This is a genomic window from Marinomonas sp. 15G6-16, assembly GCF_055809555.1.
On the sequence record NZ_CM147916.1, the window covers coordinates 1,729,019 to 1,786,689 of the forward strand.

Genomic DNA, 57,671 nt, shown 5'->3' on the forward strand with positions numbered 1-57,671 from the left:
GGTAATCGACCTTGTTTGTCCTTTCGCTAAGGGTGGTAAAGTAGGTCTGTTTGGTGGTGCCGGTGTAGGTAAAACCGTAAACATGATGGAGCTTATCCGTAACATCGCTATCGAGCACAGTGGTTACTCTGTATTCGCTGGTGTTGGTGAGCGTACTCGTGAAGGTAACGACTTCTACCATGAGATGACTGACTCGAACGTAATCGACAAAGTATCTCTTGTATACGGTCAGATGAATGAGCCACCAGGTAACCGTCTACGTGTTGCTTTGACTGGTTTGACTATGGCAGAAAAATTCCGTGACGAAGGTCGTGACGTACTTTTCTTCGTAGATAACATCTACCGTTACACGCTTGCGGGTACAGAAGTATCTGCATTGCTAGGTCGTATGCCATCTGCGGTAGGTTACCAGCCTACACTTGCTGAAGAGATGGGTGTTCTTCAAGAACGTATCACCTCTACTAAGACAGGTTCTATCACATCTGTACAAGCGGTATACGTACCTGCAGATGACTTGACTGACCCTTCTCCAGCAACGACTTTCTCCCACTTGGACGCAACCGTTGTATTGTCTCGTGACATCGCATCTTTGGGTATCTACCCAGCGATCGATCCGCTTGACTCTACTTCACGTCAGCTTGACCCTCTTGTTATCGGTCAAGAGCACTACGACGTAGCACGTGGCGTACAAATGGTATTGCAGCGTTACAAAGAATTGAAAGACATCATCGCAATCTTGGGTATGGACGAGTTATCTGAAGAAGATAAGCAAACGGTTAACCGTTCTCGTAAAATCCAGCGTTTCTTGTCTCAGCCTTTCTTCGTAGCTGAAGTCTTCACAGGCGCTCCAGGTAAATATGTTCCTTTAAAAGAAACCATTCGTGGCTTTAAAGGCATCTTGGATGGCGAGTATGACGATCTTCCAGAGCAAGCGTTCTACATGATTGGTAGCATCGACGAAGCTGTCGAGAAAGCTAAGAAACTTTAACCATCACGCATAGCAAGGCGTTGAAAAACGCTTTGCTAAGTATGACTTAAGAGAGGCAACTTATGGCTATCACAGTACACTGCGATATCGTAAGCGCTGAACAAGAGATTTTTTCTGGTGCAGTTCAATCTCTTGTGGCTGCAGGCAGCTATGGTGACCTAGGCATTATGCCTGGCCACGCTCAGTTGTTAACAACTCTGCAACCAGGTCCTGTTCGTGTGATTAAAGAAAATGGTGATGAAGAGAATATCTTCGTGTCAGGTGGCTTCCTAGAAGTTCAACCTCACCGTATCACTGTTTTAGCTAATACAGCTATTCGTGCAAGAGATCTGGACGAAGACGCAGCGCAACAAGCGAAAAAGCATGCTCTTGAGCTTTTAGCTGAGCAAAAACCTGACGTCGACTACACGCGTGCGACAGCGGAATTAGCCGAAGCTATGGCCCGCTTGCGTACTATTCAACAGTTCCGTGAGCATAACTAACGGTTACTTAGAATGAAGAGTTAAAAAAAGCAGCCTGATGGCTGCTTTTTTATTGTCTGTTATTTGAGGGTTTTAGATAAAAAGACTTAAAGCATCTTCCACAGAGTATCGAAAATAATCTGTTGGGCTTTGGCGATGTCTTTTGACTCTAATACAACCGCCGAAGGGAAGTTATTACTGGCCAAGGAAATGATGGCACACTTTGGTGGGTAAATCGCAATGTAGCTGGCATCGACAGAGCCTTCGGTTTTAATCCACTTACGCTCAGATAATTCCGCTTCTTCACCACCATCACCCAAGGCAATGACTTTTACATTGATACCAAGCTTCACTCGCTGCTTTGTGTAGTTTGGAAAAGGGCGATACAAGTAAGGTCGAATGGGCTTAGAAGAAAACACACAATATTCTTTATGGTCTTGCGCTGAAACCACGTTTAAAATATCCCGCAATACCCATTCAATACCGTCATCGCCTTCATAGTAACGCACATTTGTGTGGTGATAATCTGGCTGCTGCTGGTGTAGGTTGGGAATGATTGTGTTCTTTAATGATTCAATGGTCTTATCAAGGCGAGTACGTTTTTCTTCTGCTAGGTTGAGTAAAATATCAGGGTTTTCCGCTGTAAAAAAACGACGTTTCCCTTTTGGGAAGTAACTAACAACGCCTTTACTTTGCAGTTGCTTAAGCGACTCATAAGCCGTTCCTCGGTTAATACCACTGTGTTCAGCAATGTCTCGAATGGAAGAAGGGCCAAGTTTTAACAAAGTTTGGTAAAGCTGAGCTTCTCGTGGCGTTAAACCAAGTTGTTCGAAGGCTTGTTGAATCATAAGGCTCACATATTCAGATGTCGGGTCATATTAATGATGTTAAAGAATACACTTATTGAAAGAAAAAATCGCAAAACGGCTCATGAGGAGAGAAAAGTGACAGATGAACAACGGTTTGGTGGCATTCGTAGATTATACGGAGATGCTGCTTATGAGCTTTTTTCTCAAGCAAATGTGTGCGTAATTGGCATTGGTGGAGTTGGTTCATGGGCTGCCGAAGCGCTCGCTCGTTCTGGTATTGGCACCATTACCTTAGTGGATATGGACGATGTGTGCATTACCAATACCAACCGTCAAATTCATGCATTGGATGGCAATATTGGCAAGGCCAAAGTGGATGCGATGAAAGAGCGCATTCAGTTAATCAATCCACATTGTCAGGTTGATTGCATCGAAGACTTTATCACCCCAGATAACATACCTGAGCTTCTTTCTGAGCCGTTTGATTACATTATTGATTGCATTGATAGTATTAAGCCAAAAGCGGCTCTGGTGGCTTGGTGTAAGCGTAACAAGCGTAAACTCATCACAGTCGGTGGTGCTGGTGGTCAAAGGGACCCAACTCGAATTCAAATTGCTGATTTGTCACGAACAGAAAAAGACCCACTGGCTTCAAAGCTCCGTAATTTTCTTCGTCGTTATTATAACTTTAGCCGTAATACGAAACGTCGTTTTGATATTGAATGTGTTTATTCCATGGAACAGCTTAGCTACCCACAAGGAGATGGAACTGTATCTAAACAGCGATTAAAAGGAGATACAGAAACAAAAATGAACTGTGATACAGGCTTTGGCGCCAGTACAGCGGTGACCGCTACTTTTGGGTTTGTTGCGGTTTCTAGAGTCTTGGAGAAGTTGGCGAGTAAAGCGAATAACGCCTGAAAATCAATAAAATATATTAGATAAGCAAACGCAGGTTCGTCCCTGCGTTTGCTTAAAGTGAAGCTAAAATTTAAATGCTAAGCGAATAGCTGATGGGCTTCATAGGCTGCTAGCACGGTTGCTGTCTGTGCTTGATGAGCCAAAATAAAAGCGTCCTCATAAAGGGTTTCATCGGGAAACTCTGTGATAAGTTGCACTGGCACATCAGGGTTTTGCACCTGATTAATCAGACACGGAATACCATTAATAAAACGGAAGTTAACCTCACCAGCATATTGCGTATAGAGATCGATCTGCTTTTGATTGAAAGAGACAAGGCCCGAAACCTGACTCAATCTAGCTGTCACAAATTGCAGAAACTTCTCTGTATAGCTTAGCCACTCATCTTCGCCATTGTGGCGTAAAATCAGAAAGAAGCCCTTAGGAATTGTCCACATATCAAAACCATGAGGCACATAACCGGATAATGGCCGTGTCCATTCATGTGACGGATAACCGTGTAGATTAATGTGCAAACAAGCCTGACTCCGTTGTTTCGCCTGCTGACGAATACTTTTTTCATAAAAAGGTTCGTGTTTCCTATTTTCTAAGTCATCTCCAAGGGCGGTATAACGTGCAGCGTGGTGCATATGTTTGGGATTATTCTGGATTAACCTTTGGTGCAGCTCATAACCATCAGGGTTTTCTAAAGGGGAAATAGAAAAGTGGCTGCGCTTTTTTTGAGAAAGTACTCGCACTGCTTTGAGTGCACCAACGACACCGGATGTTTCATTCGCATGCTGACCGCTACTGATCATCACAGGATGATCTGAACCAGTATGATAACGTCCATGAACTTGCCTACCTGTGATGGTTTGAGCGAAAAACGATTCACCTTCGACCTTATTTAATTCCGTTTCAATTTGTTCTTGGCTAATGGCTTTTTTAGCGTACTCAAGAGACTGAAAGCCTGTAGAGTTTTGTCGTTGGTATGTTTGTAATTCAACTTGAACACTAGCGTGTTCATCTTCTGTATAAAGAACATCTGGCACAATATGGCCGATTTGTCCTTCTCTTCCATGGGCAAGATAGCCACTTTTTACCTTGAACCATTCAAGAATAGAGAAATACAGATCCTCATGTAAGGCTTCTTTTAGGCTGATTGATTCATGATCATAAGGCAAATCCTGATCTTGATAAGGAAGGTGAACGGTGATTTTAAGCTCTTCAAAATACGGCTCTTTTTCCTGCCATGAATGCTGGCTAATGGCATTGAGCGTTTGATGAAAGAGCTGTTCATAATCGGTAATGACTTGCTCATTTTTACAAACACCTCGACTTGGATGAGTGATTTTTATCCAGCCTGTTGGGGACAAATGTTGTTCATTGATCAAAGTTGAGTGCAGATGATTCGGCGCAAACACGTTAACAACATGGGATTCACCAGAGGCTAATATCAACACCACTTCATAGTGATCTTGATGCTTTTCGCTGCCAATGAATTCAATCTCCTGCTTTTCCATCAGAGCAGACAACGGATAAGCCTCTAATAAAAAACGTTTTTCTGGCGCAGCATCATGAATCGGATAGATGACTTGTATTGCTTTAATATCGCTTTTTGGGAAGGGTAGATCTTCCATAAAAAAATGAATTAACGGCTTATAGGCGCTTCGTATTCTGGCTTTTACACCCAATTTCTGAAGCGACACTTCTGCCTTTTGTCTGTGTGCTTTATCGGCAAACACCCAAGCTTCAAGCGTACAATCTTGGTATTCGGATTGGCTAAATTCCTTAATCAGCCAATCCGTTGTGAGAGAAATGTGCGTGGAGAAAATAGAACTCATCGTGATGTTTTACCCGTTGGGTCCAAGCTGTCTCGTAGCCAATCTCCCAGTAGGTTTAAACCAAGCACCGTTAATAAGATAGCGATACCAGGAAAGACACTTACCCACCAAGCGTTTTGAATATAAGTACGACCATCCGCGAGCATTCCGCCCCAGCTTGGCGTAAGAGGGTCAACACCAAGTCCAAGGAAAGTTAAGCTACTTTCTAACAAGATGTTATTGGCAACGTTCAGCGTCATTAAGACAATCACAGGTCCGATTAGATTCGGCAAAAGATGGCGAAATAAAATGCTAAAATTGCTCACACCAATGGCTTGTGCGGATTGGATAAACTCACGATCTCTTAGCGACAACACAGAACCACGAACGAGTCTGGCGTATTGCACCCATTGGGAAATGATTAACAAAAAGATCATGTTCGCTAAACCGCCACCGACAATGGCAATAAAGGTAATTGCCAGAAGGATAAATGGCATGGCCAATTGCACATCAGCAAAACGCATAACGATGACATCCCAGAAACCACGGTAATAGCCAGAGACTAATCCCATAATCACGCCAAATACGACGGCGCCTGCAACAGACAAAAAGCCCACTTGCAAAGAAACACTTCCGCCAGAAACGACGCGAGCAAGAATGTCTCTGCCAAGAGGATCTGTACCAAAAATATGCTCAGGGTCAGCAAAGGGTGCTAATAGTCGAGCGGATAAATTAATCTTATCGGCACTTTGAAAGATCAGATCTGAAAAAATAACGAGAAAACAAATCCCACCAGTGAGAAGCGCGCCAAGAATAAACTCTAAGCTGTTATATCTGGATAAGCTTGAACGAAAACGATTGGTCATCATCTTTTACTCCGTGCGAATACGTGGATCAATTAGGCCGTAGGCAATATCAACCAAAAGGTTAACGCTGACGATAAGCATGGACAGAATGGTGATGACAGCTTGTAGAACAGGGTAGTCACGACCACTTACCGCATCGAATGCTAAAGATCCCAAACCAGGCCAATTAAACACACGTTCAATGACAACAATGCCGCCCAGTAATCCACCAAACTGCAAACCGAAATAGGTAATCAGAGGAATGGCGCAATTACGTAACGCGTGTTTGTACAGAACCGTGTTTTCACTCAAGCCTTTGGCACGAGCGACCATAATGTATTGCGCTTGTAAGGTTTCCAGCATAGAGGAACGCACCAAACGAACGTTTGTTGCCGTTAATATGATGGCCATGGTGAAAGCGGGCATTAAGAAACTTGTGAAACCATACATGCCACTCGGCGGTAACCATTGCAGCCAGATGGAAAACACCAACACCAACATAAGTGCTAGCCAGAAGTTCGGGAAAGACAAACCAACCAAAGACACGATACGAATCGTCTGATCGGCCCATTTTCCTTTTGATACAGCGGCTTTGATGCCAAGAGGAATCGAGATCACAATAGAAATCAGCATGACAGACACCGCCAGAATGAGCGTGGCTGGCAATGATGTGCTGATCAAGTCTGAGACTGGCGTGCCACCTAGGAAACTACGTCCTAAATCAAAGCTAAATAGTCCTAGGATAAATTCAAAATATTGAGCGAAGAAAGGTTTATTGATACCTAACGCTTCACGAATCAGTACCAAATCTGCCTCAGTCACGCTCCCTGCGCCTTGAGTCAGCATGAGAGCGGGATCGCCAGTTAAGCGAATAGCGAAGGCGACCAGTAGCGTAATGGCAAAGAGTACGAATATTGCCTGCAGTAATCTTTTTAGTAAAAAATTAGCCATGAGTGTTCCCTTATTAATCATAGAGATTGCTTCGCCTTAGAGACGAAGCAATCGTGTCTTCTTCGATTATTCGACAGTCACATTGTTTAGACGCATACGACTATCAGGTACAGGAACAAAGCCTTTTACTTTTTTAGATACAGCGAAAATGGCATTTAGATTGTAAAGCGGCATTTCTAACGCTCTATCTGCCGTGTAATTCGCAATGGATTTAAGGATCTCTTCACGTTGTTTACTGTCAGTAAGAGAGCGTTGAGATTCCAATAACTTATCAAGCTCTGGATCACTGTCGTAAGGGTTCCATTTTTCCCCTGTGTGATACATGAAGTAAGCCGTGTTGTCGTAATCTAACGTCCAACCGCCCCAACCTTGTTGGAACATTTCTCCTGTTTTTCCAGCAGGCACAATGTCATTGATAAGAACGCTGGTCTCATAAGGCTTAATCGTCGCATTCAAACCAATAATTTGTAGGTAACTGGCAATGGCTTGAGTCACTTCATTGAAGGTTGAATCATTGCCTCGAATGTCGATTTGAACTTTGGTCCCCGGTTTGATGCCAGCGGCTTTCAGAAGCTGCATGGCTTTCGCTGGATCGTATGGAAGCGGTGACATGTCAGGGTCATTACCAAAGGAAATTGGGCTCTGGAAGCTGCTAATAGCAGACGCTTGTCCACCCAAGATCGAATCGATAATGGCTTGGCGGTCAACACCGTAGATTAAGGCTTTGCGAACGCGTTCGTCTTTCGTAATGCCGTTTTTAGTATTAAAACGTAGGGCATAAACACTTGGGCTAACGGTCGTAACAACGTCTAATTCAGGGCTTTTCTCAATGGTACTGATCATGCCGATTGGAATGGTTGGTGGAATCACTAAGTCAACGCGACCAGATTGCAGTTCCGCAACCGCTGTAGAAGGCTCGCTGATAAAGCGATAATTTAGATTGGATAACTTAGGTGCGCCGTCCCAATGTTTGTCATAGGCCTCTAGCTTGATGTCCACTTTCGGCTCGTACGAAACAAACTTAAATGGGCCTGTTCCGACTGGGTGAGTGTTAAAGAAGTCTTCGCCTTTTTCTTGAATGTATTTAGGCGGCACAATCATCGCGCCGTAGCCTGCTAGTTTGGTTAGCAATACTGGATCAGCGGCTTTTAGATGAAAATCGACCGTGTGGCTGTCAATCACTTCAACGGATTCAATGGCCGCATAGTTCGAGCGTTGAGGGCCTTTTTTACCTTCGTCTCCCATCAGGCGATCAAAGGTAAATTTTACGGCAGAAGCGTCAAACTTTTCGCCATTATGAAACGTTACGCCTTGGCGCAAGTTAAAACGAATGCGGGTGCCGTTATCAAGTTGCTGCCAGGATGTGGCAAGGCCAGGTTCTAACTTAAGATCTGGGCCGCGATAGGTTAAGCCATCATAAATGTTCGTAGAAACCGATGCCCAGTTGATTAAAAAGGTATCGATTGGGTCCCAACTTCCCGGATCTTGAGGGGAAGAGACGGTTAATGTGCTTGCAAAACTAACGCTTGCTGCCGTGATGCTGGTAGCCATAACGATGGATTTTAATGCCATCGAAAAATACTGTTTGGTGTTCATTTTTATAGTGCTCCGTTCTTTCGTGATATGAGGGAATTATTATTTTTATGATGCGTCGGCGACAAAATGTCCCGGTGCAACTTCTGTGTGAGATACGATGAGAGGCTCATCACTCACGTGTCTGACAGGGCTTGGAATTTCGCCTGTAAGACGGCCTAAACTTCTTTCTATGGTTGGATCTGCCACAGGGACAGCGCTCAACAAACGTTTTGTGTATGAATGGGTTGGCGTTTCCAGCACTTGCTGTCGTGAGCCGAGCTCAGCTATTTGACCTAGGTACAAAACCGCCACACGATGGCTCATTTTTTCCACCACCGCCATGTCGTGGCTAATGAACAAATACGCAATGCCGTGCTCTTCTTGAAGCTCCATAAAAAGGTTGATGATTTGAGCTTGAATAGACACATCCAAAGCAGAAAGAGCTTCATCGGCAATGATGAGTTTTGGGTTAGAAGCGAGCGCTCGAGCGATACAAATACGTTGGCGTTGACCACCAGAAAATTGATGCGGATAACGTTTAGCGTGTTCTGCCGTCAATCCGACACGTTCTAAGAGCTCGTGAACGCGTTTTTGAATATTAGCTTCGCCTTGTATTAACTTATGGGTTTTGATCGGCTCGGCAATCGAAAAGCCAATGGTTTTTCGTGGATCAAGTGAGGCTAATGGGTCTTGGAAAATGTATTGAATTTCTTGGCGTAGCTTTTGTTGGTCTTCCTTAGACATATTGTAAAAAGGGTTACCTTCAAAGCTAATTTCACCGCTGGTGGCGGCTTGTAATTGCTGAATCGTTCGGCCAATGGTCGATTTACCAGAGCCTGATTCTCCAACCAGTGCTAGCGTTTCTCCCGGATAAATATCAAAGCTGACTTTTTCTACGGCGTGTACGCGGTGAGTCACGCGTCCCCAGAAGTCCTTTTTGGTATCGAAACGAGTAACAAGGTTTTTAACGGAAAGAAGGGGCTTTTCGTTATACCGTGCGGTGTTTTGTGCTTTTTCTTCACCAACTAAGCGCAGTTGGCCATCTTCAATTGAATTAATTGGGAAGCGCTTTGGAAAAGCTTCTCCTGTCATGCTGCCTAGTTTTGGTACAGCGGATAATAAAGCTTGAGTATAAGGGTGTTGAGGGCTGGTAAAGATTTCTCTCACTGGGCCTTCTTCCACTTTTTGCCCTTTTAGCATCACCACAACATCGTCTGCGATTTCTGCTACGACGCCCATGTCATGAGTGATAAAAATCACCGCCATATTAAGCTCTTTTTGTAAGTCGCTCAGTATGGTTAATATTTGTGCTTGAATTGTTACATCCAGCGCCGTTGTTGGCTCATCAGCAATCAGGATTTTTGGGCGACAAGCTAAGGCCATCGCGATCATCACACGTTGTCTCATGCCGCCAGAAAGCTGATGTGGATAGCGTTTCAGCATGTCTTCTGCGTCAGGAAGGCGAACCATTTTGAGTAGTTTGCTGCTTTCTTCTAAGGCTTCTTTTTTACTCAACTTTTTATGAAGAGAAAGCGATTCAGACAGTTGGTCGCCAATCGTAAAAACAGGATTGAGCGATGTCATTGGCTCTTGGAAGATCATCGCAATGTCTTTACCACGAATGCGGCGCATTTCATCCTGCGACAAAGACAGAAGATCTGTTTCACCTTCTTCAGTCGAGAAAAGAATTTGGCCTGACGGATATTGAGCACCAGAGGTTTCTGCTAGACGCATGATGGATTGTGAAGTGATCGACTTACCTGAGCCGGATTCTCCTACAATGGCGAGTGTTTTACCTTGATGTACGCTGAAGCTTAAATCATCGATAACTCGGGATGGACCGAATTCAACAGATAAATTTTTGACAGCGAGAATGGTCGAGCTTGAGTTATCTAGCACGGTAAATCGTCCCTTTATAATATAGTTTTAGGTTAACGAATTGAGTTTGTTCCTTTGACAAAGATGAGGAATGTATACGCCTAAGGTAATAATTCTTTTTCTTTGCTTATTCCTATAATGAAAACTTAATGTCATTATATCTACTTATATTTACGCATAGCTTATAACTAAACATTATGGGGTATTATGAAGTTTCGGCAGATTGAAGCGTTTCGATACACTATGTTGCAGGGCACAACGTCTGCGGCTGCGGAAAAAATGTATATATCTCAACCAGCTGTGAGTCGTTTGTTAAGTGATTTGGAAAGTTCGCTGGGTTTTACCTTGTTTGATCGACGCAAAGGGCGTTTATACCCAACGCTTGAGGCGGCGGAATTTTTTCGTTCCGTGGAAGAGAGCTTTTTAGGTATACAAAAGCTGGAATCCGTGGCGGATCGGATTCGTAATAGAACGCCGAGTGAATTAAAAATTGCTTGTACTTCCGCAATATCTAGCTCCTTGCTGCCTCTGGTTTTAAAGGAACATAAAAAGTTCTATCCAGCAGAGCGGGTGAGTATTTTAACCTTGCCTATGTCTGAAATTGTGATGAAGCTTCAGACAAACTCTATAGATTTAGCCGTTGGTTTGGAGTTGCCTCAGTTAGCAGGAATTGAAAGAGAATTTATTGGTAATGCTCGTTTTGTTTTTGCTATGCATGCTGATCACCCATTGAAAGAAAGAAGCAGTATTCGTGCGGAGGATTTGATTGGCGAAACGGTGCTTTCCGTTATCGACACTTACCCTGGATACTGGAATAAACTGGATCATGCTTTAGAGTCTGTAAAAGATAAGGTTCATCAAAGTATTCATATCGATACCTCTCATACGGCTTATGCGATTATCGCATCAGGATTATCTGTTGGTGTTTTAGAGCCTTTTGCAGCAAGAGCTTGGAGCGGAAGAGGGGTGTTAACTCGAAGTTTTGAACCTGCTGTTTATTACCCTTATGGCATTGCCTACCCGACAAACATAAAACAGCATGATTCATTGCATAACTTCATTCAGACGATTAAAAGCGTTGTGCCTGATATGCCGGAATTTGAGAAAAGTTAAGCCTGTATTTTATCCAAAATTCCCAATACGCCATTGGTTCTAGAGCTGGTTAAATAGCTGGAAAGATTCAGCTCAGCAAGCTTTGCTTTTAAATCCATAGACTGGATGTTATCAGAGGTTTTTCCTTCCACTAAGCTTAGGATGGCGACCAACACGCCACGCATGAGTTTGGCGTCGCTGTCGGCTTTAAAGTGGCGAATGCCGTCTATTTCTTCGATGATGAGCCAAACCGCGCTCTCGCAACCTTTTACCTTGTGTTGTTCTGTTTTCTCTGCGGCTGAGAGTCTGGATAAAGTTTTGCTTAAGGTGACAAGCGCTTTAAAAGTCTCTTCTTTGCTACGACAAGCTTGAAGCTGTTGTTTGATTTCTAGGTAATTTGCCATGGAAAACTCAATCCTCGCCCAATAAGTCGATGGCTTCTATTAATACATCACAGAAGCGATCAGCTTCTTCCATCGTATTATAACAAGCAAAAGAAGCGCGTAATGTGCCCTCGACACCAAGCGTTGTCATTAAAGGTTGGGCACAGTGTGACCCAGATCTAACGCCTATTCCTTGGCTATCTAGGTAAGAATTCAAATCTAGAATATGAATATTGGGTACAGATAAAGAAGCCAAGGTTGTGTTGTTTTCAGGCGAATGAATCTTAATGTTTTCGTTGTGAGAAAGTCGTTTATAAACATGGGCGGCGAGGAATTGTTCCCAATCCAATAACGCCTTTCGATCTTGTTTCTCGATGAAATCACAGGCCGCCGCCAAGCCAATCGCGCCTTCGATATTCGGTGTTCCAGCTTCTAATCGATAAGGTAAATCATTGAACTCTGTTGTTTGATAAGACACTTTTCGCACCATTTCTCCGCCCGTTTGGTAAGGCGATAAGGCCTCTAATGCAGGTGCTTTTCCATACAAAACACCAATGCCCGTTGGGCCATACATCTTGTGTCCAGAAAAAACATAGAAGTCGCAATCTAGCTCTTCTACATCCACAGAATAATGCGCTACCGCTTGCGCGCCATCCACCAAGGTTAGCGCGCCTTGTTGTTTGGCTAGGTTTAACATGGTCTTTAGTGGCGTACTGACGCCAATGGCGTTAGATATGTGAGTCGCTGCGAAGATTCGTGTTTTTTGCGTAAAGTAGGATTCGTATTCCGTTTTCCATTGACCATCGGCTTCCAGCGGTAAGATACGCAAAACAGCACCGGTTCGATTTGCCAATTGTTGCCAAGGCACCAGATTCGCATGGTGTTCCAAACTGGTAATCAGAATCTCATCGTCTTTCTCTAGTGAATGCTCTAACCCATAAGCCAGCATATTAATGGCTTCTGTTGTGCCTTTTGTCCAAATCACATGACTGTCTTGTGGCGCACGAATAAATCGTGCCACTGTCTGGCGAGCGTTTTCAAACTGACTGGTGGCTTTGTCGCTGAGAAAATGCGCGCCACGATGCACGTTCGCATTGGTGTTGCGGTAATAGTCTTGAATGGCATCTAAAACGCACAAAGGCTTTTGAGTGGTCGCGGCATTATCTAAGTACACAAGCGGATGACCATGGGCCATTTGATTCAAAATTGGAAAAGAAGAGCGAATAGATAAAGGATCAAAAGCCATGTTTGTTGTGTATCTCACTAGTAAAACGCAGGAATTGTATATTAACTTCCATCAAAATCGGGAAATATTGGCCTTTTACTTGCGTTTTTTTCATACAGATATAATGATTGATAACAGATACTAGATGACAAACCAGAAAAGGTACAAAGCAGTGGCAGATTTTTTATATAAGGGTGTCGTAGATTGGTTTTTAGATCAGATGTCACAAGAATCCATTGTGCCCGGCGATCGTATGCCATCTCTACGAGTCTTATCAAAAGAGTTGGGCTTGAGCTTAAACACCGTTATACATGGCTATGAGCTTTTAACGAAAGATGGCTGGATTGAGTCTCGCCCTAAATCTGGCTATTTTGTTTGTCATCGAAGCGACACTAAACCTGCTTTATTGCTAGCAGGTGAAACTCTTCAAAAGCTCTCCAGCGAAGGCGTAAAACCCGCTTGGTCTTGCCTTACTCATCGTGGCGCATTAGTTGATCAAAGCGATGCCTTTTTGAACCCTGTTACTCGTCAAGATGATCTTCATTTACCTGTATTGGGCAAAGGGCAATTAACGGCTCGCGAGTCTGTGAGCGAGTATTTGAAAGGATTGGGTATCAAGGCTCATGCCTCGCAACTTTGGTTGGGTCATTCTCCGTTAGCGGTTTTTACGCAGAGCGTTCAAAGCTTAACCAAGCGAGACGACACAGTGCTTGTATTGGAGCCTTGTGATCCGAGACTGACAACCACATTGCAGAGTCTTGGAAGGCAAGTTATTACAATAAGCGCAGGTGATCGAGGCGTGGATTTGGATTTGGCTATTCGTTGTTTACGAGACGAATCCATTAGCTTGATTGTGTTGCCAGGTCAGTTTTCTTTTCCGGCTGGACAGCTAATAAGTAACTTAAGCTTACGCCGCTGGCTTGCCATAATCGAAGAAACAAAATTGCCTGTGATCGAATGGGATTTGTGTTCGCATCTAGCCTACCGTGCGGGCCCGATTTTGACTTATAAGTCTTTAGATCAATCGGATCACATTGTTTATATCGGAGGCGTTGAATCAAAAGGCTTTGGTCGTTCTGCTAGTTGGTGTTTACCGGGTCGATATCAGGCTTTGTTAGAAGGTGCATTTCTTGGTGCGGATATGGCGCTTAGCGACGCTCAACAAACCGCATTAAGTGAGGCTTTGCAGCCCAATAGTAAGCGCTCATTAACACGCCGAGCAAGAGACGTTTGGGCAAACTCTGAGCGTGTAAAAGCACATTTAGAAGCTCGTCTTGGTGAGCATATTAGCTTTGCGACAAGCAAAGGTGGCATGTCACTTTGGATGCATTTATCTGAGCCTTTAGATGTCAGCAGCTTAACTTCATTATTAGCGACTTTTAGGCATGCCATTGTTCCTGGTGCATTAGTAAGTCATGAACCAGACGCGAATCATTGGTTAGCCGTGAATGTGACATTGGATGATGTCGAACCATTGGCAAACGCTTTGTCAGAGCATTTGGCAATTAATCAGCATGAGAAGGAAGACTTAGCAGTAGAAGAAACCACAGTTGAAGAGCTCGATTCTGAAAAAATTGTGCCTGAGAAAATTGAGTCTGAAGAAGTGTCGCCTGAAGCCAAAGCGACAGAAGAAAGTGTAGAGAACGAACCTTCTGACAAACCAGCAGCAGAAGACAGTGATAAGAAATCACGCAATGCCAGCACAGATCCGCTTTATAATCCCATGCTTGACCTCATCAATCATGACTTTGGTTAATTCTATTCTGTTTCATATAGAGTCTTATTTTGTTGCCGCGTCAAACATATCTAATTGTTTATTATAAATCTCACTTTCCATATCGAATGCCCCCATAACACTGTGAAATACATTTGCTTGGGTACTTTCTTCTCGTTCCTTAAGCTTATCTACAGAAATATGATTCTGATCAATAAAGGTTTGTGACATCCAAACAAGGAAAGGTACTTTTAGTTGCTGCTCTGGAGCGATAGAGTAAGGAGTACCATGTAGGTATATGCCACCTTCACCTAGAGATTCTCCATGATCAGACACATACAGATAAGCGCTTGAAGTGTTCTCTAGCGTCTCTAGTGACAGCCTTAACTGATGTAGAAAGTGGTCATTATATAAAATAGTGTTGTCGTAAGCGTTTACAAGTTCCTCTTGAGTACAATTATTGAGCTCAACGGAACGGCAAACAGGTTTAAATACCTCGAACTCACTTGGGTACTTACTATAATAAGAAGGGCCATGACTGCCAGTTTGATGCAACACAACAAAGACTTTTTGTTTCTCTGATGCTTCGATTTGTTCTGTTAAATTTGTTAATAAAACACCATCGTATTCGCATTCAACGCCTTTACATTCCGCTTTTAAATTACCAGACTTCAAGTAACTAGAAACCTTGATTGGTGCCTCTCCCCAGTTTTTAGTACGCCAAATGACGTCAACTCCTTGTCTTTGTAAATAGCTAGGTAATGGTTCAAAATTTTCAGAAAAAGGACCACTAGGGTCAACGTGTGACAAAATACACTTCACTGATGCCGTGGTGTAACTGGAACAAGATGTCGCATTTTTCAGTGTAATTACATCAGAAGCTGAGAGTAGTGGGTTTGTTTGTTTTTTATAGCCATAAAGTGAGAAATTCTCTGCTCTTGCTGATTCTCCAATAACTAACACAACTACTGTTTTTTCGTTTGAATTGAAATTCGCATCAGGTAATAGTGTTTGTACAATATTCTGTTTGGATTGCTCATTATGAAAACGAATGACATTGCCTACATATGACCAAGGCATAATCATACCGCCTAACTGCTTCGCGTGTTTATCTATCCAAAGCCAATTGTTTGCTGACACCCAAGCCCATGAAAAGGTTACTACTACCGTTATAATCAGGTGAATAAATAAGCGTAAGCGGTGCGTTTTTGTAATGGAAGATCGAGCAATGAAGTAAGCAGGAAGTAAGCCTAACAGGACAAAATAAATAAACATTTTGAGGCTAAGAAATTGCTCTGCCTCAGAAACTTGCGTATTGAGAATATTGCCTATCATAGATTTATCTAGAATGACGTTATAAGTCATCACAAAATAAACCGCAAAAGAGTTAGCTAAAACTAATGTTATACAAATTGCTTTCCCTAGACGCCTAGATAGAATGAATAAGCTATAAAATACCAGAGCAGTCACTAAGTAAACGATGGCAAACACAGTAATAATTGTTTGGACACCATTCCAAGAACCAATATCAAGGTTGTCTAGCATGAATGAGAGTAAAGGCCAGTTATATAGCGCTGTATTAAGCGATATAGCGAAGACAACAAAAGTCGATGTGCTGAATTTAGTCTGAGAAAAATATCTAAAAATAGAGCAAAAACTCATCATTAGTTTAGCGAAGAAAGATGGATTTTTTTTCATTGGAGAGTTTATCCCTATTAACCTTAATACTGCGTCTATTGTTAACGCATGTTAATACATAAAAAATATAACAGTTCCTTTTTTTATATTTTTTATGTATATATTGTTTATTTTTTGCTTCATATGTATAGAATGTGTATATAAATGCAATTTATATACACATTTTCAACGACTAAATCAACATACACATTGTATTAGAAGCAGGACTTTCATATATGCATTCCCACCTGATAAAAGTGTCTACAAATTATAGATCTTTAATAAACAAAGCAAAAGCGACTGAAATCACTATTTGTCAACCAAGTGTTCAGGCCTTACTTGTTACTGCCGCTCTTTTAGCTGCAGTTGCTATCTTTGGTTACATTAGAAGTGGTTATCAGTTTGCTTTCATGACCATTAATAGCCTTTCTCCGTATGTTCCTGATGTTCTATTAGAAAATGTGACGATATTTGGCGATGGAATATTTCTGTTAACCTTAATTTTACTGTTTTCCTGCCGAAATATTCAGTTTCATTGGACTGTACTATTCACTAGTTTGTTGGGTGCTATTATTGTTAATTTGTTGAAAGATTATTTTTCTATGCCTCGCCCGCCAGCAGTACTTGACCCAGAAACTTTTAATCTAATTGGTAAGGCTTATAAGACGCGAAGCTTTCCTTCTGGTCATAGTTTGACAGCATTCTTGTTAGCAACAATTTGTTTTTGTTATGCCAAAAACTGGTATTTGAAAACATCTTTTATTGTTCTTGCTGTCATGGTCGCTTTGAGTCGAATATTACTAGGTGTTCATTGGCCTATGGATGTTTTAGTTGGTGGTGCTTTAGGGATTGTAATTGGTGTGGCAGGGATGATTATCACAAGTAAATGGAAGGCTGGTGTGTGTGCCTATGTACATCTGTTTACATTAAGTTTATTTGTGATTTCTTGTATTGTTGTTTTTGTTGAAGGTAATGACTACGAGTTAGCCTTGCCTTTATTGTATATTGTCGCGACTGCTGCATTGCTGCGGTTGATAAGAAGTTATGTTTTGGTTAGATAACTTTTACAAATTTCAATGGATATAATAAAGGCGCTATGAAAGCGCCTTTTTTATTGTTTCTAACATGCTGGTGTGGTTTTTGTAATCCAACGGGATAGGCATAAGTCTATCTCCAATCAGCAGAGCTAATGAAGGGAAAGAGTTTAAGCCAAGGTGTCTTGCTTGTTCGATCTCTTCTTCAAGAAGTTTTTCATTTTTAACGTGTGACATGGCTTTCTGGAAGCTGTCTGCTTTAAGTCCTATGTGCTCTGCGCATTCCGTTAAAGTGTCTATGTCTGAAGGGTTTTTCGCTTCAAGGTAATAGGCTTTTTGAATGGCATGGTACATTTCTTCCTCTAAGCCTGTGTCTCTTGCTACGTAGCAAGCTCGACAAGCAGGGTAAGTAGAACGACGAGGAGAAGCTGTGCGCCAGAAGTCGAAGTTAAACTCTGTCCCCAGTGTCATTTGGATGTTTTTCCAAGTGCTTTCTAGCTTGTATTTCATGTCTTCTGGCATTGGAAGGTCAGAATCAATCGCCAAGCCACCTAATAGCGGTTGTATTGTTAATTGACCTGAGTCGATTAAACCTTGTAAGGATTTTTGTAGCTTCGTCCAAGTTGGACTGAATCCCCAGCACCAGCTGCACATTGGGTCGTAACAGTAAATTAATGTGGCCGTCATTTATGGCTCCAATTCTCAATATCGACAAAAAAGTGATCCATAAGGTAACAGCCTATTTAGTGGTAAAACAATACGCCTGAGTGCAATAGGCATAAAAAAACGGCCAATGAAGTCATTCATTAGCCGTTTTAGAAAGACTATTTAAGCTTAGTTTTTCAAGATTGCTGCAATGGCATCACAAAGTGGTTCCATATTCTCGTGGGTCATACCAGCAACACTTATTCGTCCTGAGCCTACGATATAAATACCGTAATCTTGGCGAAGTTGAGCCACTTGATCTGGGGTTAATCCAGAGAAAGAGAACATGCCTTGCTGTTGAGAAATAAAGGAGAAGTCTTGGTTAACGCCTTTGGCTCTCAATGTATTAACAAACAAGCTACGCATTTCATGAATGCGAACACGCATGTCTTTCAACTCACTTTCCCATAAAGCATAAAGGTCTGCATCGTTAAGTATTTCAGCAACGACAGCTGAGCCGTGGGAAGGTGGGTTTGAATAGTTAGTGCGAATACAGCGTTTTACTTGAGTGAAAGCGGTTTCCGCTTGCTCGGCTGTGTCACAAACAATCGTCAATGCACCAACACGTTCATTATAAAGGCCAAAGTTCTTGGAAAACGAGCTGGCAATTAGCATTTCAGGAACGTGCTCTAAGAAAGTACGTAGACCTTGAGCGTCTTCCGTTAAACCTTGTCCAAAACCTTGATAAGCAAAGTCGAACAAAGGTAAGAAGCCTTGCTTACTGCAAAGTTTCGCTAATTGATACCACTGCTCAGGTGTTGGATCGATACCTGTTGGGTTGTGGCAGCAACCATGGAATAGCACAACATCGCCTTCTGGGATTTGAGACAAGCTTGCAAGCAATGTTTCAAAGTCCAAAGACTTAGCGTCAGCGTTGTAATAAGCGTAGCTGCCGACTTCTAAGCCAACAGATTGAAAGACGGATTGGTGGTTTGCCCAAGTTGGGTTACTGACCCAAATCGTGGCTTCTGGTAAATGCTTTTTAATGAATTCGGCTGCAACACGTAAAGCACCAGTACCGCCAGGAGTATGGGCAGTCTGAGCGAGTTGCTTGGCAATGATTTTGTGGTCGCTGCCAAATAAAAGTGTCTGCACCGCAGAACGGTAATCAGGTGCACCCTCGATGCTGAGGTAACTTTTGGTTTTTTCTTTGGTTAACAAACGTTCTTCCGCTTGTTTTACCGCTTTTAGAATGGGTGTATTGCCTTGCTCATCTTTGTAAACACCAACGCCCAAGTTAATTTTATTAGGGTTAGTGTCATTTTTATAAGCGTCATTTAGACCAAGAATAGGGTCTGCAGGAGCCGCTTGGATATGTTCAAACATGGTAACTCCCCCAAGAGGGTTATTGTCTGTTTTTATTAGGAATTAGAAGATATAAAAATCAGGGCTAATGTTACTCTAAGACGCCATTGACCGCTATAAATTGAAAGACAGAAGAAGGATATTATTACGACTAAACACGTTTTTTACAAAAGGTGTGATTTTTTTAGTGAAAAACACACGCTGCCTAAGCGTAGTCGTTAGGCAGAAGAATGTGCTTGTTTGGTTTTAAGAGAGTAGAGCTTTACTCATCCCAACCGTTTGAAGTGTTGTCTTGCAGACGCTTTAGCTCTAAATGCTGTTCAATGGCTCGTCGCGCCTTTAACATACGCGCAGCGTCTTCTTTTTGGTTATTCTCTTTCATTTCATTGTCTAAGCTAATAGACGCATGCATGATATCAGTTTTTACTTCGGTTAAAGTTTCAGAATAATTGCTCATCGTAATACCCTTTTAGCTTTGTAATAACAGATGAAACGCATAGATCACTGTTATCAGCAGTGGAAAAAAGTCAAAATAGACAGACAACTCATTTTCTACTTAATAAAAAACGGAAATCGATCAAAAATCAATCTCTTTTTACGCGTTTTTTATGACAAAAAAATTAATTAATCATGGCGGAATGTAATGGACGTTTCTTTTATCCTAGACTCACTGAATGACAAGCAACGAGAGGCTGTCGCGGCACCGTTGCAAAATAGCCTTGTGTTGGCGGGCGCTGGGTCAGGAAAAACTCGAGTATTAGTACATAGAATTGCATGGCTAATGCACGCTTATGAATTATCACCTTACAGTCTGATGGCCGTAACCTTTACCAATAAAGCGGCCCGTGAAATGCAGGGTCGTATTGAAGAATTGGTTGGTGTTCCGCCGCAAGGTATGTGGGTCGGGACTTTCCACGGCTTGGCTCATCGCTTGTTACGCGCACATTGGCGCGATGCTGGATTGAAAGAAAATTTTCAGATCATGGACAGCGATGACCAACTTCGTTTGATAAAACGAATCATGCGAGAGCTACAAATCGATGATACGCGCTGGCCGCCTAAACAAGTGTCTTGGTTTATCAATGCTCAGAAAGACGAAGGTCGCCGAGCAGCTCACGTACCAGACAGCCATGACCCTTTTACCAAAGGCATGCGTGAACTCTATTACCACTACGAAGAAGCCTGTGAACGTGGTGGCTTATTAGACTTTGGTGAGCTGCTACTGCGTGCTCATGAGCTCATGCTAAGTACTCCTGCATTATTGCGCCATTATCAAGATCGTTTCCGCCATGTGCTGGTGGACGAGTTTCAAGATACCAATACCATCCAATACGCTTGGTTGCGCATTATGGTAGGCGATCAAGGTACGATTACCGCTGTGGGCGATGACGACCAATCTATTTATGGCTGGCGTGGCGCGAAGATAGAAAACATCCAGAGTTTCACGAAAGACTTTAAAGACGTTGGCACCATTCGATTGGAGCAAAATTACCGCTCTACTGGTCATATTTTGAATGCGGCCAACGGCTTGATCAAAAACAACGATGACCGCCTTGGGAAAGAGCTTTGGACTGACAGCGGAGAAGGCGATCCGATTTCCCTATATGCAGGGTTCAATGAGCAAGACGAAGCGCGCTTTATTCTTGGCATCATCAAACAATGGCGAGACAAGGGCACATCTTTGTCGGACATGGCGGTTCTATATCGCTCGAATGCTCAGTCACGAGTGATAGAAGAATGCCTTGTTAGGGAACAGATTGCTTATCGAATTTATGGTGGACACAGATTCTACGACCGTTTAGAAATCAAAAATGCCTTAGCTTATGCACGTTTGGCGCTTGATCCTAACGACGATGGCGCGATGGAGCGAGTCGTCAATGTACCGCCTCGTGGTATTGGCGAGCGCAGCATTGGGACGCTACGGGAAATTGCTCGTGATAATGGCTGTTCTATGTGGGATGCCGCTCAAGAAGTGGTTCGACAGTCGCTTATGCCAGCAAGAGCCACTAATGCGATTAAGTCCTTCTTACATCTTATTGAAGGTTTGAGTACGACTGTCCAGCAGCCGGATTTGAACCTGAATGACATCTTTGAACAAATCATTGAAGAAGCTGGTTTGATTCCTTTCCATGAGAAAGAAAAGGGCGAAAAAGGCGAAGCTCGAATCGAAAACTTGAAAGAACTTGTCGGCGCCGCAGGTGGATTCAGCTGGAACGATGAAGACGAAGAATTCAGTTCACCGTTAATGGCTTTCCTTGATAAAGCGGTATTAGACGCTGGCGATGCGCAAGCAGATGAATACCAAGATGCAGTGCAATTGATGACGCTTCACTCGGCCAAAGGTTTGGAGTTTCCGTTGGTGTTCTTAACTGGCGTAGAAGAAAACCTCTTCCCAAGCAAAATGTCGTTTGAAGAACCGGGCAGACTCGAAGAAGAACGTCGCCTTTGCTATGTGGGCATCACTCGCGCCATGGAAAAACTCTACATTACGTATGCGGAGTCTCGTCGCTTATTTGGTAGCGAATCCTTTAACAGTCCTTCTCGATTCATCAAAGAGATTCCACCGGAATGCTTGGAAGAAGTACGCTTACGTTCGCAAGTGAGCCGACCTGTTTCTATGCAACGCCCAGACTATCAGTTTGAAAAAAACAAACTGCAAAACAGCAATGTCTTGAACAGCTATAAAGCCCCAGAAGTCACAGTGAACATGGGCGATCGAGTAAGTCATCCTGTGTTTGGTGAAGGCTTGGTGGTGAACTACGAAGGCCAAGGCCCACAAGCTCGTGTACAAGTGAACTTTGATGACGAAGGCACCAAATGGTTAGTTTTGTCCTTCGCTAAATTGGAAGTGATTTAGGGTCTTATTAGGTTAAGTAAGACCGAGTAAGGATTTATTTGCGCCTGTTTCGCAAGCTCAACGCGTCGGCATAAATTCCTTACTCGGTTTCTTTTTAGGTGGTTAGAAGAAAAAATTATGAATCTAGATAATGTAATACACATTACTTCTACATATTTAATTCCTTTTTTAGGGCCTTCCTTTCTTAGGTGTTGTTATTGGTGCTTGGCTAACAAATTCATTTTTTCCTTTTAGATTAAAGCGTAGAGAGTGGCGCTGGGAAAAAGAGTTGTGGGCGAGGGAGCTATTTTTTGAAACACTTTCCCGAATTAGCTTTATTTCAGACCATTATCTAAAGGGCGAATATTCAGAAAAATTTTCAATGTCTGGTTTAAGTTTATCTGAAGTAGACAAGGAAATTACATGCTTAATTAAAGAGCTTCATTTACAAGGGTTTAAACTTCGATTGTATTTAGACCAAAACACTAGAAAGATATTTGACGACTATTTATTAGAGAGTCAAGATGCATACGATGAAGCTAAAGATAGTTGGCATCAATGGGATTATGATGACCATCAAGCTGAAATAGAACATACAGAAAATACGATACTTTCTCAAAAACAAATAGCAGATAAAGCATTAAAGTATTTTGAGGTATAGCCTTATTATTACCTTTCACTTTCACTTTCACGTCCATGCCAGAGGCGTAGAACGATGATGGTATTTCTATGTATGGAGTAACGGATAATATAGCTCCCAAATATCATGTCTCTAATTGAGTCTGGTAAAGGTGCTTGTGGTACTGGTTGGCCAATGTGAGGGAATTCAGGAAGTAGAGATATTTTCTCTACGAGTTCTTTAGCCACTTTTTTTGCAGCGATAGGGTTATGAAGAGCAATAAACTCTCTTAGTCGTTTTAAGTCGGTAATGGCTTCTTCCGTGTAAACCAGTTTCATTATTTTACCTTAGGAGCATCTTGCTCTTTTTCTGTTCCCCAGCCGTTTAGCCATTCATGAACTTCGTTACTTGCGACAACCTTTCCTTGTGTTGCGGATTCCATCGCTTCTAGTGTTTGCTTCCAGCGATCTTCTTCAAGTTGTTGTTTTTCTATATATTCATTTAATGCTTGGTTAATTAACCAGCCTTTGCTGCGCTGTAGCTTATTTGCCAGTGCTTCTAAATGCTGCTCTGTTTCTGCTTGTAGTCGTACCGTTGTAACACTCATGATTTGACCTCGAATACAAAAAAATACATTGTAATACACTATAAGATATTTCCTTTTATCATTTACGGCAAATTATATTTCTAGGCGTTAAACTGTTCACCAATCTAAAAAATAAAAACAAAGGAGTAAGGTGTGGCTATTCGAGTAGGTTTGATTGGCTTTGGTTTGTCTGGGCGTATTTTTCACGCGCCTTTTGTGTTGAATGATGCTGAGATGGAGCTGGCGTATGTTTGCAGCTCTAAGCCGGACGAAGTGAAGGCGACTTTATTTGATTGGAGTGTACCGGATGCGGTTGTGTCGCCGTCTGCGGAAGCGGTCTTTCAAGCCGATGATGTGGATTTGGTGGTGATTACGACGCCGAATAAGCTGCATTTTGATCAGGCAAAACAAGCGCTTGAGCATGGAAAGCATGTTTTATTAGAAAAACCATCTGTAACCAGTGTTGAAGAGATAGAAGCACTTTGTATCCTAGCTAAGCAAAAAGGCTTGGTATTTTGTGTGTATCAAAACCGTCGCTTTGATGGTGATTTCCAGCGTTTGCAGGCATTAATTGCTGGTGGCGGGTTAGGTGAGTTGAAACAGCTAGAGTCTCGCTTTGACCGTTTTCGACCTGTTCCTCAAGTGAGATGGCGCGAAGAACCTGGCGTTGGTGCTGGGATTTTTTGGGATTTAGGGCCGCATTTGTTGGATCAGGCTTTGTGTTTGTTAGGAACTCCAGACTGGATTCAAGCCAGTATCGACATATTGCGAGAAGGCGGTAAAACGGCTGATACGTTTGAAATGGAATTGGGTTATGGCGATAAACGCGTACGCCTTGGCCACAGTTCATTTGAAGCGGGTGATATGCGCCGATTTAATGCTCGATTTACCAAAGGCAGTTGGCAATGTGTTGGTTTAGATCCGCAAGAAGACGCATTGCGAGCAGGGCAAATGCCTTGGGAAAGAGAGTTTCCTTCCAAAGCTTCTGAGCAATCTAATCAGCGATTTGTGGCACAAGCTTCAAATCAGATTGAGAAGGTTGAAGAAGATCCGACGCAAGGCAGTTACGCCGCATTTTATGGCCAGCTTCGTGACGCTATTCTTTATAAAAAAGAAGCGCCTGTGCCGATGAAGGATGCTTGTGAATTGGTTTATGGATTGTGTTTAGCAGAAGCGTCTGCAAAAAGCGGACAGCGATTATCTTGGAATTATGTCGCTAGTATTTAGCCATTTTCCTTCTATTTCCATGAAAAAGAGAATTATTCATAAAATAAGGACTTTTTTCATGGAAAAGGGTTGAGCAAAATTCCTGCACTTCTTATTATCTCTCGCCCCTTTTTTGTTTTATGCATCTAAAGGGGATCGTCTAAGGGTTATTGTCTGTTTGATTCCATAATAAAAATATAGCGAAAGGTAGGATTAGACTCTGTCTTTGGCTGACTATATCAAGGCATTTTTACATGCCATAAACAGATTCATATTTAGTAACTGGCTTCCTGAGGGAAAAAAATGCGTAATTTAATGGTATTAGGCAAATTGGCGACGGCCAGTTTGTTGGCTTTGTTTTTGGTCGCTTGTGGCGAATCAGAAAAAAACGAAGAACAAGCTTCAGCGACAGATAAAGTTGAAACTTATGAATGGAAAATGGTCACGTCTTGGCCGAAGAACTTTCCTGGGCTTGGTACGAGTGCAGAATCTCTCGCACAGAATATATCTAAGTTATCTGGTGGTCGCTTAAAAATTAAAGTTTATTCTGCTGGTGAGCTTGTTCCTGCATTAGAAGTTTTTGATGCTGTCTCTCGTGGTACGGCCGAATTGGGGCATAGCACAGCATATTATTGGAAAGGTAAGGTACCAGCAGCACAGTTTTTCTCTTCTGTGCCTTACGGTATGACAGCGCAAGAGTTTAATGCTTGGTTGGAATACGGTGGCGGTATTGAACTATGGGAAGAAGTATACGCTCCGTTTAACATTACTCCTTTGGCAGCCGGTAACACAGGGCCACAAATGGCAGGTTGGTTTAATAAAGAAATCAACTCTTTAGATGATTTTCAAGGTCTAAAAATGCGCATGCCAGGCATCGGCGGCGAAGTTCTAAATCGTGTTGGTGCAATAGCGGTTAATTTACCAGGCAGCGAAATATTTACCGCGCTGCAAACAGGTACGCTTGATGCAACTGAGTGGGTTGGTCCTTATAACGACTTAGCCTTTGGTTTATATCGCGCTGCGAAATACTACTACTACCCTGGTTGGCAGGAATCTGGTTCAGCGGTTGAGCTTTTAGTTAATAACGATGCAATGGCGACGTTACCAGAAGACTTGCAAGAGATTGTTCGTACAGCTACCCAGCAAGCTAATCTTTCTATGCTAAGTGAATTCACAGCACGTAATGATGCTGCTTTGGAAACATTGCTTAATGAACATCACGTACAGTTGAAAAGACTTCCTGATGACCTTTTAGCGGCATTAAAAGTCGCGTCGAAAGAAGTGCTTGAGGAAACCGCTAGCGCAGACCCAATGAGCCAAAAAGTTTATGACTCTTTTGAAAGCTTTTTAGGGTCGGTTAGTAAATGGCACAACATCTCTGAGCGCGCATTCATTAATGCACGAGCTAACGATTAATTATTGTGACAATTGTTATCTTAAGCCCTGCTAGTTTAGTGGGGCTTATTTTATGGTTCTGGAAATCCAGTAATTCTCTTTTAAGGGATAAAATAATATGAATAAGTACCTTGTTTGGGTAAAAGTTGGCTTAGTCAGTCTAATCAGTACCGTATTAATTGCGTGTGGTGAAGCGGAAGAAAAAGTAACAGCACAGGCAGAGCAAAAAGCAGAAGTCATTCATTGGAAAATGGTGACTACTTGGCCAAAAAATGCACCGGGTGTTGGTACTGGTGCGGAGAGCTTGGTAAAAAACATCAAAGAAATGTCTAACGGAAGGTTAGATATTAAGGTGTATGCGGCAGGCGAGTTAGTACCAGCGTTAGAAGTCTTTGATGCTGTTTCTCGTGGTACGGCTGAAATGGGGCATGGCGCATCTTATTACTGGAAAGGTAAGGTATTTGCTTCACAATTTTTCACGACAATCCCTTTTGGTTTAAACCCTCAAGAGATGAACGCTTGGATATCTTACGGCGGTGGTTTAGAGCTATGGGAAGAAATATACGCGCCTTTTAATGTTATTCCTATGTTGGCAGGCAGTGCTGGCGTGCAAATGGGCGGGTGGTTTAATAAAGAAATTAACTCATTAGAAGACTTCAAAGGTTTGAAAATGCGTATGCCTGGGTTAGGTGGAGAAGTGCTTAAAAAAGTAGGCGCAACACCAGTTAACTTGCCGGTGAGTGAAATATTTACTGCGTTACAGACAGGCACTATTGATGCAACTGAGTGGGTTGGCCCTTACAATGATTTAGCATTTGGTTTGTACAAAGCAGCGAAATACTATTATTACCCTGGCTGGCATGAGCCAGGTTCAGCAGTAGAAGCGATTTTCAATAAAGACGCTTTTAATGCTCTGCCAAATGACCTAAAAGCCATTGTTCGTTCTGCAGTTCAGCAAGCAAATTTAGACATGCTTAATGAATTCACTGCTCGTAACAATGCAGCATTACAAACGTTAATCAATGATCATAATGTGATACTTAAACCATTCCCTGCTGACTTATTGGACGCATTGAAAAAAGCGTCTGATGAAACGTTACAAGAAACGGCCGCGAATGATCCAGAAAGCAAGAAAGTGTATAACTCACTTAAGAGCTTCTTAGGCTCTGTAGATGCATGGCATGATGTATCTGAGCGTGCGTTTATTAATGCTCGTTCAAACGACTAAGTTATATTAAGCATTAATGCTCATGTGAAAATGAGTTATTAATCTTCTCTAAAGCCCCAACATTCCAGATGTTGGGGCTTTTTTGTCTTAAAAGTCAGAATAAAAGACAGAAAAAACCAAAAAGACCTTGAGAGGAGGTTCAGCAATTCATACTATCGGTCTTGCTTAGTGCATAAAGTGTGATCAAAGAGCCTTTTTATATCCTTATTTCAGGATCTTAGAAAAAGGCTAAGCATTATAAAAATAATTTTAGTTGGTCTCTTGAGGGATAAAAAATGAAAATAACAAAAACGTGGAGCAAGTTAACACTTGTTGGCCTAGCTGCTGTCACTTTGGCTGCATGCGGAGGTTCTGAGAAAGAAGAAACCGCAAAAGCAGAGCAAAAAACAGAAGTCATTAATTGGAAAATGGTGACTACTTGGCCAAAAAACTTCCCTGGTTTAGGGACAGGCGCAGAGAACCTAGCGCAAAATATTAATGATATGTCGAATGGGCGTTTAAACATCAAAGTCTATGCGGCAGGCGAGTTGGTTCCACCTCTTGAAGTGTTCGATGCAGTTTCTCGCGGCACAGCGGAAATGGGTCATGGCGCAGCTTACTATTGGAAAGGTAAAGCGCCAGCAGCACAATTTTTCACCGCCGTTCCTTTCGGCTTCACAGCGCAAGAAATCAACTCTTGGATTCATCACGGTGGCGGTTTAAAACTGTGGGAAGAAATCTACGAACCATTTAACTTGATTCCGATGGCGGCAGGTAATACTGGCGTGCAAATGGGCGGTTGGTTCAACAAAGAAATCAATTCCTTAGAAGACTTCCAAGGCTTAAAAATGCGTATTCCTGGCCTTGGCGGAGAAGTGTTGAAGAAAGTCGGCGGAACGCCAATCAACTTGCCTGGTGGTGAAATCTTTACTTCATTGCAAACGGGCGCGATTGATGCGACAGAATGGGTTGGCCCATACAATGACCTCGCATTTGGTTTGTACAAGGCAGCGAAGTTCTACTACTACCCAGGTTGGCATGAGCCAGGCTCCACAATGGAAGCCATATTCAACAAAGGAGCCTTTGAAGCGCTACCAAAAGATCTACAAATGATCGTGCGTTCTGCAGTGCGTCAATCAAACGCGGAAATGCTAGATGAGTTTACTGCTCTGAATAACGCGGCGCTGGAAACATTGGTGAATGAGCACAATGTTGTTTTGAAACCTTTCCCTAGCGACGTTATGTCTGCACTGAAAAAAGCGTCGGAAGAGACACTAGAAGAAGTAGCAGCGGCGGATGCATTAAGCAAAAAAGTCTACGACTCATTTAAAGACTTTGGCGGCAAAGTAAGAGCATGGCACGAAGTCTCTGAGCGAGCTTATATCAACGGACGCGAAGTTGAGTAAGTAATCACTACGAACGAAAAAAGCCCCTTGAATCGCTCTTAAGAGAGATCCAAGGGGCTTTTTTGTGTCGAGCGTTTTAATAAAAAATAGGCGTTGTTATCGCGTATTTTTAATCATCCATGCTGCCGAGTTCGAGTAGCGTGGCGTTTCCGCCGATGGCTGTGGTGTTGTTAGAGATGGTGCGTTCCGTCACAAATCTCAATAAGTAATGAGGCTTTGCAATGGCGCTTAGGCTCTCGCTGTCGGTTTCTTCGATCAATTGACAGATTAAGCCGCCTTTTGCTGCAAGTCGTTGGTTTAGCTGCTGTGCTTGAGCCTCATCACACAAGGCGGCAATACCGGCAAGGTGATTTGCTTCAATCAATGAATCTAAAGCTGAATCCGCAATATTTTGGATCACACCTTCTGCAACATATGGCGTGATTTTGTCCATGATATCTTGACCAGTTTGTCCGACAGTAATTACTGGGTTGCCAGCAATCAGCGCCGTAAAAACCTGACCAACTAAACCTACGGTCTCTGTTTCCTTGTCTGTTGAATCGTTATTGAGAGAAACACACAGAAACGGCCCTCGGCCTTGGCAAGAAAGTTCGTTACGTTCGCCTGTTGGCCCTGGCATCACACGAGTTTCAGCAATTTCTCGCTTTGCGTTGTCGATTTGCCATTGTGCCATTTTGCCTTGATTGTCAGAAAAAGCAGCAAGGGCTTTTTCTAGCTTTTCAGCACGACCAGTGACGCCAAGTTTGTCCCATGCTTCGAAGACATTTTGAGCGACCTGAATTTGGATAGGTTGTACGATTGTCATAATGTTGTCTCCCCTTAAAGATCTTGCTCAATGGCGAAGCGTTGTAAGTAATGTGGGCCGCCTGCTTTTGGTCCTGTGCCTGACAAACCTTGGCCACCAAAGGGTTGCACCCCAACAACAGCGCCGACTTGGTCACGGTTGATGTAGAGGTTACCAACGCGTGCTCGGCTGGCGATGTTGGCACAAGTGGTTTCGTTACGGCTATGAACGCCAAGCGTCAAACCAAAACCTGAGTTGTTAATCGTGTCGATGATCTTGTTTAGATCGCGAGCCTTGTAGCGAATCACATGCAGAATCGGGCCGAATTTCTCATCGGTTAACTGGTCAATGCTGCCAATTTCAAACGCCGTTGGCGCAACATAAGTGCCTTTATCCGCGAATTCAGGTAAAGCCGCTTGCGCGATTAACTTACCCTCAGCCTTCATGTGTTTAATATGATCAAGCAGCATTTTTTGCGCTTTTTTATCGATCACTGGGCCCACGTCTGTGCTGTGTAAGTAAGGTAAGCCTACTGTCTGTTCTTGCATTGCGCCTTTAATCATCGGAATCACACGATCAGCAATGTCGGCTTGGACAAACAAAACACGCAAAGCGGAACAGCGCTGACCAGCAGAGGCAAAGGCAGAGCGAACGGCATCACGCACAACTTGTTCAGGCAAAGAAGTTGAGTCAACCAACATAGCGTTTTGGCCGCCTGTTTCAGCAATCACAGGAACTGGGGCGACACCACGTGCAGCTAATGTGCGGTTGATCAATTGTGCTGTTCCGGTTGAACCAGTAAAGGCTAAACCTGCGATGCGTTTATCACTGGTTAAGGGTGCACCGACTGTTGTGCCATCCCCCGGAAGAAGATGAAGCACATCGGTTGGAATGCCTGCTTGATGAAGCAACTCAATGGCACGAAAGGCAATTAAACTGGTTTGTTCAGCGGGTTTCGCAACGACAGTGTTACCTACGACAAGCGCAGCAACGACTTGACCCATGAAGATGGCCAGTGGGAAGTTCCAAGGACTGATACAGCTGAAAACACCGCGACCTTTTAACTGTGCCTGTTTTTGGTTTCCTAAGAAATCTGTATAGGTTGTTGGTGTTGCGAAGTGGCTTCGTGCTTGTTGAGCGTAGTAACGGCAGAAGTCTACGGCTTCTCGTACTTCGTCAATGCTGTCTTGAATGGTTTTGCCTGCTTCACGATGACAAAGCGCCATCAGTTCAGCGTAGTTTTCTTCCATCAAATCTGCTGCGCGTTCCAAGCAATCCGCACGTTCTGTTGCAGGACGCGCTGACCAAGCAGGAAACGCTGCTTCAGCAAGATCGATGGCTTTAGTAACGGTTGCTGTGTCTGCCCAATCAATTTGGCCAGTTGCTTGGCTGTGATCGTAAGGACTAACAATAGAGTGTGAATGCCCCGTTTCGACTTTTTCGCCACCAACAATAGGGAAGGCGCGCCATTGCGTGTCTTGCGCCATGAAAGCCTTTATCTTGACTTTGAATGGCGTCCACTCAGAGTCTATTTCGATGTTTGGGCCGAATGAGTTTTTACGATCATCAAACAAGTTCGCAGGCAAATTGATGTGTGGGTTTGCCAATGATTTACGGTTTTCCAACGTGGTGACTGGGTGATCGACCAAGTCAGCAATCGGATAACTGGCATCAATCAAGCGATGAACAAACGAGCTGTTAGCGCCGTTTTCAAGAAGGCGACGAACCAAGTAAGGAAGCAAGTCTTTATGGCTACCGACTGGAGCGTAAATACGGACACAGATGTCGTTCTCTTTGATTAAATGGTTATAAAGTGCATCCCCCATACCGTGTAAACGCTGGAACTCAAACTCTTCTGAGGTTGCGCCAAGCTGATTCGCTAAACAATGTATTGTCGCAATCGTGTGGGCGTTATGGCTGGCAAACTGCGGGAAAATATTCGCGCGAGTGTGTTCACTTAAAAGGAAGTTGGCGCAGGCAAGATAAGAAACGTCGGTCGCTTCTTTGCGAGTATAAACAGGATAACCATTGATGCCGCGTTGCTGGCAAAGCTTGATTTCAGAATCCCAATAAGCGCCTTTTACAAGACGAACAGGAATGCGATCACCTTGCTCTCTCGCTAAGGCGGCAAGCCAAGCCAAAACAGGCAGAGCGCGCTTAGAATAAGCCTGAACAACCAAACCGAATAATCCCCATCCGCGAGAGGCTTCGTCGCGGTATAGCTTTTCAAAGAGGTTTAAGGAAAGTTCTAGGCGGTCTGCTTCTTCTGCATCTATGGTAATACCAACATTCAATGCGCGAGCTTTAGTGATTAAGCCTTTTACACTTTCGAAAAGCTCTGTCATGACGCGTTCTTCACAACCAACTTCATAACGTGGGTGAAGTGCCGACAGCTTAATTGAAATCGTTGGGCGGTAACCTTTTGAATAAGTGTCTTTACCGACAGATTCAACGGCTTGCTCGTACGAACGCAGATATTTGTCAGCGTCTGCGGCTGTTAGAGCCGCTTCACCCAACATGTCAAAAGAGTAGGTGTAACCTTTGTCTCGGTAGCCTTTACCACGAGACAAGGCTTCTTTGATGTCGCGACCAAGGACGAATTGATGCCCCATAATTTTCATTGCTTGGTTCATCGCTTTGCGAATGACAGGCTCAGAAACGCGGTTTACCATGCGATTAACAAGGTTAGCTGGTGTGCCGTCTTTGTTTTCATCCATGGTGACAATTTTGCCCGTTAACAATAATCCCCATGTTGAGGCATTAACGAAGAAAGAGTCTGAATTTTTCGCGTGAGAAGCCCAGTCGGCCACGCTTAAGCGATCCTTGATAAAAGCATCGGCCGTTTCTTTGTCTGGAACACGCATTAAGGCTTCTGCAAGGCACATTAATAAAATGCCTTCTTTGGTGTCTAGGCTGTATTCCAACAAAAGTGCGTCGATCATCGACATGCTGTCGTCGTCTTTTCGCACTTCAGCGATTAACTGAGACGCCGCATTAGTGTGGTTGGCGAGTTCTTGCTCTGTTGGTTTTGCTAAAGGCAAAAGTTCCTTTAACCAGCTTTCTTCATCCGCTTTGTAAAGAGGGGAAATGAGCGTCCATAATTCATTGAGTGGTTTTTGAATGAATTCTGGCTGTAACACATCAATCGCTTTAAACATGATTGGGTCTCCCGAGCTGCATAAAAAGCACAGTTGCTTTTTACCAAGGTCGCATATTGTTATAGAGCATTAAGCATTTTTTTGGCCACTTATTGATCAATCAAAGTGGCGTAATGCGTATATGGATAATGCTGACACTTTAGTGACAGAGGGGATTCGCTGTCTTTCGAAAAAATCGTCTTTTTTTATAAGAAAGTCCGGCTTGAGAAGAATAAAATCGGGCGTGTTTTGTTGTTGTGCACAAAATAGATAAAAAAGAGGGGAATGCCTATAAATAGGGCGTTTCAGTGATATTGCAAAAGACTAACGATTGCCAAATTGCTTTTGGTATTTGAGCGGTGTGATGTTTAGTGTTTGGGAGAAAACATTGGTCATGGCGCTCTGGCTTGAGAAGCCGCACATTTCTGCCACTTGGATGGGAGGGAAACCATCTCGAAGTAAATCTTGAGCCCGTTCTAAGCGCTTTCGCATCAAATACTGGTGCGGCGTCATGCCTGTTTTATCTTTAAAACGCTCATGGAATTGGCTCACACTCAAGAAACAGAAGTTGGCGAGCTGATCAATATGCACACGGCGGGAAAGGTTAAGTTCGATAAACTGGTCTAGCTTATCGATATCCAATTGATTGCCACGAGTGCGCACGTCTTTATTGTTCATTTGATGGCGGATCGCACTGAGTAAGGTGTTACCGCAGGCGCGAGCAAGCATTGAGTCGTTCGGGTATTGCTGTAATTCGCCAGACAAAGCGGACGCCAATATTTGTAAACGAGGGTTAAGTTGAAAATAAGCCGCTTGATCAAATAAGCGCGAAACCACTTCATATTCTTCATCTGTGATGCTTTTTTGTGGCGGAATCGGCAAATTAACCACCATGATCTGATTGTCTCCTAGTCCTGCGAAGGCATGACTGTTTGCTGAAGGCAGAATGCAGCCTTCACCAGTATGGAGTTGCTTACCTTTACCTTGAATATCGAAGTCTGTATTGCCATCAAGCACAACCACTAGCTGGTGGTAATCGTGATCATGGGCATGGGCTTCGCTAGGTAAGCTGATAACGTCAGAATCAAGCTGAGTCAAAATAGACCTTTTGTACAGAGTAAATAAAAAAGTATAGCGCGTTATAACATTAGCGATAAAAATAAACACGACGTTTCAGGTGAAAGCATCGTGTTTACTTTGTTAGTACTTAGTATTTGTCGTCACTAATATTGTATTAGCCGACACGAACCACAAGGTTGCCTAAAGCGCCAGATTTCAAAACATCTTCATGGGCTTGTGCCAGTTCTGTTAAGTCGTAGCAATGACGAATCACAGGTTTAAGCACGCCTTTTTCAAAAAGAGGTCGCAAGGCTTTGGCGATCAAAGACAATTCAGCTGGTTTGATGTTCGCAAGAGCAACACCAACAACAGAAGCGTCTCGTGCCATTAAATCACGAGGGTTAATTTCTACTGTGCCACGATTGCCAACGACAGCGACGCAACCGCCAGTCGTTAAGGCTTTTAAGTCTTGATCTAAGTTGTGATTCGCGAGCATTTCGATAATCACATCAAAGCCTGTTTCCAGTGACTGAAAAGCTTCGAGGTGGTTGTCACCATTATGCATAATCACTGTGCTTACGCCTTGTGCACGCAGAAGATCTGCTCCTGCTGGCGTTCCTGCACTGGCGACCACGTCCATGCCCGCTGATAACGCCAATTGAACCGTTGCAATACCAACCGCGCCTGTTGCGCCATGAACCAGAACTTTGTCACCAGTTTTGGCATTCGCTCGACCAAACAAAGCTCGGTGAGCTGTGGTGTAAGGAATGCCTAAGCAAGCGCCTTCTTCAAACGATAAGGCGTCAGCTAAGGGATAAGTGTGAGTCGTTGCGCAAACAGCAAACTCGGCAGAGGAGCCAGACAGGTTGCGGCTAAAATACACTCGTTGACCCACTTCAAACCCAGTGACTTGAGAGCCAAGCTCCACAACGGTTCCCGCTCCGTCTAAACCCGGAGTATGGGGAAAGGTTGTGGAATAGTTATTGGTGCCGGAACGAATATAAGTATCGACAGGGTTCACGCCGGCTGCGCCGACTTGAACAAGAATTTGATCAGCATTAATACTTGGCGTTTTGGCGTCGACTAATGACAAATCACTCGCTGGGCCATAGGCATTTATTTGCATTGCTTTCATATTCTAATCCTCACTGTAGATATTTATATTTGTTGTTTCGTAAGCAGCTTAATTAATCTGTATATACTTGTTCTGGTAACCAAGTCGCCAGCTCTGGCCATATTGATAGCAATAGCAGCACAAAGAGCTGAATAACAATAAAGGGTAGTACACCTTTATAAATAGACTGAGTTTTGATTTCCGGCGGCGCCACACCACGTAGGTAAAATAATGCGAAGCCAAATGGCGGTGTTAAGAAAGACGTCTGTAGGTTGATCGCCATCATGATGCCGAGCCAAACAGGGTCTAAGCCCATTGCCAATAAAACTGGCGCAACGATTGGTACAACCACGAAGGTGATTTCAATGAAGTCTAAGATGAAGCCAAGGAAGAACATCAGCAACATAACAACAATCATTGCGCCTACAACGCCACCAGGCAACTGAGAGAAGAAATCATGAATCAGCTCTTCGCCACCAAATCCTCGGAAAACGAGCGAGAATAAAGAGGCGCCGATCAGAATCATAAACACCATGCAGGTGACTTTGGTCGTTGAATAGACAGCGTCTTTTAGTGTCTGGAAGTCCAGTTTACCGCTGGCCCAAGCCAAAATAGCCGCGCCCAATGCACCAACACCAGCGGCTTCGGTAGGAGTTGCCACACCGCTAAGGATAGAACCCAATACAGCAAAAATAAGAATAAGCGGTGGTAGCAAGCCTTTAATCAACTGAACCGCTAAAGATTCTGTTGATCCGTTGCGTAATTCTTCACGAGGCACCGCAGGCGCTTTGTGAGGTTGCAACCAAGCGACCATCACAACATAAAGGATATACAGACAAACCAGAATTAAACCAGGAACTAAGGCGCCGACAAACAAGTCACCAACCGAGATGGTTTTAGGCGAGAAAATCCCCATTTCTAATTGAGCTTTTTGGAAAGCATTCGACATTACATCGCCCAACAGAACCAAGGCGATTGACGGCGGAATGATTTGACCTAATGTTCCTGTGGCACAGATGGTTCCTGTTGCTAGCGCAGGATCGTAACCACGGCGCAACATGGTTGGCAAAGAGATCATGCCCATGGTGACAACCGTTGCACCGACAATGCCGGTACTCGCAGCCAACAGCATACCCACCAAAATAACCGAAATACCAAGACCGCCGCGCATGGTGCCAAATAACATGGCCATTGACTCAAGCAGCTTCTCAGCCAACTTGGATTTTTCTAAGAGCACGCCCATCAAGACAAAGAGCGGTACCGCGATGAGGGTTTCATTACCAACAATGCCGAATAAGCGGTTCGGCAAAGCTTCTAAGAAAACGCTATCAAATGTGCCAGCCAATGATCCAACAGCGGCGAATATTAACGCGGTTCCACCTAATGAAAAGGCAACAGGGTAGCCAAATAGCAAGCAGACACAAACGGCTGCAAAGAGCCATAAAGGGATAAATTCAATCATGAGTTACGTCCTTTTGAGTTTTTTCCTGTCTTAACTACGGCTATGTTTTTTGCAATATCAGCTAAGCCTTGAATAATTAGGCATACCATCATGATAGGAATCAGTGTTTTTAATAGGTAGACAAAAGGCAGTCCACCTGGCTCTGGGGAAGTTTCTAATACACGCCAAGACGCACTCACGTAATCTAAACTTAAATAAGTGGTGTAAATCGTGAAAGGTAAAAGAAAGAATAGGCCGCCAAGAATATTTACCCATGCTTTTTTGGTAGCAGAGAAATCTCGGTAGAACACATCTACGCGTACATGTTCGTCGTCTTTAAGTGTATAAGCTGCGCCTAACATAAACACTAACGCATGAAGATACAGAACCGATTCTTGCAGTGCGATAGAGCCAATACCAAAGCCATAACGTAACAGTACGATCAGGCAAGTAAGCAGCATCATAAATAAAGTAAGCCAAGCCACACATCGCCCTGTGTAATGGGAGACAGCTTCGGCCGAACAGACCAGTTTGTTTAACATTGAAATACCCACAGAGTTTTTTAATCGTTATTGCCGGATGCTTTTTAGGTCTTTTTTATAAGGTTAAAACCTAACCAGTAAAATCCGGACAGCTAGTCTATTGGATAACGCTACTTATGGGAATATTTCAGGGGCTTACTCACGGCAGTTCGTGGCATTTTATGAATAAAATACGCCTTTATAAGTGAAAAACTGCGCTTTTGTTTGTTACGAGGTGATATCACTCGAAAAAAGTGACGCTTTGGTGCGGCTTTAATCCTCGTTTTTTGGTCGGATTGAAAAATAATTTTGAAATATTTCACTGTTTAACATTTCTGTCACATAACTTTTTTATAGTGTGTTCCATCGAACGAGCTATGAGCAGTTGCTCATAAATATTTGACTATAACCATTGGGGTTTATGTGATGAAAAAACTAGTTGCGGGTTTAGCAATGACAGCAGCGGCAAGTGTTTCTTTTAACGCTGTTGCAGACGTTGATGCAGGTTTGAATACTTATACTAAGGCTAGCGGTGTTTCTGGTAACATCTCAAGTGTTGGTTCTGATACTTTGGCTAACTTGATGACATTGTGGGCTGAAGACTTCAAACGTCTATACCCAAATGTAAACATCCAAATTCAAGCGGCTGGTTCTTCTACTGCGCCACCAGCATTGACTGAAGGTACATCTAACTTCGGTCCTATGTCTCGTACTATGAAAGACAAAGAAATTGCAGCGTTTGAGAAAAAATTCGGTTACAAGCCAACGGCTATCCCAGTTGCTATCGACGCTCTAGCGGTTTTCGTACATAAAGATAACCCAATCAAAGGTTTGTCTCTTCCTGAAGTTGATGCAATCTTCTCTTCTACTCGTAAAGGTGGACACAGCGAAGACATCACTAACTGGGGTAAAGCAGGTTTGACTGGTGCTTGGGCTAACCGTGACATTCAATTGTTCGGTCGTAACTCAGTATCTGGTACTTACGGTTACTTCAAAGACAATGGTCTTTTCAAAGGTGACTTCAAAAACAGTGTAAACGAGCAACCAGGTTCTGCTTCTGTTGTTCAGTCTGTTTCTACTTCTCTTAACAGTATCGGTTACTCTGGTATCGGTTACAAAACGTCTTCAGTACGTGCCTTGCCACTTGCTAAGAAAGAAGGCGATGCATTTGTAGAAGCGACGCCAGAAAACGCAGCAGCTGGTAAATACCCACTGTCTCGCTTCCTTTACGTTTACGTAAACAAAGCACCTAACAAGCCACTAGCACCACTACAACGTGAATTCGTTAAAATGGTTCTATCTAAGATGGGTCAAGAGGTTGTTGTAAAAGACGGTTATGTACCTCTACCAGCTAAAGTTGCTGATAAATACCTTGATACTTTAGGCATTAACTAAGTTCGCTTGGCGACACTGGTGATGTACTTGAAAGCAGGATAGCGTAACGCTCTCCTGCTTTTTACTTCCCTCCTAGTGTCATAAAATTGTCACACAACAAAGATGAATTCGGATGACTAAATCGACTGACCATCAGATGCCTGAACTGGATTTCAATACGCCAGCTTTAAAGCGTCATCGTAAGTTTCGAGCCCTGAAAGATAAAGTGGCTGGAATGGGCATAGCAGTCGGAGGGAGCAGTGTAATTCTTGCTGTACTTCTGATCTGTTTCTATCTCTTTTATGAAGTAGCGCCATTATTTTCTGGTGCTTCAATAGACCCTAAGGCAAGTTATTCTTTGCCTGCTCAAGATGAAGGTAAAAGCCTTTATTTAGCTACGGAAGAGCAATCTGAAATTGGTATGCGTGTTGCCAGCAATGGTGCCATCGTATTCTTTTCTATCGAGGACGGTTCTGTCATTGAGACAATAGAAAGCGCCCGTGCAGAAGAGGTGACAAGCTTCACCGTTGAATCTGATACGAGTCGTTTACTGGCATTTGGTTACGCCGACGGTAAAGTAGTGATTAAACAGCACAGCTACCGTACTACGTATCCTGATGGAAAGCGTCAGATCACCCCTTTTGTTGAGTACCCTTATGGCGAAGAAGCCATCAGTGTTGCCGATTTTGCTATTGAGAAATTAGCGATTCGCGACAGTGAAGATGGTTTAACCATCGCTGCTACTGGTGAGTCTCAAACATCGGTTTTGAAAGTGACTAAAGATGTTAACTTCATTACTGAAGAAGTTGAGCTAACTGAGCAGCGCGAAGCGATTCCATTCATTGCGGACATCAATAGCCTACTCATCAGTGGTAATCAGCGTTCTTTGTATATCGCAACAAACTCAGGTGAATTCAGCGAGTTTGATTTACGCGATTTCGATAACATCACACTGAAAGATCAAGCCTCTTTAGTGGCTGAAAACTCTCAGTTGGTTTCCATGAATTACCTTGTTGGTAAAACATCGGTGATGGTGGCGGATTCTTCTGGTCGTGTGAGCCAGTGGTTTAACGTTCGTGACGATGCAACCAACGAAGAAAAACTGCACTTCATCCGTGATGTTAAGCAGCCTAATGCGATTGTTGATACAGCCATGGAACAACGCCGTAAAGGCTTTGCAACATTGGACGAAAACGGTTTGGTCGCAATTTACAACGCCACCTCTAAGCGTAAAGTAATCGATGAGCGTTTGAGTGATGAAACAGCTCGTTTGATTAGTTTCTCTCCTCGCGCGAATGGTTTATTACTAGAAGACGGTAAAGGACTGCATTTCTACCACGTAGATAACGAGCACCCAGAAGTGTCTTGGTCATCTATTTGGGGTGAAGTTTGGTACGAAAGTTACCCAGAGCCGACTTACACTTGGCAGTCATCTTCTGCAAGTAACGACTTCGAGCCTAAATACAGCTTGATGCCTTTGGCATTTGGTACCTTGAAAGCGGCGTTCTACGCTATGCTGATGGCCGTTCCTTTGGCAATCTGTGGTGCGATTTACACAGCTTACTTCATGGCGCCAGCCTTGCGTCGTAAGATCAAACCTGTGATCGAGCTGATGGAAGCTTTGCCAACGGTTATCCTAGGTTTCTTAGCGGGTCTTTTCTTTGCGCCTTTCTTAGAAGAAAACTTAGCAGCAACCTTTAGTATTTTGGTGGTTTTACCTGTCGGTATTCTGCTATTTGCTTATCTATGGTCAAGATTGCCAACCAACATTCGCTGGTTAGTGCCAGAAGGCTGGCAGCCATTGTTGCTTATTCCTGTGATTGTTTTCCTTGCTTGGTTCTGTTTGATCTTGAGTCCAATCATCGAATTAAGCTTCTTCGGTGGCAACATTCGCGGCTGGATTACTCATGACTTGGGTATCACTTTCGACCAGCGTAACGCTTTGGTAGTTGGTTTTGCGATGGGCTTTGCGGTTATCCCGACCATCTTCTCTATTACTGAAGATGCGATTTTCAGTGTGCCAAAAGCTTTAACTCAAGGCTCTCTAGCATTGGGTGCCACTTACTGGCAAACCATGACTCGCGTTGTATTGCCAACAGCGAGCCCAGGTATCTTCTCTGCCGTCATGATTGGTATGGGTCGTGCGGTAGGTGAAACCATGATCGTTCTTATGGCGACTGGTAATACGCCAATTATGGACTTCAACATCTTCGAAGGTATGCGTACGTTAGCGGCGAACCTTGCGGTAGAAGTACCGGAATCAGAAGTGGGAAGTTCACATTATCGTATTCTGTTCTTGGCAGCGTTTGTTCTGTTCATCTTCACTTTTGTAGTGAATACGATCGCTGAAACCGTGCGTCAGCACCTACGCAAAAAATACGGGTCATTGTAATGAGTAGCGAAATGAAAATGGAAAAACAGTCCGTATCTCAATGGGTTAAATCTGGTGATCCATGGGTGTGGCTAAATGCAGGTGCTGTGGCGATTTCTGTCATCATGGTTGTAGGGTTATTACTTTTGATTGCTGTCAGAGGCTTGGGTCATTTTTGGCCAGCGGATGTGATGCAAGCGACTTATTCATTGCCTGGTGAGAAGTCTTACACCATTGCGGCAGAACGTGTTGAGAGTGTAGAAGTAACCGCTGCTCAATTACGTGAAGCCGGTGTAAACCTTCCTGAAGGTGGCGATCCATTACTTAAGCGTACGCTTCTTAAAATGGGTAACCGCGATGTTTACGGTGCGGATTTTGGTTGGGTGTTGGACAAATACCTAAGCGATATTCAAACACCGGAAATGTTGTTCGCAGCAGAGCGTCACGAATGGGGCAACCTATATGGTTACCTAATGTCTGTGAAAGAAGCTGGTCAGGTTGTGTCTGAAACATCAGACTTAACGCCGACAGATTCTGCTTTGGCGACTTGGGCCACTTTCGAGAAAAGCATCGAGCGTGCGGCAGTTATCCATGACGAAATCAAACACATTGAAAAAAGTGACATTGGTAAAATTAACCATGCCCTTGAGCGTATTCGTCTTAAGCAGCGTCGCTATGAACTAAATGGTGAATTAACGCCAGAAGTAGAAGCGGACCTTGCAGCAGAGCGTTCACAATACGATGAAGAGTATAAAGGCTTGCAAGCGAACCTTGCAGATCTATACCAGCAGATCAATCGTGACTCATTCACTGTAAGAGTGATGGACGGTACGGTACATGAAATTCAAGTATCGAAAATTGTTCACGCTTTCCGTCCTAATGCGATGGGTGTTTTCGAGAAGTTAGGTTTCTACTTTAATAAAGTATGGGAATTCTTAACAGACGAACCTCGTGAAGCCAATACAGAAGGTGGTGTTTTCCCTGCGATCTTCGGTACCGTAATGATGGTATTGTTAATGACAGTATTGGTAACGCCTTTTGGTGTTGTGGCGGCGGTTTACCTTCGTGAATACGCAAAGCAAGGGGTTATTACTCGTGTTATTCGTATCGCGGTAAATAACCTAGCGGGTGTGCCTTCTATTGTTTACGGTGTATTTGGTTTAGGTTTCTTTATCTACTTTTTGGGTTCTGGTATCGACCAAGCGTTTTTCCCAGAAGCATTGCCGTCACCAACTTTTGGTACAGGTGGCTTGATGTGGGCATCGATTACTTTGGCGCTATTGACTGTGCCAGTGGTTATCGTAGCGACGGAAGAAGGTTTGTCTCGTATTCCTCGTAACGTACGTGAAGGTAGCTTGGCGTTAGGTGCGACAAAAGCCGAAACCCTATGGCGTGTGGTTCTTCCAATGGCCAGCCCAGCGATCATGACAGGTGTTATCTTGGCCGTGGCCCGTGCCGCTGGTGAAGTTGCGCCATTGATGTTGGTCGGTGTTGTGAAACTAGCACCTACTTTACCTTTAGATGGAAACTACCCATTCATCCATTTGGATCAGAAGTTTATGCACTTAGGCTTCCACATCTATGATGTAGGTTTCCAAAGCCCGAACGTGGAAGCAGCGCGACCACTTGTTTATGCAACAGCGTTATTACTTGTGATGGTTATTGCACTACTGAATTTCTCAGCAGTAACGATTCGAAATCACCTACGTGAAAAATACAAATCGCTAGAAATGTAAGCGGAGAAGAAAAGATTATGAGCGAAGCAAAAACACACTCAATTGATATTTCAGCGATGCAGCGTAGCCAGCAAGCTTTGCGCATCGAAGACGAAACCGTTTGCCTTTCTGTTAAAGATTTGCATCTTTACTACGGGGAAAAAGAAGCGCTTAAAGGCGTGGATATGATCATCCCTGAGAAGAAGGTAACGGCTTTCATCGGTCCTTCTGGTTGTGGTAAATCAACGCTGTTGCGTTGTTTTAACCGCATGAATGACTTGGTTGATAGCTGCCGTATTACTGGTGAGATCAACCTGCATGACAGCAATATTTATGAAAAAGGCACGGATGTAGCAGAATTGCGTCGTCGTGTTGGTATGGTGTTCCAAAAGCCAAACCCGTTCCCAAAAAGTATTTACGAAAACGTAGCGTACGGCTTGCGTATTCAAGGCATTAACCAAAAGCGTGTGATTGATGAAACGGTTGAATGGGCATTGCGCTCAGCGGCTTTATGGGACGAAGTAAAAGACCGTCTACACGAAAGTGCTTTGGGTATGTCTGGTGGTCAGCAGCAGCGTTTGGTTATCGCCCGTACGGTAGCGGTAAAACCTGAAGTTTTGTTGTTGGATGAGCCAGCTTCTGCCTTGGACCCAATCTCAACATTGAAAATTGAAGAGTTGATCCACGAATTGAAAAACGATTTCACCATTGCGATCGTAACTCACAACATGCAGCAGGCTGCGCGTGTATCGGATTACACTGCCTTCATGTACATGGGTGATTTGATTGAATTTGGTGATACGAATTCTTTATTTACTAACCCAAGTAAGCAACAAACAGAAGATTACATCACAGGTCGCTACGGCTAGGCGGAGGACGGATTATGAAAGAATTAACAACGGATCATATTTCTCAGCAGTTTAATAACGAGCTAGAAATGTTACGCCAACATTTTTTGACCATGGGTGGCATTGTTGAGACTCAGGTTCAAGATGCAGTTCAAGCCTTGTTAGACGCTAACGGCGAACTAGCAGAGGAAGTCAGAGCAAAAGACGCTTCTGTTAACGAACTAGATGGCTTGATAGACGAAGAATGTACGCGCATTCTTGCTAAGCGTCAGCCTGCAGCCTCTGACTTGCGTATGATTCTGTCGATCAGTAAAGCCGTGAGTGAATTAGAGCGAATAGGTGATGAAGCGAAAAAGATCGCTAAATTGACTTCTGATTTGATCGACGGTGGTGAATCTCCACGCGGTTATGTTGAGATCAGCCGTATTGGTCAAATGGTGTCACGAATGATTCATGACTCATTGGACGCTTATGCTCGACTAGATATCGATGCGGCAATTAAAGTAGCGAAAAAAGACAGTGAAGTAGACCGTGAATACGAAGCGGCTTTGCGCTCTTTAGTGACTTATATGATGGAAGATCCACGCAGTATTTCGAGCGTGATCAATGTCATTTGGGTACTTCGTTCACTTGAGCGCATTGGTGACCATGCTCGTCACACTTGTCAGCATTTGATCTTCATGGTGAAAGGTGTCGATGTACGCCACGTGAGCGTGAATGACTTAGCCAATGAAGTAAAAGGCGCGTAATATTGCCAATCGATCTCATGCTATTGCCCTCGGCTAGCATGAGATCGATATTTTCTTAATCAATCCCTTTTCTCTGTTTCTCTCCTCTGTACAGACTTTGTTATCATCTGGCTTTGTCTTTTTTGGTGATAACCTTCATGTTTACAATAGAAGTAAATACAACCTCTTCCCTGCAAGAAACCTATCAAGAATTAAACGCTCAACTGGCGGCTTTGCTCAGCGGAGAGCGAGATTTCATCTGTAATGCCGCTCAATTTTCCGCTTTTGTCATGCAGACTGTTCCTGACCTTAACTGGTCTGGCTTTTACTTTGCTCGTGATGAAGAGTTAGTGCTTGGACCTTATATGGGCAAAGTGGCTTGTACTCGTATTCCTTTTGGTCGAGGAGTGTGTGGTGAAGCGGCGAAAACCCAAGAAACACAATGTATCGAAGATGTTCATGCTTTTGATGGACACATAGCGTGCGACGCCGCTTCTGCTTCTGAGTTGGTAGTACCTGTTATTTCACAGGGTAAGTTGATTGGCGTTTTTGATATGGATAGCCCAAAGGTCGGGCGTTTTACTGACGTTGATCAGGCGGGAATTGAATCTTTTGTGGCGACTTTTATTTCTGCAACGGATATGAACTGGAGCTTTGCAGTTTAAGCGAGTTCAGGTTGTTTCTTCTTTACTAGTCTTCGAAGTAGGCCACGAGTTCTTCTAAGGACTTGTGGTAGACAACAGACAGGTTTTCTGTGATTGGTTTAATGCCTTGTTCATCCGAGGTTTGTGATAGCTCTTCGATCATTCGGCATTGCTCTGCAAAGTCCGCCATTGCCATGCTCAAGCTGGACGACTTTAGTGAATGGCTGATGTCTTGCAGTTCTGTGAAGTTTTTAGCTTCCCACGCTGCGAACAAGTCTTCTAGTTTTTCAGCACTTTCATTGACATAAACTAAGCGTATTTCGTTAATGGTATCTTTTCCAAGTAGCTCAACAAGTGAGTCGAGATAAGAGTGGTCGATCATTTAAAGTGCCTTGTCAGAATTCATTTATTACTTAAAAAGTTGAGTTATTTTCTTTTCTATCTGGCTCTGTAGCAGCGGGAAGGACAGGGGCGTAATGTATTGCTCGCCTTGTTTAACCGCATTGATGCTGTAGCTAAGAATAGGTATTCCTTGCTTTTTCCGTTGCTCCATCATATCGAATCCATCTCTTTCTAGACAAGTTGAGTTACCTAGAATGATGGCGTCCGGCTTTTCTTTTGACGGACTGCTTCCTTCTTTGAAAAGAGTTACCTTAAGGCCGAGTGTTGCTAATTGGTTGGATAGAACCTTTGCTAAGTGTGAATCTTCTTCGATAAGAAATACATGTCTATTCACGCAAGGCTGACGGCTTGGTTCCTTCTTTGGCTTGTCGATTTGACTGAGGTCACGTTCAACATAATAGGGAATATCAACCCAGAATTCGCAGCCTTTTTTAGGTGTATTATAAAAATGAATTTCGCCATTCATGTATTTTACTAACTTATTGCATAAGGTTAAGTTCAAGCCAATTCTTCTCAATATGGATTCTTCATCTTGAGGAAGCATTGGATTCATTCTCAGATTTTCTTGTAACTGCTCAGACATTCCTAAACCTGTGTCTTTTACAGCAATTTGTAGCATTCTTGTTTCTTGCGTAGAGGCCGGCGGCGTTGTCATCAACGGAATCGCAAGAATAGAAGGACGAATCTGCACACTGATGCTGCCAGAAGGCGTATGAGTTAAGGCGTTTTGCAGCAAGCTTATAATGATCTCTTTGAAGCGATTGAAATCGATGGTGATGTCTTTTGGTAACAGCGGATCGATGTAAACAATACTTTGTAGGCCTTTTCTGGCCATTTGCGACTCAAACTGCGTCAAGCAGGCTTCGACATGCTTTTGAAGGTTGTCGGTTGTATGCAAAAGAGAAAATCTATTTGTCTCAATTTGCGCTAAGTCAGAGAACATTTCGATGCTTTGAAGCAACTGATCGCCAGCTTCTTCAATGTGCTCGGAAAGCTCGGTAGAAGATTGAGCGGAAGGCGTGTTTTTGACGGTTTGAGCAATGCCCAGAATGGCGTGGATTGGCGACCTAAGCTCCTGATGAATAAACGACAGCATGTTGGCTTTATCTTCATGAACGGCCTGCATACCTGCTTTTAGCTTATTGGTTTCTTTTAGTGATTTTTGTAACTCAATCAGAGCTTTCACCGTAAAGAAAGATAAGAGCAATAAACAGATTAATAGCGCCATAGACAAAACCTGAATGGCGCTTAGGCTGTGCTCAAAATTTTTATGGTCTTTATCTATGTATTCTGTGCTGCCTTTATTTACTAAAGAGACAAACTCATCAATCTTAGGCTGAAGGCGCTGAATACGCTCAATGATGTTGGTTAAATAAGAAGTATCACCTTGCTCTAACTTGGAAATGTTGAAGCTTAAAAGCTCTAATTCACCATTGATCAGATTAAGGTGTTTTACAACTCTACCTTCCTCAAAGTTGCGAATAAGCGAACCGATTTCGCCTTCCCTGAGTAAGTCGACTCGACTCATCAGCAAATCGTATTCAAAGAACGCATCGCCTCCTAATGGAAAAGCGCTTTCGTCCAACTCAATCAGATAATCCAATAATCGATAAGACTGTATTTGCAGTTGTAGTGCACACCAGAGTGAGCTTTCAAAGGCTCTGCGACTATTGTCTTTAGCGCTACCGTTGGTGTAGGTGATAATGCCAAATAGAGAAATAGAAATTGTGATGATAAGGGTAATGAAGGCGTACAGAACCGTTTTACGGAAGCTTGATAGCCATGCTTTTTGTTTGGGTAAAAGCACTTTTTACTCCGCGACAATAAGAGTTTTAATGCTGCTTACTTGCCAAATAGATCGACTGTAATACAGCTCTGACTTTAAGTCTTCGTTGGTATCAAAAGGGTAAATCACCATAATTGGCCCCAGATTACGAACACTCATCAGTATCCCATCTTGGTGTGTGGCAAAAATTGCCCCTTTCTCCGCGAAGTCAGAAAGCGGAATTTCCGTCATGTATTTATTTAACGCGGTGACTTGGAGTAAGTTGCCTTTATTTCCTAAAGAGTCGAGCAAATCGACCGCTGAAAAACCTTGATAAGTATGTGCCTCTTTCGTCCAAGGGTTCTTTGTTGTTATAACGTACTGAGGGAGCGCTTTTAACATAGTCATATCGAATGCCGCTTCTTGATCAACATTCGTCACGTTAATCGCTCCAGATACCGTTAAAACGACTCTATGGGAAGGTGCTTCTAACGCATAAACAGAAAGAGAGAGAAGGCAGGAAAGCAATAATAGAGAACGCGTTAACAAGCCCATGGCAAACCTTAATTCTTTACAAATGATGATTTGTCTATGATAGACAAAAAAAGAGTGCTTGTGTTGCTAATACTGGGGAGCTTAACCCTTTAAATAATACAAATACGTAAAATTTTTAAGAAATCAAAGAAAAAATAAGCCGTATTGCTTTTTTCAATACGGCTTACTTTCTTAGATTTAAAGAGAGAGTGTGTGACTAAGTAAGCTCTTCTAAGCGAGAGCAAGCGACCTGATGCACGTCAGAAAATGCACTGAGCAAAGGTTTTTTGGTCGAGCAGGTTTCGTTTGCATGAGGGCAACGTGTACGAAATACACAGCCAGATGGCGGATTAATAGGAGAGGGTAAGTCTCCAGCCAGTAGCTGAATGGTTTTGCCTCTCTCGATTTTTGGATCTGGAACCGGCACCGCCGACATCAAGGCTTTCGTGTAAGGGTGTTGAGGGTTGTCATAGAGAGACTTTTTACTGGCCAGCTCAACAGGGTTGCCCAAATACATGACCAACACTCGGTCAGAGATGTGCTTCACTACACTCAAATCGTGTGCGATGAATACCAAAGACAAGTTCATCTCTTCTTGTAACTCTTTGAGCAAGTTCACCACTTGCGCCTGAATAGACACATCCAATGCGGAAACGGGCTCATCACACACAATCAACTTGGGTTTTAAAATCAACGCGCGAGCAATCCCAATTCGCTGACATTGGCCGCCAGAAAATTCATGTGGATAACGGTTAATCACGTTGGGTAATAAGCCCACGCGGTTCATGATTTGGCGTACTTCGTTTTTGATGTCTTCTTTGGACAATTCTGGTTTAAAGGTTTTCAGTGGCTCTGCAATGATGTCGCCCACTGTCATTCTAGGATCAAGTGACGCCAGTGGATCTTGGAAAATCATTTGCAGCTCTTGGCGTTTGTCGCGCATTTGCTTTTTATCAAGGCTGGTTAAGTCTTGTCCAAGCCAAACCACATTGCCTTCTGTAATCGGCACAAGACGAAGCAGCGCTCGGGCTAGAGTAGATTTTCCGCAACCAGATTCGCCTACGACACCAAGAGTTTCCCCTTCGTAAATGGTTAAATCTACGCCATCAACGGCTTTTAGCGCTTGGCCTTTTTCCCATGGCCATGCGTTGTCTGATTTGATGTTGAAATGGACTTTTAAGTCTTTCACTGCCATTAATACGTTGTTGTTTTGTTCTGCAACGGTGTGTTCAATTGTCATGATTATGCCCAGCCTTCAGTTGTTTTATGACAAGCGCTCATTTGCCCTGAGGCAAAGGTTTCGAGGCTTGGCGCGATGTTTACACAGCGCTCTTTGGCAAATTCACAGCGCGCTTCAAAAGGGCAACCAGAAGGTAAGTTCAGCAAGTTTGGAGGATTTCCTGGAATGGTCGCCAACACACTGCCTTCGTTGTCTAAACGAGGAATGGCGTTTAACAGACCTTGTGTGTACGGGTGCGTTGGGCGATAAAACACATCTTCCGCAGAGCCATATTCCATGGTTCGCCCCGCGTACATAACGAGTACTTTGTCACACAAGCCAGCGACGACACCAAGATCATGCGTAATCATAATGATGGAGGTATTGAAGTCGTCTTTGAGCTCATTCAGTAACGTAAGAATTTGCGCCTGAACCGTCACATCTAGCGCCGTGGTTGGCTCATCTGCGATCAGCAATTTAGGTTGGCACAATAACGCCATAGCAATCATGACACGCTGACGCATGCCGCCAGAAAATTCGTGTGGATACATGTTCATGCGTTTGCGCGCTTCTGGCATTTTTACCGCGTCTAGCATGTGGACGGACGCTTCAAAGGCGTCCGCTTTGCTCATGCCTTTGTGCAGCATCAAGACTTCCATTAATTGTTTGCCGACCTTCATATAAGGGTTCAATGAGGTCATTGGGTCTTGGAAAATCATCGCGATGTCTTTTGAGCGAATGCGATTCATGGCTTTTTCGTTCAAAGATAAGATATTACTGCCTTCGAAACGCGCTTCGCCTTCTATGATGCCGTTGTTCGCGAGCAACCCCATTAACGCGAAAGCCGTTTGGCTTTTACCTGAGCCGGATTCACCAACGATGCCCAAGGTTTCTCCTTGTGCAAGGGCGAAATTTAAGTTGTTCACGGCGGTGACGAAGCCGTCTGGCGTGGCGAATTTTACTTGTAAATTGTCGACTTCCAGTAATGGCTCTGCCGTGTGTAACTCTGTGGCTAATGACATAAATCCTCCTTAGCGGTCTTTCGGGTCAAGCGCGTCTCGTAAGCCGTCGCCGAGGAAGTTAAAGCAAAACAAGGTCACCACAAGGAAGCCTAATGGCCAAGCCAGTTGCCAGATGGCGATCTCCATGTTTTGCGCGCCTTCTGAAATCAATGCGCCCCAGCTTGTCATTGGCTCTTGTACGCCAAGGCCTAAGAAGCTGATAAAAGATTCCAGCAAGATCATGTTTGGTACCAATAACGTGGCGTACACCACGACAATGCCAAGCACGTTTGGCACGATGTGACGTAAAATGATTTTTGGTGTCGACACACCACAAGCGTAAGCGGCTTCTATGTATTCTTTGTTTTTCAAACTCAACGTTTGCCCACGAACGATTCGAGCCATGTCGAGCCAAGAAATCGCGCCAATGGCGACGAAGATAAGGAATATTTGACGACCAAATAACGTCATCAAAATAATCACGAAAAACATGAAAGGAAATGAGTTTAGGATTTCTAGAAAGCGCATCATCACGCTATCAACGCGCCCGCCAAGATAACCTGATGTGGCGCCATAAAGCGTGCCAATCACAATGGCAACAAAACTGCCTAAAACACCCACCAATAAGGAAATTTGGCCTCCTTGCATGGTGCGTACGAAAATATCGCGTCCCAATGTGTCGGTGCCAAAATAGTGACCGTTTTCTATGTTCGGGCGGCCTAATACGGAAATATCAGACAGCGCTTCCCAATCGATGTCTTCGTAATGCCATTGGCTGAGGAAAGGTCCTAAGAGTGCAATCGCGGTAATCAAGGCAAGCACGATGAGGCTGACAACGGCTGCGTGGTTAGAGAAAAAGCGACGACGGGCGTCTTGCCATAAACTGCGGCCTTCTACTTCCACCACCTGTTGGGCGAATTGTTCAACGGCCTGAACTTTGTCTTTGTTGGTAATCATAATGAGGCCTTAATAACGGATTTTCGGATCGATGACGGCGTATAAAACATCGACAATGGCGTTGAAAAGAATGGTTAAGGTGCCGACCAGAATTGTCACGCCCATGACCATGGAATAATCACGGTTTAATGCGCCATTGATGAAATGTTGGCCAATCCCACCTGTGCCAAAATACACGTCTACAATCACTGAGCCGGTCACAATGCCGACAAACGCAGGCCCAAGATAAGAAATCACAGGCAACATAGCTGGGCGTAAAGCGTGTTGGAGAATAATGCGATGCTTAGGTAAGCCTTTTGCTTTTGCCGTACGAATGAAATTGGAATGCATTGTTTCAATCATGCTGCCGCGGGTGATACGGGCGATTTGGGCAATGTAGCTGGTGGACATGGCGATTACAGGCATCACCAAGTAAGGCCAAGCGCCGCCATTCCAACCGCCCGGTGGTAGCCAATGATTGTAGATAGAGAAAAATAAAATACACAAAGGAGCCAATACAAAGTTGGGTAGCACGATGCCAAGGTTGGCAAAGCCCATGACGCTGTAGTCGATCCACGAGTTTTGTCGTAAGGCGGCAATCACGCCACAGCCGACACCAATCAGCAAGGCGACAATGAATGACCAAATACCAATTTCTGCAGAAACAGGGAAACTTTGCGCGATCAACTCATTGATGGTGAAATCTTTGTATCGAAAAGAAGGGCCTAAATCGCCTTGTAATAATCCGCCTAAATAATAAAAGTATTGGTTTATAACAGGTTCATCCAAATGGTATTTGGCATTAATGTTTGCCAACACTTCGGGTGGAAGAGTGCGTTCACTGGAGAACGGACTTCCTGGTGCAGAGTGCATCAAGAAGAAAGACACTGTAATTAACACAAGCAGCGTTGGGATGGCTTCCAGCACGCGCTTTAAAATAAATGTAAACATAAAATTCTTACCGAACTAGGCGTAACGAAGACGCGCTAATATTGACGACCTATTTACTGATCAAGAAGAACCAAAGTTCTGCTTCTACCTAAAGGGCATAGGCAGAACCTTGGTTTTGTCTCCAATAAGCTGACTAAAGTGATTTAGTGCTTAATGATGTACATGTCGCGGGTGTAAATCTTATCTTCAGGGTTAGGGAAGTAACCGCCTACATAAGGTTTTACTAAACGCTTAGTCACGTATTGGTAGATAGGTGCGACCGCCATGTCTTGAGCAATGGCGATTTCTTCGGCTTTGTTGTAGTTCGCAGAAGGATCGTGGCTTGTTTTCGCTTCGTTCAATAACTTGTCGTACTCTGCGTTACTGTATTTACCGTCGTTATTACCGTGGGAGGAAGTCAATAGATCCAACATGGTAGAGGCTTCGTTGTAATCACCAATCCAACCTGCACGAGCTACATCAAATTGCTGATGTTTCTTCGTTTCGATATAGGTTTTCCACTCTTGGTTTTCCAGTGTTACGTTAACGCCCAAAGTTTTTTTCCACATGGAAGAAATGGCAATGGCAAGCTTCTTGTGGTTTTCATTGGTGTTGTAAAGCAGTTTAAAGGACAGTGGATTGTTCTTAGAAAAGCCCGCTTCTTCTAACAAGGCTTTGGCTTTTTCGTTACGCTCTTTTTGCGTCCAAGTGGCGTAATCTGGTGTCGCTGGGTTAAAACCATTGACTACTTCTGGTGTGAAAGAGTAAGCCGGAATTTCACCTGTGCCTGCAACAAACTTAGTAATGACATCTCGATCAATAGCGTAAGAAAGGGCTTTACGCACACGAACGTCATTGTAAGGCGCTTTCGTCGTGTTGAACTGGTAGTAGTAAGTGCCTAATTGAGGTGTCACAACGACTTGATCTGGTATGTCGCGAGTAAGTTGCTTGAAGTGATCGTTTGGTAGCTCGTAGCTTAGGTCCATTTGGCCTGCTTGGAAGCGTTTCAATTCTGCGTTTGGTGATTCGATCGGTAAAATAGTAATTTTATTGATGACAGTTTTGTCGTCGTTCCAATAGTTTTCATTGCGGGAAAACACCATCTTCTCGTTTACAACCCATTCGTCCATTTTATATGCGCCGTTAGAAACAATGTGCTCGGCTTTTGTCCAATCGCTTCCCCATTTCTCAATGATGGCTTTTGGCGCAGGGAACATAGTTTGGTGTGAGGTCATTTTTACAAAGTAAGGAACAGGGCGTTCAAGACTCACTTGGAAAGTGTAATCGTCGATGGCTTTTACACCTAATGTGCTTGGTTCTGCTTCGCCTGCAATGATTTTAGAAGCATTGACGATAGAAGGGATTTCGATGAACCATGCATAAGGCGAGGCGGTTTCTGGGTCAACGGCACGTGTGAAGCCGTAAACAAAATCGTGCGCGGTGACTGGGTCGCCGTTTGACCATTTCGCATCTTGGCGTAAGGTGAAAGTATAAACTGTGTTGTCTGCGTTCGCTGTGTAGCTCTTGGCAACACCTGGAACTAGATTGCCGTCGCCATCTTGGTTGTATAAACCTTCAAAAAGATCCGCTGCGCGAAGTGAACCTGGCGTGCCTTCAATTTTTTGTGGATCTAATGTTGCTGGTTCTGAGCCACCACCACGAACGATTTCTTGTACTGCAGCAAGTTGAGTGCCTGCTGGAACGTCAGCGGCTTGAGAGAAGGTTGTGAATAATGTGGTGGCCATGATGGCACTGGCAAGTAATGTTTTTTTCATTTTGTGTGTGTTCCCTATTTGAAGTGTTTTTTATGATTTAGGTGTTCTATGTGTATTCACCTGACGTTTTCATAGTTAACCAATTACCTAAAGGTCACAATCGAAATTCCGTATCAGGTTATGCGTCTAATAAAGGTCACTTTTGTTTGCCGTGATTATGTGACGAGGAGAATATGGTTTGAATACATGCCAAAATAAGTCATTTACCTTATTGAGTGATGCTTTGTGGAGGCCAGAAAGTCTCCGTGATATTCTGTGTTTTTTACTTTACTAAAAGGCAATTTGTACTTTGATTACCCAGCCCTTTAAAGCCGTAGGCGCTTTTTTAAAAGCCATTCCTTTGCTTCTCTCGAGAGATTTGAGGTTATTCATTTTGATTCCATTGTTGGCCAATTTTGCCTTAATGGGGTTGATTTACATGCTTGCGTTTAGCTACTTTCAAAGCTTGTTGGATTCGGCTATGAATTATGTGCCAGATTGGTTTTCTTTTCTGAATTGGTTGTTCTATTTGATCTTTGGTGCCGTCATCAGTGTTCTGCTTTTTTACAGTTTTTCTGTTGGCATTAATATTCTGGCCTCGCCATTTATGGCTTTTTTAGCAGAAAAAGTAGAGGAAAAAGAAACCGGTAAGACTTTTGACGAGGAGTTAACGCCAAGTGTGGTAATGAAAATCATAGGGCGTAGCTTACAAAGGGAATGTCAGAAAATTCTGTATTTCCTGCCGCGTTTTTTATTATTGCTGCTATTGTCCTTTATACCCATTGTGAATGTTATTGCGCCTGTGTTGTTGCTTTTGTTTTCTGCTTGGATGCTCGCTTTGCAGTTTATGGATTACGCCTTTGATAACAACAAGGTGAAATTTGGCGACATGAGACAAGCTCTTCGCTCCAAGCCTTTGTTGTGCTGGACTTTTGGCGGTGTTGTCATGGTTGGTTTAGCAATTCCTTTGTTGAATTTGTTTATGATGCCCATTGCGGTTGTTGCGGCAACCTTGTTGTGGGTTTCCACTTTTAGAAATGAGCATGGCGACTTTTCTGCCTTGCTAGATAAAACGAATGGAATATTGTGATGGCACTGAAAATACTAGTAGTTGATGACGCATCTTTTACGCGAGACTTGATCCGTAGAACTTTGCGCAAACAATTTCCAGCGGTTGAAATTGAAGACGCGATTAATGGCCGAAAAGCACAGCAATTATTAACCAAGATGCAATTCAATATGGTGCTGTGTGATTGGGAAATGCCTGAGATGACGGGCGTTGAGTTGCTAAGGTGGTGTCGCGAACAGCCACAATATCAAAAAGCTGATGTGCCGTTTGTCATGATTACCAGTCGTGGTGATAAAAGTCATGTTGTTGAAGCGGTACAAGCGGGCGTAACGGACTATCTTGGTAAGCCGTTTTCAGGTGAGCAATTAATCAACAAAGTAATATCTGCTGCGAAGAAGCATAAGTTGGAAGGTCGCTTAGTGTCACAACAGCCTCGCCAAGCGAGTTCTGGAAACCAAGGCGTGGCTTCCGCTTCGATTGATGTCTTAATGGGGGCAGGGAAGTCTACCCAACCTATTCAGGCTACGAAATTTACTCACCCTGACGACCCAGTTGTGACCGTGAAAGATGTGAAGCTGCCGACGATTGTTCGATTCGAGGAAAAGCAATTTCGTTGCATGGTCATTCAATTTAGCAAGCAAGAAGCCACTATGTTGATTAAAAGTGACGATGTGGTGCCTCAGGTATTAGGGCAAGCCGTGTTGGATTTGGAGCATAAAGGCGCAGTGAACCGTTTAAACTATTATGTGCAATCAGTGTCTACGACAGAGAAGAAGCATGATTCAACCTTCTTAACCGTGACCTTGAGCTTAATCGACCAAGACAAGGAAAAAGAAGACTTTATCGCACAACTGTTTAACAGCTTATAAACGGGCGTGAAGGTGTTTAGGTAATAAATAGGGAAGCAAATGGCTTCCCTATTTTTTTGTAGGCAGCTTAGCTTTCATTGCCTTTGAAAATGAGAGTCGAGACAGACTCATGTTGTGTTCGGTTGGCTGGGAAATAGCAGGAAAAAGTACTGCCATGACCTGGTTGGCTGCGGATTTGAAGCTTAGCATCGTGATGTAGCAACACATGCTTCACTATGGCTAACCCAAGGCCTGTTCCTCCAGTTTTTGAACCTCTTCCTTTGTCTACCCTAAAGAAGCGTTCAGTGAGCCTAGGAATGTGTCTAGGGTCTATTCCTAAACCAGCATCTTTTACAGAGAATACACCATTGAGATGGCTAGATTCCCATTTAATTTCCACTTCGCCGCCATCCGGTGAGTACTTGATGGCGTTTACGATTAGGTTAGAAAAAGCGCTATACAGCTCTTTGTAAGAACCGTAGACATAAGCTTCAGCAGGAATTTTGACTGAGATGATGTGCTGCTCAGTCACAATGGATTCCGCGGCACTTTGAATCGAATGCACAATGTCTAAGACTTTGTGCCACTGATTCTCTTCACGTTTTTCATCGCTTTCTAAGCGAGATAAAAGAAGCAAGTCTTCAATAAGGTGCTCCATGCGCTCAGACTGCTCAGACATGTTCACTATGCCTTTTTGCATGCTTTTCGGCAGACTGTCTTTAAACATGTCGAGGGTTTCTAAATAACCTTTAATTACAGTCAAAGGTGTCTTGAGCTCGTGAGAGGCGTTGGCGACAAAGTCTTTTCGCATTTGTTCAAGAAGATGTAAGCGAGTGACATCACGGACAAAAATAAGGTGATCGTTTTTATCGTACAGTGTTGTTTGTATTTCCAGATAAACGCCTTCTTTTGCAGGGGATTTAATAACCAGTGGTTCCCCAAAACGTTTTTGTGAGAAATAGCGGAAAAACTCCGGACTGCGAACGATGTTGGTGATTATCTGACCTCGGTCTACAGGGCGCATAAGACCAAAGAAGTGAGCTGCAGAATTGTTCCACCACTCTAAATTACCTTGGTTGTCCGCCATAATCACGCCTTCTTTTAAGGCGGTCGTCGAGCTTTCGATTCGCGTTAATGCTTGGCGCATTCGACGTTTTGATTTACGTTGCTTTTTCTGCAAACGGTAAACGGCATCAAAAACGTCTCCCCAAATGCCACTGGCTTCCGGAGGTGACGCCTTACTGGAATAGCGTAACCAGCTATGGAATTGATAAAGCTGGTACAGCTGCCAATACAAAGACCCTAAAACATACAGCAATAATACCCCTAATAACTGACCAATGATCAGGCCAATGACAATGCAAGCTGCAAGACCTGACAGCCAACTTAGTATGGTATTTCGCCAAATGTTTTTCATGCGGACCTTTTTGCTGAGAATCGGTAGCCTGTTCCTCGAACGGTTTGTATCAAGGAGTCGTGAGAGCTGCCAATGGCTTTGCGTAAACGACGAATATGAACATCAACGGTGCGTTCTTCTACATAGACATTACCACCCCAAACCTGATCTAGAAGTTGTGCTCTAGAGTAGGCGCGTTCTTGGTGTGTCATTAAGAATTTTAGCAATCTGTATTCCGTTGGCCCCATATCCAAAGGGCGAGCCCCTATTGTGACTCGTTGACTGATAGGGTCTAGCATTAGCCCTTCAATTTCAATCGGTTCATCAATGCCTTGAGGTGTTGCTCGGCGTAATACGGCTTTTAATCTCGCGACCAATTCACGAGGAGAGAAAGGTTTAGTGATGTAGTCATCCGCACCAACCTCTAAGCCTTGTATTTTGTTGTCTTCTTCACTTTTCGCCGTCAACATGATGACTGGAATTTCAGCCGTTGTGTTGTCTTTCTTCAAGCGACGAGTGAGTTCAATCCCACTGCCGCCAGGCATCATCCAATCAACAAGAATTAAATCTGGTCGATGGTCGACGATAATTTCGTGGGCTTGCTGAATATTTTCGGCTTCTAAATATTCATAGCCTGCCATTTCTAGAGCAATCGCGATCATTTCGCGTATTGAAGACTCGTCATCAATAATTAATACTTTTTTACCGGTCACAGGATCTACCCTCATCTCAGGAACGGTTTTATTAAAGCCGCCAAATGTGACAGTTTGGTTAAAATGTCACAACTTTGCCATATATTACAGAAAATAGCTTAAATTTAGACCAACGAAGAGACAAAAGCCAATGCGGTTATTGTCTAGAAATGATCGGAAGCAGGCGGCTTTATCACGGCTCCGAGCCTGCTTAAATTGCAAATAAAATAACCCTGCACAACACACAAGGGCAATAAAATACGGCCAACCTAATCCAGCCAGTAACCCGACCCAAGTTAAGAGAGACAAAGTCAGACCTTGCAGACAAAGAATGATAAGCAAGTCGTGCTCCCCAAATAAGATGGCTGTCGATTTGATGCCGACTTTGAGGTCATCTTCGCGGTCTGTCATCGCATAATAGGTATCGTATGCGATCGTCCAGAAGCAGTTGGCAACGAACAGCATCCAAAGTATAGGGTCGCTTAAGTCTCCGCCTTGAGCACTGTGCGCCATAGGTATTGCCCAAGAAAAAGCCAAACCTAGGAACAGCTGAGGTAAGTGAGTATATCGCTTCATAAAAGGATAAAGTGCAGCAAGGCCTAATCCGACAAATGACAATAAAATGGTTCGAACGTCAGTGAAAAGAACTAAAATAAAGCTTACTGTGCAAAGTACTGCGAAAAGCGCGAGAGCTTCTTTTGCAGATACGCGACCCGAAGGCAATGGTCGATTCTTGGTACGCTCAACGCTGCCATCTACTTTTCTATCG

At 43.6% G+C, this 57,671-nt stretch carries 51 protein-coding genes (2 of these 51 running past the window's edge); 20 read left to right on the forward strand and 31 right to left on the reverse strand.

Annotated features, from left to right (window positions below):
- Both atpD and AC0L46_RS08410 read left to right on the forward strand, forming a co-directional pair.
- Positions 1 to 988: the 3' portion of a F0F1 ATP synthase subunit beta gene (atpD, locus tag AC0L46_RS08405; protein ID WP_414681593.1), read on the forward strand. It extends 389 nt beyond the left edge of the window; 988 of the gene's 1,377 nt are visible here — the last part of the coding sequence; its start codon lies off the left edge, out of view; its stop codon occupies positions 986 to 988.
- 62 nt (positions 989 to 1,050) lie between these two features.
- A complete protein-coding gene (locus AC0L46_RS08410; RefSeq protein WP_414681594.1) occupies positions 1,051 to 1,470 on the forward strand; it encodes a F0F1 ATP synthase subunit epsilon in 420 nt (139 codons plus the stop codon).
- An 86-nt stretch (positions 1,471 to 1,556) separates the two neighbouring features.
- On the opposite strand, the gene AC0L46_RS08415 is transcribed toward AC0L46_RS08410, so the two are convergent.
- Complete coding sequence (locus AC0L46_RS08415) at positions 1,557 to 2,297, reverse strand: TrmB family transcriptional regulator (protein WP_414681595.1); 741 nt, start codon at positions 2,295 to 2,297, stop codon at positions 1,557 to 1,559.
- A 96-nt stretch (positions 2,298 to 2,393) separates the two neighbouring features.
- Between AC0L46_RS08415 and tcdA the strand changes: the two genes are divergently transcribed.
- Positions 2,394 to 3,179 (forward strand): tRNA cyclic N6-threonylcarbamoyladenosine(37) synthase TcdA, encoded by a 786-nt coding sequence (tcdA, locus tag AC0L46_RS08420; RefSeq protein ID WP_473502895.1) that lies wholly within the window; start codon positions 2,394 to 2,396, stop codon positions 3,177 to 3,179.
- A 77-nt stretch (positions 3,180 to 3,256) separates the two neighbouring features.
- Here the strand turns inward: tcdA and AC0L46_RS08425 are convergent, their stop codons facing one another.
- The 5 genes from AC0L46_RS08425 to AC0L46_RS08445 all read right to left on the reverse strand — a co-directional run bounded on the left by AC0L46_RS08425 (position 3,257) and on the right by AC0L46_RS08445 (position 10,251).
- Positions 3,257 to 5,002, reverse strand: coding sequence for a M14 family metallopeptidase (locus AC0L46_RS08425; RefSeq protein ID WP_473502897.1), 1,746 nt, complete (start codon positions 5,000 to 5,002; stop codon positions 3,257 to 3,259).
- Positions 4,999 to 5,850, reverse strand: coding sequence for an ABC transporter permease (locus AC0L46_RS08430; RefSeq protein ID WP_473502899.1), 852 nt, complete (start codon positions 5,848 to 5,850; stop codon positions 4,999 to 5,001). The genes AC0L46_RS08425 and AC0L46_RS08430 overlap by 4 nt, the downstream gene beginning before the upstream one ends.
- A 3-nt stretch (positions 5,851 to 5,853) precedes the next feature.
- Positions 5,854 to 6,777: an ABC transporter permease gene (locus tag AC0L46_RS08435; RefSeq protein ID WP_473502901.1), complete on the reverse strand. Its 924-nt coding sequence runs from the start codon at positions 6,775 to 6,777 to the stop codon at positions 5,854 to 5,856.
- Between the two features lie 66 nt (positions 6,778 to 6,843).
- Positions 6,844 to 8,373 (reverse strand): ABC transporter substrate-binding protein, encoded by a 1,530-nt coding sequence (locus AC0L46_RS08440; protein WP_473502903.1) that lies wholly within the window; start codon positions 8,371 to 8,373, stop codon positions 6,844 to 6,846.
- A 45-nt stretch (positions 8,374 to 8,418) separates the two neighbouring features.
- A complete protein-coding gene (locus AC0L46_RS08445; protein WP_473502905.1) occupies positions 8,419 to 10,251 on the reverse strand; it encodes an ABC transporter ATP-binding protein in 1,833 nt (610 codons plus the stop codon).
- Positions 10,252 to 10,437: 186 nt separating this feature from the next.
- On the opposite strand from AC0L46_RS08445, the gene AC0L46_RS08450 reads away from it, so the two are divergent.
- Positions 10,438 to 11,343: a LysR family transcriptional regulator gene (locus AC0L46_RS08450; protein ID WP_338269565.1), complete on the forward strand. Its 906-nt coding sequence runs from the start codon at positions 10,438 to 10,440 to the stop codon at positions 11,341 to 11,343.
- Here AC0L46_RS08450 and AC0L46_RS08455 read toward each other — a convergent pair.
- On the reverse strand, positions 11,340 to 11,726 hold the full coding sequence (locus AC0L46_RS08455; RefSeq protein WP_473502907.1) for a SufE family protein: 387 nt from the start codon (positions 11,724 to 11,726) through the stop codon (positions 11,340 to 11,342). The two genes, AC0L46_RS08450 and AC0L46_RS08455, sit on opposite strands and share 4 nt — an antisense overlap.
- A 7-nt stretch (positions 11,727 to 11,733) precedes the next feature.
- Positions 11,734 to 12,951, reverse strand: a complete 1,218-nt coding sequence (locus AC0L46_RS08460; RefSeq protein WP_473502909.1) for an aminotransferase class V-fold PLP-dependent enzyme — start codon at positions 12,949 to 12,951, stop codon at positions 11,734 to 11,736.
- 151 nt (positions 12,952 to 13,102) lie between these two features.
- Between AC0L46_RS08460 and AC0L46_RS08465 the strand changes: the two genes are divergently transcribed.
- Positions 13,103 to 14,686 (forward strand): aminotransferase class I/II-fold pyridoxal phosphate-dependent enzyme, encoded by a 1,584-nt coding sequence (locus AC0L46_RS08465; RefSeq protein ID WP_473502911.1) that lies wholly within the window; start codon positions 13,103 to 13,105, stop codon positions 14,684 to 14,686.
- A 24-nt stretch (positions 14,687 to 14,710) separates the two neighbouring features.
- Here the strand turns inward: AC0L46_RS08465 and eptA are convergent, their stop codons facing one another.
- Positions 14,711 to 16,342, reverse strand: a complete 1,632-nt coding sequence (eptA, locus tag AC0L46_RS08470) for a phosphoethanolamine--lipid A transferase EptA (RefSeq protein ID WP_473502913.1) — start codon at positions 16,340 to 16,342, stop codon at positions 14,711 to 14,713.
- Positions 16,343 to 16,557: 215 nt separating this feature from the next.
- On the opposite strand from eptA, the gene AC0L46_RS08475 reads away from it, so the two are divergent.
- A complete protein-coding gene (locus tag AC0L46_RS08475; RefSeq protein WP_473502915.1) occupies positions 16,558 to 17,382 on the forward strand; it encodes a phosphatase PAP2 family protein in 825 nt (274 codons plus the stop codon).
- Positions 17,383 to 17,415: 33 nt separating this feature from the next.
- Here the strand turns inward: AC0L46_RS08475 and AC0L46_RS08480 are convergent, their stop codons facing one another.
- The 3 genes from AC0L46_RS08480 to AC0L46_RS08490 form a co-directional block, all read right to left on the reverse strand.
- Positions 17,416 to 18,042 carry a DsbA family protein gene (locus AC0L46_RS08480; protein ID WP_473502917.1) on the reverse strand — a complete coding sequence of 209 codons (627 nt, stop codon included), beginning with the start codon at positions 18,040 to 18,042 and terminating at the stop codon, positions 17,416 to 17,418.
- Positions 18,043 to 18,189: 147 nt separating this feature from the next.
- A complete protein-coding gene (locus AC0L46_RS08485; protein WP_414681611.1) occupies positions 18,190 to 19,386 on the reverse strand; it encodes an amino acid aminotransferase in 1,197 nt (398 codons plus the stop codon).
- 241 nt (positions 19,387 to 19,627) lie between these two features.
- Positions 19,628 to 19,822, reverse strand: a complete 195-nt coding sequence (locus AC0L46_RS08490; RefSeq protein ID WP_414681612.1) for a PA3496 family putative envelope integrity protein — start codon at positions 19,820 to 19,822, stop codon at positions 19,628 to 19,630.
- Between the two features lie 186 nt (positions 19,823 to 20,008).
- On the opposite strand from AC0L46_RS08490, the gene uvrD reads away from it, so the two are divergent.
- Both uvrD and AC0L46_RS08500 read left to right on the forward strand, forming a co-directional pair.
- Positions 20,009 to 22,222, forward strand: a complete 2,214-nt coding sequence (gene uvrD, locus AC0L46_RS08495; protein ID WP_414681613.1) for a DNA helicase II — start codon at positions 20,009 to 20,011, stop codon at positions 22,220 to 22,222.
- 361 nt (positions 22,223 to 22,583) lie between these two features.
- Positions 22,584 to 22,862, forward strand: a complete 279-nt coding sequence (locus AC0L46_RS08500) for a hypothetical protein (protein WP_473502920.1) — start codon at positions 22,584 to 22,586, stop codon at positions 22,860 to 22,862.
- A gap of 8 nt (positions 22,863 to 22,870) precedes the next feature.
- Here the strand turns inward: AC0L46_RS08500 and AC0L46_RS08505 are convergent, their stop codons facing one another.
- Complete coding sequence (locus AC0L46_RS08505; protein ID WP_473502922.1) at positions 22,871 to 23,158, reverse strand: type II toxin-antitoxin system RelE/ParE family toxin; 288 nt, start codon at positions 23,156 to 23,158, stop codon at positions 22,871 to 22,873.
- A complete protein-coding gene (locus AC0L46_RS08510) occupies positions 23,158 to 23,427 on the reverse strand; it encodes a CopG family ribbon-helix-helix protein (protein WP_473502924.1) in 270 nt (89 codons plus the stop codon). The genes AC0L46_RS08505 and AC0L46_RS08510 overlap by 1 nt, the downstream gene beginning before the upstream one ends.
- A 132-nt stretch (positions 23,428 to 23,559) precedes the next feature.
- Between AC0L46_RS08510 and AC0L46_RS08515 the strand changes: the two genes are divergently transcribed.
- The 4 genes from AC0L46_RS08515 (at position 23,560) to AC0L46_RS08530 (ending at position 28,620) form a co-directional block, all read left to right on the forward strand.
- Positions 23,560 to 24,633: a Gfo/Idh/MocA family oxidoreductase gene (locus AC0L46_RS08515; RefSeq protein WP_473502926.1), complete on the forward strand. Its 1,074-nt coding sequence runs from the start codon at positions 23,560 to 23,562 to the stop codon at positions 24,631 to 24,633.
- Positions 24,634 to 24,915: 282 nt separating this feature from the next.
- On the forward strand, positions 24,916 to 26,028 hold the full coding sequence (locus AC0L46_RS08520; protein ID WP_414681615.1) for a TRAP transporter substrate-binding protein: 1,113 nt from the start codon (positions 24,916 to 24,918) through the stop codon (positions 26,026 to 26,028).
- Positions 26,029 to 26,125: 97 nt separating this feature from the next.
- Positions 26,126 to 27,235, forward strand: a complete 1,110-nt coding sequence (locus AC0L46_RS08525; RefSeq protein WP_473502928.1) for a TRAP transporter substrate-binding protein — start codon at positions 26,126 to 26,128, stop codon at positions 27,233 to 27,235.
- A 275-nt stretch (positions 27,236 to 27,510) separates the two neighbouring features.
- Positions 27,511 to 28,620 (forward strand): TRAP transporter substrate-binding protein, encoded by a 1,110-nt coding sequence (locus AC0L46_RS08530; protein WP_473502930.1) that lies wholly within the window; start codon positions 27,511 to 27,513, stop codon positions 28,618 to 28,620.
- A 109-nt stretch (positions 28,621 to 28,729) separates the two neighbouring features.
- On the opposite strand, the gene AC0L46_RS08535 is transcribed toward AC0L46_RS08530, so the two are convergent.
- The 6 genes from AC0L46_RS08535 to AC0L46_RS08560 form a co-directional block, all read right to left on the reverse strand.
- The gene (locus AC0L46_RS08535; protein ID WP_473502932.1) at positions 28,730 to 29,425 is read right to left on the reverse strand and encodes a 1-pyrroline-5-carboxylate dehydrogenase; all 696 of its coding nucleotides are present in this window, start codon (positions 29,423 to 29,425) and stop codon (positions 28,730 to 28,732) included.
- A 14-nt stretch (positions 29,426 to 29,439) separates the two neighbouring features.
- Complete coding sequence (gene putA, locus AC0L46_RS08540; RefSeq protein ID WP_473502934.1) at positions 29,440 to 32,562, reverse strand: bifunctional proline dehydrogenase/L-glutamate gamma-semialdehyde dehydrogenase PutA; 3,123 nt, start codon at positions 32,560 to 32,562, stop codon at positions 29,440 to 29,442.
- Positions 32,563 to 32,865: 303 nt separating this feature from the next.
- Positions 32,866 to 33,639: an AraC family transcriptional regulator gene (locus AC0L46_RS08545; protein WP_473502936.1), complete on the reverse strand. Its 774-nt coding sequence runs from the start codon at positions 33,637 to 33,639 to the stop codon at positions 32,866 to 32,868.
- Positions 33,640 to 33,775: 136 nt separating this feature from the next.
- Complete coding sequence (locus tag AC0L46_RS08550; RefSeq protein ID WP_473502937.1) at positions 33,776 to 34,735, reverse strand: NADPH:quinone reductase; 960 nt, start codon at positions 34,733 to 34,735, stop codon at positions 33,776 to 33,778.
- Between the two features lie 52 nt (positions 34,736 to 34,787).
- Positions 34,788 to 36,176 (reverse strand): TRAP transporter large permease, encoded by a 1,389-nt coding sequence (locus AC0L46_RS08555; protein WP_414682116.1) that lies wholly within the window; start codon positions 36,174 to 36,176, stop codon positions 34,788 to 34,790.
- Complete coding sequence (locus AC0L46_RS08560) at positions 36,173 to 36,697, reverse strand: TRAP transporter small permease subunit (RefSeq protein WP_414682117.1); 525 nt, start codon at positions 36,695 to 36,697, stop codon at positions 36,173 to 36,175. Before AC0L46_RS08560 ends, AC0L46_RS08555 begins: the two co-directional genes overlap by 4 nt.
- 405 nt (positions 36,698 to 37,102) lie before the next feature.
- Between AC0L46_RS08560 and AC0L46_RS08565 the strand changes: the two genes are divergently transcribed.
- The 6 genes from AC0L46_RS08565 to AC0L46_RS08590 all read left to right on the forward strand — a co-directional run bounded on the left by AC0L46_RS08565 (position 37,103) and on the right by AC0L46_RS08590 (position 44,377).
- A complete protein-coding gene (locus tag AC0L46_RS08565; RefSeq protein ID WP_414682118.1) occupies positions 37,103 to 38,071 on the forward strand; it encodes a PstS family phosphate ABC transporter substrate-binding protein in 969 nt (322 codons plus the stop codon).
- A 112-nt stretch (positions 38,072 to 38,183) separates the two neighbouring features.
- Positions 38,184 to 40,442, forward strand: a complete 2,259-nt coding sequence (locus AC0L46_RS08570) for an ABC transporter permease subunit (protein WP_414682119.1) — start codon at positions 38,184 to 38,186, stop codon at positions 40,440 to 40,442.
- Positions 40,442 to 42,157 carry a phosphate ABC transporter permease PstA gene (gene pstA, locus AC0L46_RS08575; RefSeq protein ID WP_473502940.1) on the forward strand — a complete coding sequence of 572 codons (1,716 nt, stop codon included), beginning with the start codon at positions 40,442 to 40,444 and terminating at the stop codon, positions 42,155 to 42,157. The genes AC0L46_RS08570 and pstA overlap by 1 nt, the downstream gene beginning before the upstream one ends.
- 17 nt (positions 42,158 to 42,174) lie before the next feature.
- Positions 42,175 to 43,005: a phosphate ABC transporter ATP-binding protein PstB gene (gene pstB, locus AC0L46_RS08580; RefSeq protein ID WP_317005526.1), complete on the forward strand. Its 831-nt coding sequence runs from the start codon at positions 42,175 to 42,177 to the stop codon at positions 43,003 to 43,005.
- A gap of 14 nt (positions 43,006 to 43,019) precedes the next feature.
- Positions 43,020 to 43,733 (forward strand): phosphate signaling complex protein PhoU, encoded by a 714-nt coding sequence (gene phoU / locus AC0L46_RS08585; protein ID WP_473502942.1) that lies wholly within the window; start codon positions 43,020 to 43,022, stop codon positions 43,731 to 43,733.
- Between the two features lie 137 nt (positions 43,734 to 43,870).
- Positions 43,871 to 44,377 carry a GAF domain-containing protein gene (locus AC0L46_RS08590; RefSeq protein WP_473502944.1) on the forward strand — a complete coding sequence of 169 codons (507 nt, stop codon included), beginning with the start codon at positions 43,871 to 43,873 and terminating at the stop codon, positions 44,375 to 44,377.
- 25 nt (positions 44,378 to 44,402) lie between these two features.
- On the opposite strand, the gene AC0L46_RS08595 is transcribed toward AC0L46_RS08590, so the two are convergent.
- The 8 genes from AC0L46_RS08595 to AC0L46_RS08630 all read right to left on the reverse strand — a co-directional run bounded on the left by AC0L46_RS08595 (position 44,403) and on the right by AC0L46_RS08630 (position 52,918).
- Positions 44,403 to 44,738: an Hpt domain-containing protein gene (locus AC0L46_RS08595; RefSeq protein WP_473502945.1), complete on the reverse strand. Its 336-nt coding sequence runs from the start codon at positions 44,736 to 44,738 to the stop codon at positions 44,403 to 44,405.
- A gap of 27 nt (positions 44,739 to 44,765) precedes the next feature.
- Positions 44,766 to 46,565 carry a sensor histidine kinase gene (locus AC0L46_RS08600; RefSeq protein ID WP_473502946.1) on the reverse strand — a complete coding sequence of 600 codons (1,800 nt, stop codon included), beginning with the start codon at positions 46,563 to 46,565 and terminating at the stop codon, positions 44,766 to 44,768.
- 3 nt (positions 46,566 to 46,568) lie between these two features.
- Complete coding sequence (locus tag AC0L46_RS08605; RefSeq protein ID WP_473502948.1) at positions 46,569 to 47,078, reverse strand: putative pterin-binding protein; 510 nt, start codon at positions 47,076 to 47,078, stop codon at positions 46,569 to 46,571.
- A 196-nt stretch (positions 47,079 to 47,274) separates the two neighbouring features.
- On the reverse strand, positions 47,275 to 48,297 hold the full coding sequence (oppF, locus tag AC0L46_RS08610; protein WP_473502950.1) for a murein tripeptide/oligopeptide ABC transporter ATP binding protein OppF: 1,023 nt from the start codon (positions 48,295 to 48,297) through the stop codon (positions 47,275 to 47,277).
- Between the two features lie 2 nt (positions 48,298 to 48,299).
- A complete protein-coding gene (gene oppD / locus AC0L46_RS08615) occupies positions 48,300 to 49,298 on the reverse strand; it encodes an oligopeptide ABC transporter ATP-binding protein OppD (RefSeq protein ID WP_473502952.1) in 999 nt (332 codons plus the stop codon).
- A 9-nt stretch (positions 49,299 to 49,307) separates the two neighbouring features.
- Positions 49,308 to 50,234, reverse strand: coding sequence for an oligopeptide ABC transporter permease OppC (gene oppC / locus AC0L46_RS08620; protein WP_473502954.1), 927 nt, complete (start codon positions 50,232 to 50,234; stop codon positions 49,308 to 49,310).
- 9 nt (positions 50,235 to 50,243) lie between these two features.
- Complete coding sequence (gene oppB, locus AC0L46_RS08625; RefSeq protein ID WP_473502956.1) at positions 50,244 to 51,164, reverse strand: oligopeptide ABC transporter permease OppB; 921 nt, start codon at positions 51,162 to 51,164, stop codon at positions 50,244 to 50,246.
- Between the two features lie 143 nt (positions 51,165 to 51,307).
- Complete coding sequence (locus AC0L46_RS08630; RefSeq protein ID WP_473502958.1) at positions 51,308 to 52,918, reverse strand: peptide ABC transporter substrate-binding protein; 1,611 nt, start codon at positions 52,916 to 52,918, stop codon at positions 51,308 to 51,310.
- Between the two features lie 340 nt (positions 52,919 to 53,258).
- Between AC0L46_RS08630 and cysZ the strand changes: the two genes are divergently transcribed.
- The gene (gene cysZ, locus AC0L46_RS08635; protein WP_473507125.1) at positions 53,259 to 53,987 is read left to right on the forward strand and encodes a sulfate transporter CysZ; all 729 of its coding nucleotides are present in this window, start codon (positions 53,259 to 53,261) and stop codon (positions 53,985 to 53,987) included.
- On the forward strand, positions 53,987 to 54,835 hold the full coding sequence (locus tag AC0L46_RS08640; RefSeq protein ID WP_414682132.1) for a response regulator: 849 nt from the start codon (positions 53,987 to 53,989) through the stop codon (positions 54,833 to 54,835). The genes cysZ and AC0L46_RS08640 overlap by 1 nt, the downstream gene beginning before the upstream one ends.
- Positions 54,836 to 54,902: 67 nt before the next feature.
- On the opposite strand, the gene phoR is transcribed toward AC0L46_RS08640, so the two are convergent.
- The 3 genes from phoR to ubiA form a co-directional block, all read right to left on the reverse strand.
- Positions 54,903 to 56,231: a phosphate regulon sensor histidine kinase PhoR gene (gene phoR, locus AC0L46_RS08645; RefSeq protein ID WP_473502960.1), complete on the reverse strand. Its 1,329-nt coding sequence runs from the start codon at positions 56,229 to 56,231 to the stop codon at positions 54,903 to 54,905.
- Positions 56,228 to 56,923, reverse strand: a complete 696-nt coding sequence (phoB, locus tag AC0L46_RS08650; protein WP_347983615.1) for a phosphate regulon transcriptional regulator PhoB — start codon at positions 56,921 to 56,923, stop codon at positions 56,228 to 56,230. The genes phoR and phoB overlap by 4 nt, the downstream gene beginning before the upstream one ends.
- A gap of 84 nt (positions 56,924 to 57,007) precedes the next feature.
- Positions 57,008 to 57,671 carry the 3' portion of a 4-hydroxybenzoate octaprenyltransferase gene (ubiA, locus tag AC0L46_RS08655; RefSeq protein WP_473502962.1) on the reverse strand. It continues 191 nt past the right edge of the window, so only the last 664 of its 855 coding nucleotides appear in the window; the start codon falls outside the window, past its right edge — the gene reads right to left on this strand; it ends in the stop codon at positions 57,008 to 57,010.

What these genes read in the sequence shown, in the direction of transcription:
- AC0L46_RS08410 (WP_414681594.1), top strand. Translation starts at nt 1,051, where the DNA reads ATGGCTATCACAGTACACTGCGATATCGTAAGCGCTGAACAAGAGATT.
- AC0L46_RS08415 (WP_414681595.1), bottom strand. Translation starts at nt 2,297, where the DNA reads ATGATTCAACAAGCCTTCGAACAACTTGGTTTAACGCCACGAGAAGCT.
- AC0L46_RS08425 (WP_473502897.1), bottom strand. Translation starts at nt 5,002, where the DNA reads ATGAGTTCTATTTTCTCCACGCACATTTCTCTCACAACGGATTGGCTG.
- AC0L46_RS08430 (WP_473502899.1), bottom strand. Translation starts at nt 5,850, where the DNA reads ATGATGACCAATCGTTTTCGTTCAAGCTTATCCAGATATAACAGCTTA.
- AC0L46_RS08435 (WP_473502901.1), bottom strand. Translation starts at nt 6,777, where the DNA reads ATGGCTAATTTTTTACTAAAAAGATTACTGCAGGCAATATTCGTACTC.
- AC0L46_RS08440 (WP_473502903.1), bottom strand. Translation starts at nt 8,373, where the DNA reads ATGAACACCAAACAGTATTTTTCGATGGCATTAAAATCCATCGTTATG.
- AC0L46_RS08450 (WP_338269565.1), top strand. Translation starts at nt 10,438, where the DNA reads ATGAAGTTTCGGCAGATTGAAGCGTTTCGATACACTATGTTGCAGGGC.
- AC0L46_RS08455 (WP_473502907.1), bottom strand. Translation starts at nt 11,726, where the DNA reads ATGGCAAATTACCTAGAAATCAAACAACAGCTTCAAGCTTGTCGTAGC.
- AC0L46_RS08460 (WP_473502909.1), bottom strand. Translation starts at nt 12,951, where the DNA reads ATGGCTTTTGATCCTTTATCTATTCGCTCTTCTTTTCCAATTTTGAAT.
- eptA (WP_473502913.1), bottom strand. Translation starts at nt 16,342, where the DNA reads ATGAAAAAAAATCCATCTTTCTTCGCTAAACTAATGATGAGTTTTTGC.
- AC0L46_RS08475 (WP_473502915.1), top strand. Translation starts at nt 16,558, where the DNA reads ATGCATTCCCACCTGATAAAAGTGTCTACAAATTATAGATCTTTAATA.
- AC0L46_RS08480 (WP_473502917.1), bottom strand. Translation starts at nt 18,042, where the DNA reads ATGACGGCCACATTAATTTACTGTTACGACCCAATGTGCAGCTGGTGC.
- AC0L46_RS08485 (WP_414681611.1), bottom strand. Translation starts at nt 19,386, where the DNA reads ATGTTTGAACATATCCAAGCGGCTCCTGCAGACCCTATTCTTGGTCTA.
- AC0L46_RS08490 (WP_414681612.1), bottom strand. Translation starts at nt 19,822, where the DNA reads ATGAGCAATTATTCTGAAACTTTAACCGAAGTAAAAACTGATATCATG.
- uvrD (WP_414681613.1), top strand. Translation starts at nt 20,009, where the DNA reads ATGGACGTTTCTTTTATCCTAGACTCACTGAATGACAAGCAACGAGAG.
- AC0L46_RS08500 (WP_473502920.1), top strand. Translation starts at nt 22,584, where the DNA reads ATGTCTGGTTTAAGTTTATCTGAAGTAGACAAGGAAATTACATGCTTA.
- AC0L46_RS08505 (WP_473502922.1), bottom strand. Translation starts at nt 23,158, where the DNA reads ATGAAACTGGTTTACACGGAAGAAGCCATTACCGACTTAAAACGACTA.
- AC0L46_RS08510 (WP_473502924.1), bottom strand. Translation starts at nt 23,427, where the DNA reads ATGAGTGTTACAACGGTACGACTACAAGCAGAAACAGAGCAGCATTTA.
- AC0L46_RS08520 (WP_414681615.1), top strand. Translation starts at nt 24,916, where the DNA reads ATGCGTAATTTAATGGTATTAGGCAAATTGGCGACGGCCAGTTTGTTG.
- AC0L46_RS08525 (WP_473502928.1), top strand. Translation starts at nt 26,126, where the DNA reads ATGAATAAGTACCTTGTTTGGGTAAAAGTTGGCTTAGTCAGTCTAATC.
- AC0L46_RS08530 (WP_473502930.1), top strand. Translation starts at nt 27,511, where the DNA reads ATGAAAATAACAAAAACGTGGAGCAAGTTAACACTTGTTGGCCTAGCT.
- AC0L46_RS08535 (WP_473502932.1), bottom strand. Translation starts at nt 29,425, where the DNA reads ATGACAATCGTACAACCTATCCAAATTCAGGTCGCTCAAAATGTCTTC.
- putA (WP_473502934.1), bottom strand. Translation starts at nt 32,562, where the DNA reads ATGTTTAAAGCGATTGATGTGTTACAGCCAGAATTCATTCAAAAACCA.
- AC0L46_RS08550 (WP_473502937.1), bottom strand. Translation starts at nt 34,735, where the DNA reads ATGAAAGCAATGCAAATAAATGCCTATGGCCCAGCGAGTGATTTGTCA.
- AC0L46_RS08555 (WP_414682116.1), bottom strand. Translation starts at nt 36,176, where the DNA reads ATGATTGAATTTATCCCTTTATGGCTCTTTGCAGCCGTTTGTGTCTGC.
- AC0L46_RS08560 (WP_414682117.1), bottom strand. Translation starts at nt 36,697, where the DNA reads ATGTTAAACAAACTGGTCTGTTCGGCCGAAGCTGTCTCCCATTACACA.
- AC0L46_RS08565 (WP_414682118.1), top strand. Translation starts at nt 37,103, where the DNA reads ATGAAAAAACTAGTTGCGGGTTTAGCAATGACAGCAGCGGCAAGTGTT.
- AC0L46_RS08570 (WP_414682119.1), top strand. Translation starts at nt 38,184, where the DNA reads ATGACTAAATCGACTGACCATCAGATGCCTGAACTGGATTTCAATACG.
- pstA (WP_473502940.1), top strand. Translation starts at nt 40,442, where the DNA reads ATGAGTAGCGAAATGAAAATGGAAAAACAGTCCGTATCTCAATGGGTT.
- pstB (WP_317005526.1), top strand. Translation starts at nt 42,175, where the DNA reads ATGAGCGAAGCAAAAACACACTCAATTGATATTTCAGCGATGCAGCGT.
- phoU (WP_473502942.1), top strand. Translation starts at nt 43,020, where the DNA reads ATGAAAGAATTAACAACGGATCATATTTCTCAGCAGTTTAATAACGAG.
- AC0L46_RS08590 (WP_473502944.1), top strand. Translation starts at nt 43,871, where the DNA reads ATGTTTACAATAGAAGTAAATACAACCTCTTCCCTGCAAGAAACCTAT.
- AC0L46_RS08595 (WP_473502945.1), bottom strand. Translation starts at nt 44,738, where the DNA reads ATGATCGACCACTCTTATCTCGACTCACTTGTTGAGCTACTTGGAAAA.
- AC0L46_RS08605 (WP_473502948.1), bottom strand. Translation starts at nt 47,078, where the DNA reads ATGGGCTTGTTAACGCGTTCTCTATTATTGCTTTCCTGCCTTCTCTCT.
- oppF (WP_473502950.1), bottom strand. Translation starts at nt 48,297, where the DNA reads ATGACAATTGAACACACCGTTGCAGAACAAAACAACAACGTATTAATG.
- oppD (WP_473502952.1), bottom strand. Translation starts at nt 49,298, where the DNA reads ATGTCATTAGCCACAGAGTTACACACGGCAGAGCCATTACTGGAAGTC.
- oppC (WP_473502954.1), bottom strand. Translation starts at nt 50,234, where the DNA reads ATGATTACCAACAAAGACAAAGTTCAGGCCGTTGAACAATTCGCCCAA.
- oppB (WP_473502956.1), bottom strand. Translation starts at nt 51,164, where the DNA reads ATGTTTACATTTATTTTAAAGCGCGTGCTGGAAGCCATCCCAACGCTG.
- AC0L46_RS08630 (WP_473502958.1), bottom strand. Translation starts at nt 52,918, where the DNA reads ATGAAAAAAACATTACTTGCCAGTGCCATCATGGCCACCACATTATTC.
- AC0L46_RS08640 (WP_414682132.1), top strand. Translation starts at nt 53,987, where the DNA reads ATGGCACTGAAAATACTAGTAGTTGATGACGCATCTTTTACGCGAGAC.
- phoR (WP_473502960.1), bottom strand. Translation starts at nt 56,231, where the DNA reads ATGAAAAACATTTGGCGAAATACCATACTAAGTTGGCTGTCAGGTCTT.